This window comes from Curtobacterium sp. MCPF17_051, from assembly GCF_003234595.1.
GTDB classification, from domain to species: Bacteria; Actinomycetota; Actinomycetes; order Actinomycetales; family Microbacteriaceae; genus Curtobacterium; species Curtobacterium flaccumfaciens.
Genome location: NZ_QKSE01000009.1, coordinates 54,698 through 112,368, shown reverse-complemented (window position 1 = coordinate 112,368; position 57,671 = coordinate 54,698). Strand labels below are relative to the sequence as shown.

The window sequence follows — 57,671 nt, the reverse complement described above, 5'->3', positions numbered from 1 at the left end:
CCGACGGACCGCCGACGTCCTGCAGTCGGATCGACACCTTGAAGGGGAACTCGTAGCGCTCGGTGACGCCGACCCCGAGCAGCGCCGTGCCCTGCTCGCTGCGCGGTGTCACACGGATGTCCTTGGTCGCGCCGTCCCGTTCGACGGTGACGGTCGCGGGGCGCGAGGTGCCGTGCTTCGCGACGAGCTCCCGGAGGCTCGAGGCATCGGCGTTGGTCGTGAGCGACTCGCCGTCGAACGCCGTGATGACGTCGCCCTCCTCGATCACGCCGTCGGCCGCCGAGCCTTCCTGCACCGTGCCGACCTCGAGCTCCGTGGGCAGGTCGTTGCCCTGCTGGATGAGCGCCGCCGCGACGGCCGACTGCTGCGACGCCTGCATGTCGGCGGAGTCCCGCTCGTTCACCTGCTCGGTCGTGGTGCCGCTCGGGTAGATCGCCTCGACCGGGATGACCGCCTGTGACCTGGTGAAGATCGCGCGGATCACGCTGGTCCAGGACGGACGGTTCGTGGCGTCGCCCTGGATGCCGACCGTGAGCATGTCGAGGGCACCGGCCGTCGGGTACGTCTCGTGGCCGGACACCTGGATGAGCTTGACGTCCTTCGCGTCCTTGCCCGTCCCCTGCTTCTGCGTGCCGATGGTGTTGTAGACCGGCCCGGGGACCTCGATGAGGTACGGGCTGGGCAGCAGGCTCGCCAACAGGCCCAGTACGACCGCGCCGATCAGGAACGCCCACCCGATGGTCCGGGCACGCGAGCGACGACGGGGCGCGGGGGCGAAGAGGGTCACGCGGGGTCCTTCCGAGGTGGGCACCCGCGCCTGGCGGCAGGGTGGTCGCCCACGTCTCGCGACGGGGCTGTTCGCCCTGGGCGCAGCGCTTCGGGCGTTCCCACGGGGGCATCCCAGGTGCGGCCCCGTGAGCAGCGATTAGCGTAGTCGGCATGCCTGATGAACCACAGCCGGGGCCGGACGACGACTTCCAGGAGATGCTGCGCAAGCTGCTCTCGGGCGAGGGGCAGATCGACCCGTCGCAGCTCGCCGGTGCCGCCGGTCTGCCGAACGACCCGGCCTCCGTGGCGAACCTGATGAGCCAGCTCCAGCGCGCCGCCCAGTCCGGCGGTGACGGCATCGACTTCTCGGCCACCGCCGAACGCGCCACCGCGATCGCTCGCGACGGCGGCCACCCCGTCGACCCGGCCACCTCGCAGGCGGCCGACCAGGCGTTCCAGGTCGCCGCACTGTGGCTCGACGAGGTCACGACGGTCGCCGAACTGACCGCGACCCCGAGTCTCTACACACGTGAGCAGTGGGCCCGGGCGACCGTCCCGGTGTGGACGCAGATCGCCGAGCCGGTGGCCTTCAGCATCGCCGATGCCCTGACCGAGGCGATCGACCAGCGTGCTCCCGAGCAGCTCAAGGCGATGCTCGGCGACGTCTCGAAGGCGATGCGCGGCATCGGCGGTGCGCTGTTCGCGATCCAGCTCGGCCAGGTCGTCGGGCAGCTGTCGAAGGAGGTCGTGTCCGGCGGTGACGTCGGCGTGCCGCTCCTCGACGAGCAGGTCGCAGCGCTCCTGCCCCAGAACGTCGCCGAGTTCGCCGAGGGCCTCGACGTCTCCGAGGACGAGGTCCGCATCTACCTCGCGGTCCGCGAACTCGCCCACGCCCGGCTCTTCCGGTCGGCACGGTGGCTCCGGCTGCACATCATCTCGTCGATCACGGACTACGCACGGGGCATCCACATCCCCTTCGACCGCGTCGAGGAACTCGCGGCCGACATCGACCCGACCAACCAGGAGCAGCTGCGCGACGCACTCGCGTCGGGTGCCCTCATCCCGCCGCGCACCGCCGAGCAGGACGCCGCACTCGCCCGGCTCGAGACGATGCTCGCGCTGGTCGAGGGCTGGGTGGACACGGTCACCGCTGCTGCCACCGTCCGTCTCCCCAAGGCCGGGGCGATCGCCGAGATGGTGCGCCGTCGCCGTGCCGCCGGTGGCCCCGCCGAGTCGGCCTTCGCCACACTCGTCGGCCTCGAGCTGCGGCCGCGTCGTCTGCGTGAGGCCGCGGCGATGTGGCAGCGGGTGACCGACGAGCTCGGTGCCGAGCAGCGCGACGCCCTCTGGTCGCACTTCGACCTCGTGCCGACCTCGGACGACGTCGACGCACCCGATGCCCTCGTCGCACGGCTGCGGAACCCGTCCCAGACCGACGAGGACGACGCGTTCGACAAGGCGCTCGAGGACCTGCTGAACGACTCGACCGGTGCGCGCCCGCACGAGGACGAGTCCGGCCGCGTGGCCGACGACCCCGAGGGTGGAGCGGGCGACGAGCCCGGGAACGACACGGGCGACCAGCCCCGCTGAGTTCTCCACAGATCTCCCTGGTGACCCCACGCGTGCCGCGCACTCCGGCACCGTGGGGTCATGGGCATCCGCATCGATCCGACGCTCGAGTTCGTCTGGCGTGACCCCGCCACCGTCCAGCTCGGGGTCGATCCCCCGCGCGCGGTCGTCGCGGTACCCACCACGGGGGAAGAACGGTTCCTCAACGGGCTCCGACGAGAGACCGGACACGACGTGCTGTCCGGCCTCGCGGCCGCGTCGGGGTGTTCCCCGGAACGTGCTGCCGGGGTGCTCGGTGCCGCGTCGCCCGCGGTGGTCGAGGTCCTGCCCGAGCCGCTCGAACGCATCGAGGTGCACGGCGCCGGTGCCGTCGCCGACACCGTCGCGACGTTCCTGTCCGGCGAGGGCGTGACGGTCAGCCGCACCAACGCGCCCGCCGGAGGGCCGATCGTGCTGCCCGAGCCCGAACCGCGCCTCGCCGTGGTGGTGGCCGACCACGTCGTCGACCCGGCGCTCCGCGCCGCGTGGACCCGCCGGGGCGTGCCGCACCTGGCGGTCGTCGTCGGGGACGGACGTGTCCGTCTCGGTCCGTTCGTCGTGCCGGGAGCCGGGCCGTGCCTCCAGTGCGCTGAGTACGCACGCGTCGACGACGACCCTGCGTGGCCGGCCATCGCTGCCCAGGTGTGGGGGCGGCATCCGTCACCGCTGTCGCCGTGGCGGGCGGCGGCGGTGGCCGCCGCCACGACGCGGATGCTGCTGGAACGGCTCCCGCTCCGGACGCAACGGGCCGAGCCCGACCAGCTCGTCTTCGAGCGCGACGACCTGTCGGTCAGCCGTTCGCCGGTCCGACCCCATCCGCGGTGCGCGTGCCGAGCGCTGCCAGGAACCGACTCGGAGCCCGGGCTCCCCCACGCGTGGAGCCCTGTTGCGACCACGTGATCGTGACGGATCGGCGGGCTCGGGTCAGCCCGACGTAGAACAGGCGTCGTTCCTCGTCCACCTCGGTGTCGGTCGACGCGTGCGAGATCGGCAGGAGACCCTCGGCGGCGCCGGCGATGACCACGTGCGGCCACTCCAGACCCTTCGACGAGTGCAGCGTCGCGAGCGTGACGGCGTCGACCTCGGGCTCGTGGTGCGTCGCCGCACGGTCAACCAGGTCCTGGGTGAATTGCTGCATCGTCGTGCCGGCGGGGGCGTCCTCGGCCAGGCCCATGATCGCCTGCAGCGCTTCCCACTGCTCGCGCACTGCACCGGTGCCCTCCGGCGGCGTCTCCGTCCAGCCGCTGACCTGCAGCACCAGCCGGACCCGTCGGGTCAGCTCGTCGTCGGTCTGCCGGATCGCCTCGCCGCGCATGTGGTGGACGGCGAGCTTGACCTCCGGACGGTTGAAGAACCGGGTGCCTCCCTGCACGCGGTACGGGATTCCGTTCCGGCCGAGTGCGGACTCGAGCGCGGCGGACTGCGCCCCGACGCGGAAGAGCACGGCGCAATCCCCGTGAGATGCTCCGGCCCCGACGAGCTCGGCGATCCGACGGGCGATGGTCTGCGCCTCGTCGCCGTCGTGGACGCAGGCCAGCACGACCGGTTCTGGGCCCGGTTCCTGGCTCTGGGCCACCAGGTCGAGTGCCCCGGGCTGGCCGCGCATCAGCGTGTTGGCCGCGGACACGACCTCGCGGGTGGAGCGGTAGTTCCGCTCGAGGCGCAGGACCGACCCGCGCGGGAACTCCGACCCGAACCCGAGCAGGTAGTCGCTCGAGGCGCCGGCGAACGAGTAGATGGTCTGACTGGCGTCGCCGACGACGCACAGGTCGTCACGGCCACCCAGCCAGGCCCGCAGCAGGTCGTGCTGCACCGGCGAGACGTCCTGGTACTCGTCGACCACGAAGAACCGGTACTGCTGCCGCACGTACGACGCCACGCGGGGCTCGGACTCGACCATGCCGAGGGTCGCCAGCAGGACGTCCTCGAAGTCGAGTTGCCGCCGGTCGTCCTTCAGCCGCTCGTACGCCTTCATCAGGTCGATGACCCGGCGCGGTGTGGTGTCGCGCGGCATCACCCGGTCCGCGGCGGCGGCCTCGTACTCGTCGAGCGAGAGCATCTGCACCTTGCGCCACTCGACCTCGGCGGCCAGGTCGCGGAGCACCGGGGTGTCGACGTGCATGCCGACCGTGTCCGCAGCGTGGGCGATCATCCGCCCCTTGGACTCGACGATCTTGGGGGCGTGCCCGCCGACGGTGTCCGGCCAGAAGTAGCTGAGCTGCGCCATCGCGGCGGCGTGGAAGGTGCGCGCCTGGACCGTCCCGGCACCGAGCGCGCGCAGGCGCGACCGCAGTTCGCCGGCGGCACGGGTCGTGAAGGTCAGCGCGAGGACGTGGTTCGGGGCGTAGGTCCCGGTGGCGACCCCGTAGGCGATCCGGTGCGTGATCGCACGGGTCTTGCCCGTCCCGGCACCGGCCAGCACCGCGACCGGACCGAGCAGGGTACGGGCGACCGTCCGCTGCTCCGCGTCGAGCGCGGCGAGCAGTTCGTCGGGCGACGGTGGCCGGGGCTCGACTGCCCCTGTGCCCGTTGCGCCGCGGGGACCGGTGACGCTCACGGCAGGCCCAGCGGCCCGCCGTACCACTCCTCGATGATGGCGCGGGCGATCGAGGTGCGTCCCGGCAGCAGCAGGGTGTCGCCGGCGCGCTCACGGATCTCGTCGCGCGAGAACCACCGGACGTCCAGGATCTCCACGCCGTCGGGGCGGGCGGTCGTCGGGTCACCGCCGGCTGCACGGGCACGGAAGCCCACCATCAGCGACGCGGGGAACGGCCACGGCTGCGAGCCCAGGTACTCGGGCTCCTCGACGCGGACGCCGGACTCCTCCCAGACCTCGCGGCGGACGGCGTCCTCCAGCGACTCCCCCGGCTCGACGAACCCGGCCAGCAGCGAGTACCGGTCGGCGTCCCACGCGGCGTTGGAACCGAGCAGGATCCGGTCGTCGGCGTCGACGACCCCGACGATGATCGCCGCGTCGGTGCGCGGGAAGAGGTCGTGTCCCTCGGGGTCGCGGCGGACCCATCCGCCGCTCACGACGGCCGTGGGTGAGCCGGTCCGCGGCGAGAAGCCGTGCACGGCGTGCCAGTTGGCCATCGCGACGGCTTCGACCGCCAGGCCCTGGTCGCGTGGCGAGAGCTCGGTGCCGAACATCCGGAGGCTCTGCCAGGCGTCGTCGTCGGGTTCGATGGCGGTGGCCGTCACGCTGTCGATCAGGGCGGCGACGAAGCGGGTACCCGCCGGGGCGTCCGCGGCGTCCGACACCGCACGGCCGAGGTACAGGGTCACGGTCTCGACCGGGATCTCCGTCGCGGCCACGAAGCGCAGGGTGCCGTCGGCGTTCCGGAGCATCTCAGCACCCCGCACCGGCAGGTACCGGGTGTGCTCGTCCTCGCGCAGGACGCGCTCGACGTCGTCGGTCGTGCGGAACTCGGCGTCGCGGTCGAGTTCGTTGCGGGAGAGCGGGAGCCGGGCGGCGAACTCGACGGTCACGGCGGGAGAGCTCCTCGGATCGGGTGCGGACGTGCAGGAGACGTGCGGTGGGCGTGCGGGCCGCCCGACAGCGTGGCGTGCAGCCGTGCACGCTTCACGCGCCTACCCTGAGGGGCATGGCGGGATCCCAGTTCACTCTAGCCGCGTTGGCGACGACGGCCGTTCCAGGTCTCCTCGTCACGGGCACGCGCACGCTCGGCTCGGCCGCGGCCGGCGACTACGAGTCGGCGCTCCTCCGCGACGCCGACGGCACCGAGATCGTCATCCGCCGCCCCCGGAACCAGCGCGCCGAGGCCCGGCAGTCAGCCGACCTCGTCGCCATCCGTGCGCTGAGCGCCGGCATCCGCACGCGGCTGCCGTTCGGCGTCGCCGAGTACCGCGGCCAGGCGCCGATCGGGTCGACGCGCGCCATCGTCACGACCCGACTGGCCGGGACCCACCCGACCCTCGCGTCGCTCGTCGAGCGCCCCGACCTCGCCACGAGTGTCGGCCGTGCCGTCGCCTCGATCCACCAGCTGCCGACGAGCTTCGTCTCCGACGCCGGTCTGCCCTCGCTCACGCCGTTCGAGGTGCTCCGGTCCGCAGTCTCGGTGATGGACCGCGCCGTGGCGACCAAGCTCGTCCCCGCCGCGCTCGTCGAACGCTGGGAGGGTGCCGCTCGCGACCAGCAGTTGTGGCAGTTCACACCGACCGTCGTGCACGGCTCGCTCGGCACCGGCGCCCTGCTCGTCGACGGCGATGCGGTGACCGGGGTCCTCGACTGGGGCGAACTGCGGCTCGGCGACCCGGCGAAGGACCTCGCCTGGGTGCTCGCCGGCCGCCGAGACGCCTTCGACACCGTCCTCAGCGCCTACGAGGCGAACGGCGGCGGACGCGACCGCCAGCTCGCACAGCGTGCACGCGTGCACCACGAACTCGAGACGGCGCACTGGCTGCTGCACGGCGTGCAGGCGAAGAGCACCGAGGTCGTCGACGACGCCGTCTCGATGATGCACCGCCTGGTCGACGCGGTGCACGCCCCGAGCGCGGAACCGCTGCAGTCCGTGTCACCCGAGACGATGGAGATCGGCGAGGTGGAGCAGCTGCTGTCCTCCACCGAACGCCGCCACGGCTGACGCCGCCGCGTTCCGCAGCGCCGCACGGCGGTCACGACTTCCCGCTCAGTTCCGCCGAGCGGTCACGACCCGTCGGTCGCAGCGCGGCCGCCCGACGGTCTGTGACCACTCGTGGTGCATCCTGCGGGGTGTGGTGACCGGTCCCGGCCGCCGACCAGGCAGCTGACGCGACCGTCTGGAGGCCCGATGCCGGCCCGACGGACCGGCACCGCGCCTCCAGGGCGGAGCACGACACGGGCCCAGCGCGACACGGGCGTGGTGCGCGACCGGCGTGGTGCGCGACCGGCGCAGCGCGCGACCGGCGCAGTGCGCGACGGGCGCGGCGCGCCTTCCGCACGACCGCGGGACGTCAGCTGCCGATGGCCTCGGACCACGCACGCTCGAGTCCAGCGCGGTCGAGCAGCTCGGTCGGACGGACCTCGAGGTCGTCGGCGACGAAGTAGAACACCGCGTCGACCTGGTCGAGCGGTCGCCCGGTGAACTCGGCGTAGGCGACGCGGTACAGAGCGAGCTGCAGCGTGCGGCGGGCCAGGTCGTCCGCACCGGACGGCGCCTTGCCCGTCTTCCAGTCGACCACCTCGGCACGCCCGTCGATCTCGTACACGGCGTCGAGCTTGCAGACCACACTGTGCCCGAGGAACGGGATGTGGATCTCCCGCTCGACCTCGATCGGTGTCAGCCCGGCCCACCGGGAGCGGGCGAACGTCGCTTGGAAGTCCGCCAGTCGACGGGCGTCGTCGTCGGTGACCACGGCGTCCGGCGACGCGTCGGCGAGGTCGTCGGCATCGAGGTCGAGCTCCCCGTCCCACACGTCGAGCGTCTCGAGCGCGCCACCGCTCCGCGCACGCTGTTCCACCCACTGGTGGAAGAGCGTGCCGAGCCGGGTGGCGCGGTACGGTCGCTCCGGCATCGGCCGGCGGAGCCGCTCGGCGACGGAGTCGGGTTCGGTCAGGTAGTCCTTGAAACCCGAGGCCGGCACCCGGTGCGGGACGGCGACCGCGTGCTTCGCGTTCCGGGTGGCGTGCCGTTCGGCGAGCAGCAGGTCGATGTCGGCGGCGAAGCGCCCCGCCGCTCCGGGATTCGCGTTCCGCACCCGCTCCGCGGCGGCCAGGACGCGCGGCGCACGCTGCCCGAACGGCACGTGCGGCCAGGTCTGGGTCGCGCCGCTCTCCCCCATCGGGTTCTCGTCGTGCACCGTCGTCTCCGGGATCGCCGCACCGTCGATGACGCCGGCGTCCGCCAGGTCGCGCAGGTAGCGGCTCGGCTCCGTGGGTCGGACCCCGCCGGCCCAGAACGAGCCGGACACCAGCAGGTCGTGCTTGGCACGGGTCAGGGCGACGTAGGTGAGCCGGCGTTCCTCGTCCTCGTTGCGGGCCTTCACCTGTTCCTTGAAGGCGTCGATCGCCGTGGTGACGTCCTTCTGGGTCTCCTGCCCGCGCCATGCGAGTCGTGGCAGCTCGGCGGCGTCCCCGCGGAACTCGTACGGCAGCCGGCCGAACCCGAGCCAGCCGGACGAGCCCTCCTGCGGGCGTGCCGGCAGGCCGCCCTCGACCATCCGGGGCACCGCGACGGCGTCCCACTCCAGCCCCTTGGACCCGTGGATCGTCAGGATCTGCACGGTGCCGGCCTCGGGCTCCTCGGAACGCGGTCCCATGTCGTCACGCCGGGCTGCGGCGTCGATCCACCCGAGGAACGAACCGAGGTCGGCGCGGTCGTCCGTCGAGACGAAGCCGGCGAGTTCGTCGATGAAGGCGTCGAGGTAGGCGCCGCTCCCCTGTTCGTGCGCGGCGACCTCGATGTCGAGCCGCATCTCCTGCACGACGAGCGTCACGAAGTCGACCAGGTCGCTCCCCGCGCGTGACCGGAGCATCGCGAGCTGCCCACCGAGCGCACGCATCCGGCTGCGACCCGCGGCGGTGATGCCCTCGAGCGCGCCGTGCTCGTCGGGCGCGGTCGCGGTCGCGACGAAGTCGAGCGCGTCGACGATCGACCCGTGCTCCCCGGCGGCCACGGAGGCCCGGAACGCCGCGGTCAGGTCGTCGTCGAGCCGCTGCTGGGTGTGGTCGCGCTGGAACAGCCACCGGGCGAGCTGGTGCAGGGCGACGATGTCCGCCGCCCCGACCCGCCACCGGGCACCCGCGAGCAGCCGGATCAGGTCGTTGCCGGCCGCCGGGTCGTGCAGCACCCGCAGGCACGCCACCAGGTCGACGATCTCCGGGCGCTGGAGCAGTCCGCCGGTGCCGAGCACGTGGTACGGCACCCCGCGGGCACCGAGCGCCGCCGTGAACGCCGCGAGGTCCTTCCGCGCGCGCAGCAGCAGCGCCATCGAGCGCGTCGGGTCCTGGCGGCGGTGGTCCTGGAACCACGCCGCGACCTCGTCGGCCTCTTCCGGCAGGGTCTCGGGGAACACCACCCGCACGGTGCCGGCGTCGGCGCCCGGCCGCGGCGAGAGCCGTTCGACGTCGACCTCGGACGCCGCGGACAGCGGCGACACGATCGCGTTCGCCCCCGCGAGCACGTCCACCGGGTTCCGCCAGCTGGTCGACAGCGCGAAGGTGACGGGTTCGGCCACGCCGGGTTCGTCGCCGCCGAAGTCGTGCGGGAACCGGGCGAGGTTCGCGGCACTCGCACCGCGGAACCCGTAGATCGACTGGTGCGGGTCGCCGACCGCCATCACCGAGTGCCCGCGGAACAGCCGGGCGAGGAACCGGGTCTGCACCACCGAGGTGTCCTGGTACTCGTCGAGGAGCACCACCCCGTACCGGCTCCGCAGGTCCGCGACGACGCGTGGGGCCGACTCGGCCGCGGCGAGCGCGAGGGCGATCTGGTCGGAGAACTCCACGAACCCGCGGTCCACCTTCTGACGCCGGAACTCGGCGACCAGGTCGGCCAGGGGTTCGAGGGCGCCGATCGCGGCGACCGCGTCGGTGATCGCCTTGTACGGCTTGCCGCGGTTGCCCGGGAGTTCGAGCAGCTCGGAGAACTCGATCGCGAACCGGCGGAGGTCCTCCGGCTCGACGAGGTGTTCGGAGGTGGCTCCGGCGAGCGCGACCACGGCGGCGGTCAGGGTGTCGACGTCGCGGTCGAGTCCGGCGAGCCGGTCGTCGCGGGCGGCCACCACGACCCGACGGGCGAGCTGCCAGGCCGAGGGTTCGGTCAGCACCTGGGACTCGCCGTCACGGCCGACGAGCAGGGCGTTCTCGCGGAAGACCGCGTTGGCGAAGGCGTTGTACGTCGAGACGGTGGGCGCTTCGAAGGCGTCCCCGGGGGCGATCAGCCCGACGTCCTCGAGCGCGCGGATGCGGTCGTTGATGCGGACGGAGAGTTCACCGGCGGCCTTGCGGGTGAAGGTCAGTCCGAGGACCTCGTCGGGTCGGACGAGTCCGTTGGCCAGCAGCCAGACGACGCGTGACGCCATCGTCTCGGTCTTCCCGCTGCCTGCACCGGCGACGACCAGCGCCGGCACGAGCGGCGACTCGATGACGGCGCGCTGCTGGGCGGTGGGACGGGGGCGGCCGAGGGCGTCGGCGATGGCGTCGGCGCCGTGCCGGATGACGGGCGGAGCAGCGGCAGCCGTGCCGGCCGCGTCAGCCGCAGCAGCCGTGCCGGCCGCGTCAGCCGTGCCGATCGTGTCCGCCGTGTCGGTCGTGTCCGCCGTGTCGCTCACCAGGTCACCTCCGCCACCACGTGGATCCGGCACTCGACCCCGGTCCGGGCCTTCTCGCAGTGGTCGTCCACGTTCGCCACGAACGTCCGGCCGGCCATGCCCCGCGCCACCCCGTGCAACCGCTCGCGGTAGGCCTCGCGCGCCTCGGCGTCGAACGCGTGCTGCGTCCGCTCGGAGAACGCCTGTCCACCGCGGGGGTTCTGGACGAACACCAGCCGGGCGTCGGTCATCGGGGACCCCGCCGGCACACCCTCGACCGCGCCGTCCTCGACCGCGAGTTGGTAGGCGCCGAGCTGCGGGTGTTCCGGCATGTCGTTCTTCTCGCTGGGCATCGAACGGCCGGTCTTCAGGTCGACGACGCTGACCCGGCCCTCGGGGTCGACCTCGATGCGGTCGATGCTCCCCCGGATCCGGGCTGGCCCGGTCACGAGCGCGAACGAGGTCTCGGCGCCGAGCAGTCGGCGCCCGGCGCCGGCGAAGGTGCGGAGGTAGTCGCTCAGCCCCTCGATCATGCGCCGGGTCCGGGCGCGTTCGCGGTCGGCGACCCAGGGCGACTCGAACGTCAGCTCGTCCCACCGCGCCTCGATCCGCTCCCACAACGACTCGACGTCGATCTCGGTGGCGTGCTCCATCGCTTCGTGCACGATCGTGCCGATGCCCATCGCCGGGCTCGGTGCCCCGCCGCCGAAGGTCTGCGCGAACCAGTGCACCGGGCACTCCTCGAAGGTGCCGATGCGCGATGGCGACACCGACACGGCCGGAGCGACGGGCTCGCCGCCCTCGACCTCGGGCGCGGGCTCGGCGTCGAGGTCGACCAGGGGGTCGTCCGTGGTCGGTTCGGCGAGCCCGTACCACTCGTCCGGAGCCGCCCCGGGTACCTCGGCCTCGGCCAGGCGGGCCAGCGCGGACGCGGCCTCGTGGTCGCCCGAGCCCACCACCCGGCGGCGCAGCGACCCGGCGAGCCCACGCAGGGACAGCGGGTGGACGGTCGGCTGCCGGTCCGGCAGCACCGGGACGAGTCGGACGAAGGGTGAGGGCGACTCGTCGTCGTTCGCGACCGTGCCGATGACGACCTGGGTGGTGGCCCGCGACACGGCCCGGGCGAACAGCCGGAGTTCGTCGGCGACCACGGCGGCACGGTCGTCGATGGGCGAACGCTCGACCCCCGCAGCAGCGCGGACCAGGCCGTCCGGGTCGAGCAGACTGCCGCGCACCCGGGTGTTCGGCCAGACGCCGTCCTGCAGACCGAGCACCACGACCACGTCGCACTCGAGTCCGATCGTCGCCGAGGGCGTCAGCACCCGCACCCGGCCGGCGGTCCGGTCGGGGCCGATCGAGTCCTCAGGCAGGTCTGCGCCGAGCAGGTCGTCGACGAAGACCCGCGCGGGGGCGTCCGGCGTGCGCTCGACGAAGCGCTTGGCCGCGGTGAACAGGCCGACGACGGCGTCCAGGTGCCGGTCGGCTTCCCCGGCGCCGACCCCACCGGCGGCGGACTGGGCGCCCCACGACTTCGCGAGACCGCTGCGTTCCCAGAGGCCCCAGAGGATCTCCTCGATGCTCGATCCCGCCTGGGCGTCAGCACGCGCCTGCACCAGGCTCCGGGCCAGCCGGGTCGCCCGTCGTGCGAACCCGGCGTCCACCGTCGCCAGGCGCTCCGGTGCGCCCAGGGCATCGACCAGCAGTTCGTCGGCGGTGCGGCTACCGTCACCCGCGAGTTCCTCGCGCCGCAGTGCGAGCCGGAGCCGGCGCATCGCCAGGGTGTCGAGGCCGCCGAGGGGCCCGGTGGCGAACGCGGTGGCCAGGGCGGCGTCGAGCGGCAGGACGTCGAGCGCCACCGCGGCCGCGTCGAGCAGCGCCCGCGCCGCGGAGTCGTCGCGCGGACGGACGGGCGCGGCACCGGCGGTCGCCGGGACCTCGGCCACGGAGAGCGCCCGGACGAGTTCGGGGATGGCAGCACCGCTGCGGGTGACCACGGCCATCCGGTGCCACGGCACACCGTCGAGCAGGCGGTGTTCGCGCAGTCGACGGGCGATCGCCACGACGAGTGCGGACCGGCTGGCGGCCTCGAGGTGCACGACGGCGTCGGACCGCGCATCCTGGTCGCCCGCCGACGCGCTGCGCTGCCGACCGGCCGCCGCGGTGCCGATGCGACCCGTGACGCCGGTGACCAGGGCGCGGATAGGGGCGGGGTGCCGGTGCACCGCGCCGAGGAACAGCTCGTCGACGCGGTCCACCCCGAGTCGCACGGCCAGTCGACCGAGCACGTCCGGTTCGGCGCCGCGGAACGCCGAGGCGGCGATGTCCGGGTCGCCGAAGGCCACGACCTGCACGCCGGAGCGCGCGAGCGCCCCGAGCAGGGCGATCTCGCCCTCCACCAGCTCCTGCGTGTCGTCGACCACGACCAGGCGAAGGGAGGCGATGCCGGCGGGGAGCTCGTGCCGCAGCACAGCGGCGGTGGCGTACGCCACGAGTTCACCGGAGTCGAGCCCGGTCGGCCGGAACGCGGTGACCGATGCCCGGTAGTCGTCCACGAAGTCGCCGACGGCCCGCCACTCGGGCCGTCCGAGCTCGTCGCCGAGTTCCCGCATGTCGTCGGGCTCGACGCCGGCGGCCACCGCACGCATCATGACGTCGCGCAGGGCGGTGCGGAACCCCGCTCGCTCACGGACGACGGCGGTGATCGGGTCGGGCCAGGCCGGTCCGGCTCCGTCGAGTTCGTGCCCGGCGAGCAGGTCGGCGATGATCCGGTCCTGCTCCCCGCCGGTCAGCAGCGTCGGGGGTTCCTGCCCCTGCACCGACGCCGCGTGGGTGACGATCTGGAACGCCAGTGAGTTCACGGTGCGTGCGAGAGCACCCGGCACGACCCGGTCGACCGCCCGTGCGAGCCGGTCACGCAGGGCGGTCGCGGCCGTCCGCGCCGAGGTCAGGGCGAGGACCGTCGCGTGGCCGTCGGGGGTGATCGCGTCGGGTCGGGCCAGCCGGTCGGCGACGAGCCGTGCGAGCGTGGTCGTCTTGCCGCTGCCCGGTGCACCGATCACCGCAGCGTGACGGCCGTCCGGCAGCGCGAGTACCGCGGCCTGCGAGGGGTCGTCGACCAGAGCGCGCGCGAACCCGGTGTCCTCGGGAGCGGGCATCAGCGTGGTCTGCGGCACGCTCGTACGGTACCCAGGACCGCCGACAGCACCGCTGCGGACGCGCGGTGCACCGGTCGTCACGCCGTCGAGTGCGCCCGCGGCGAACGCCCGTTACCGCACGGGACCGCTCGGATACGCTGTGCTCGTGGACATCAAGATCGGCATCATCAACAGCCCCCGCGAGATCGCCTTCGAGACCGCCCAGACCGCGGACGAGGTCGAGAAGGCCGTGTCCGAGGCGCTCACCGCGCAGTCGACGCACCTGTCGCTGCAGGACGACAAGGGCCGTCGCTTCATCGTGCCCGTCTCGGCCCTGGCGTACGTCGAGGTCGGCGCGGAAGAGGCACGGCGCATCGGCTTCGTCGCCTGACGACGTGGAACTGCTCTTCGCCGTCCTCGGCGGCGTCATCATCGGCGCGGTCGCGCACGTGATCGTGCCGTGGCGGTCGAACCGTGGCGTGCTCGTCGGCCCCGCGGTCGGCGGCATCGCTGCAGCCGTCCTCTGGGAAGCGCTGACCTGGACCGGGTGGCGGTACGACGGCACCTGGATCTGGGTCGTGGCCCTCGTGGGGTCCGGCGTGGTCGCCATCACCGTCGAGTGGCTCCTCGGCACGCAGCGCGAAAAGCACGACGCCGAGTACTACGAGCAGCTCAAGACGCGCGGCGCCTGACCCTCGAGCAATCCTGACGCTCGAGCAGCCTGACCGCTCAGGCCGTCAGACCGAGCGCGTCCATCCGTCGGGTGTGCGCGGCGATGAGTTCGGTCCAGACCGGCTCGAGCCGCTCCTGGTCCTCGCGGGCGTGCGACGCCAGCGCCGACCGGGCGACCAGCAGGGTGTCGCCCACCAGGCGCCGTCCCCACATCGCCAGGCGTGAACCGATCCGCGGGTCGTTCTCGATGTGGGCCGTCAGTTCTTCGACGACCGCTGCTTCCTCGCGCGCGTCGAACACCGAACGCAGCCGCTGCCGCACGTCCGTCGGCAGGGAGCGGAGCAGGTTGCCGAACAGGTCGTTCAGGATGCCGGCCGTCACGTAGCCGGTCAGCATCGACTCGTACCAGTCGGCACCGCTCGTCCGTTCGAGGAACAGGTCGATCGCCTCGCGGTGCGGGGCCATCAGCGCCGCCGGGTCTCCGCCGCTGCGTTCGATCTCGGCCACGATCGTGCGGTGCCGCTCGAGCGCCGTGGTCGCGAGGACCCCGGTGACCAGACGGCCGGAGAGCGTCGGTGCCGAAGCACCGGCTCGTCCCATCGTCTCGTAGACGGAGAGCTGCAGGTACGCGGCCTGCCCCAGGTAGACGTCGAGCTCCGGGGTGACGTCGTCGAGCGCGAGCCGCTTGACCTGCGCGGCTCCGCGCGGGTTCCGCGACGCGAGCCATGCTGCAGCGAGCTGCGCCGCGCGCTTCCGGTTCCACCACGAGACCACCCGACCAGCATAGAGGGCGACTCCCGTGGCACCCGCCGGTCGCCCGCCGGGACGCCCCGACGCACCCCGGAGCGCCCCGGACCACGCGCCCGTCGGTAGACTGGCCGGGACTTCCACCAGAACTAAGGTGATTCTTTGACTTTCTCAGACCTCAACATCGACCAGGACATCGTCGATGCACTGGCCGGCAAGGGCATCATCGAGCCCTTCCCGATCCAGGAACAGACCATCCCGCTCGGCCTGACCGGCCAGGACATCATCGGCCAGGCCAAGACGGGTACCGGCAAGACGCTCGGCTTCGGCCTGCCGCTGATCCAGCGACTCGGTGCCGACCCGGCGCACGGCGTGAAGGCGCTCGTCGTCGTCCCGACCCGTGAACTCGCGGTCCAGGTCACCGAGGACCTCGAGCTCGCGGCCTCGAACCGCCCGACCACGGTCGTCTCGATCTACGGCGGCAAGGCCTACGAGGGCCAGGTGGAGCAGCTCAAGGCCGGTGCCCAGATCGTCGTCGGCACGCCCGGGCGGCTCATCGACCTGCAGCGGCAGCGTCTGCTCGACCTCTCCCACGTGCAAGAGGTCGTGCTCGACGAAGCTGACCGCATGCTCGACCTCGGGTTCCTGTCGGACATCGAGCGCATCTTCCAGGCCGTCCCCGAGGTGCGGCACACGATGCTGTTCTCGGCGACGATGCCCGCGCCGATCGTCGCCCTCGCCCGCCGGTTCATGAGCCGTCCGGTGCACATCCGGGCGACCGACCCGGACGAGGGCCTCATGCAGGCCAACATCAAGCACCTCATCTACCGCGCGCACTCCCTGGACAAGGACGAGGTCATCGCCCGCATCCTCCAGGCCGAGGGTCGCGGCAAGACCGTGATTTTCACCCGCACCAAGCGTGCCGCGGCGAAGCTCGTCGAGGAGCTGAAGGACCGCGGGTTCAACGCCGCAGCGGTGCACGGCGACCTCAACCAGGAGCAGCGCGAGCGCGCGATGGCGGCGTTCAAGGCCGGTAAGCGTGACGTGCTCATCGCCACCGACGTCGCTGCCCGCGGCATCGACGTGGACGACGTCACGCACGTGATCAACCACACGATCCCGGACGACCCGGACACGTACCTGCACCGTGCCGGCCGCACGGGCCGCGCCGGCAAGACCGGCATCGCGGTCACGTTCGTCGACTGGGACGACCTGCACAAGTGGACGCTGATCGACAAGGCCCTCGAGTTCGGCATCCCCGAGCCCGTCGAGACCTACTCGTCGTCGCCCCACCTGTTCGAGGAACTCGACATCCCCAAGGGCACCAAGGGCCGCCTGCCCGGCTCGTCGTCGCACGCCGCCTCGGCGGGCGCTCCCGTCGAGAAGCGCAGCAGCGACCGCCCGGCGTCGGGTTCGCGTGACGCGTCGCGTTCGCGGTCGCGCAGCCGCACCCGGTCAGGAGGCTCGGAGCAGTCCGCCCCGCAGGCTCCGGCCACCGAGTCGGTCGCCCCCACCGCCGCGGCGGGCACCGAGGACGGCTCGGCCGTCGAAGGTGGTTCCACCACCGACGGCGCCGCGAAGCGTCGCCGTCGTCGCCGCCGTCGCGGAGCCGGCACCGGCGATGCCTCGGCGACCGCCTCGGCACCGCAGGGTACGTCGGACGGCGAGTAGCGCCTCCAGACCGAAGGGCCCGTCGCTGACGCGACGGGCCCTTCGTCGTCTCCACCCGCGGACTGGCATCGCGCGCAGCGACAGTTCACGTGGACGCCGACGCGTGGACTGTCGGCCAGGCCGAAGACGCAGTGGCCAGTCGTTCGGTCGGCCGTCAGGCCAGACGCGAACCGGGGCCGACGACCGGGGCGCTGCCGGTGGCCTCGGACACGATCGCGTCGAACGAGACGCGTGCGGTGCGGTGCTCCCCCAGCCGGTTCGGCTTGCCGGTGCCGTGGTAGTCGCTCGAACCGGTGACGAACAGGCCGTAGCGCGTCGCCCAGTCGAGCAGGGTGCGCTTGCCGTGTGCCAGGTTCTCGCGGTGGTCGACCTCGAGCCCGCCGAGCCCGGCGTCGACCAGGTCGCGGAGCATCGGCTCGTCGATGACGATCCCGCGCGAGGACGCCGCGGGGTGCGCGATGACGGGCACGCCGCCCGCCTGCCGGATGAGTTCGACGCCGCGCAGGGGCGATGGTGCCTCGTGGGGTTCGTAGTAGCCGGATGCCGGGTGCAGGATGCCGCGGAACGCCGCGGACCGGTCGGACTCGAGCCCGCGGGCGACCAGGGCGTCGGCGATGTGCGGACGGCCGATCGTGGCACCGGGGCTGGACTGGGCCAGGACGTCCGCCCAGGTGATCGGGTGGTCCTCGGCGATGCGGTCGACCATGCGGTGCGCGCGGGAGAGCCGGCCGTCACGGATCCGGGTCGTCTCCTCGACCAGTCCGGGGTGCTCGGGGTCCACCAGGTAGCCGAGCACGTGCACGCTGCGGTAGCCGATCCGGGTGCTCAGCTCGAGGCCCGGCAGCAGGGTCAGGGGCAGCTCGTGTGCCGCGGCCGCGGCATCCGCCCATCCCGCGGTCGTGTCGTGGTCGGTCAGCGCGACGGCGTCGAGTCCGGCGGCCGCGGCCGCTCGGACGAGCTCCGCGGGACGCTCGGTGCCGTCGGAGACACTGGAGTGCGCGTGCAGGTCGATGAACGGGTCTGGCACGTGGACAATGCTATCCACAGGTGAGCAGCCGCACAGGCCGGGTGTCCCCGGGCGGTGCGATGATGGACGCATGGCCGACACGACTCCCCGCGCGACGAGCAACCGATCCACGACCCCCGGGTCCTCGACCTTCAAGGACTTCATCGGGTCGCAGTGGGCCGACCGTGGTGAGGAGCAGCCCGAACCCCGCGAGCAGGCCGCGTTCGCCGCCGAGCGTCGCGCGCGCATCTCCGAGCTGCACCCGGGCCGCACGATCGTGGTGCCGGCCGGGCAGGCCAAGGTCCGCTCGAACGACTGCGACTACCCGTTCCGCCCGCACTCCACCTTCGCGCACCTGACCGGCTGGGGCACCGACACCGTCGTCGGCTCCGTGCTCGTGATGACGCCGAACGGCTCCGGGCACGACGCCACGCTGTACTTCCGCGCCACCGCCGGCCGCGACTCGGAAGAGTTCTACGCCAACCCCGAGATCGGGGAGTTCTGGGTCGGTCCGCGCCCCTCGCTCGACGCCGTCGCCGCCGACCTCGGGCTGGCCACGGCCGACCTCGGCGCGTTCACGGCCGTCGCCGATGCAATCGACGCGTCGGCGCTGCTCGTGCGCGAAGCCGATGACGACCTGACCCGTTCCCTCGACGCCCGCATCGGCGCGGCGATCGGTGGCACGGACGAGACCGAGGGGTCGCCGGCCACCGACGACCTGCTCTCCCGCGACCTGTCCGAGCTGCGACTGGTCAAGGACGCGTACGAGGTCCGCGAGCTCCGCAAGGCCGTCGACGCCACGAAGCACGGGTTCGACGACGTCATCGCCGACTTCGACGCCGTGCTCGCGCACCCGCGCGGTGAGCGCATCGTCGAGGGCACGTTCAACCGCCGAGCGCGCGCCGACGGGAACACCGTGGGCTACGACACCATCGCCGCCTCGGGCCACCACGCCTGCATCCTGCACTGGACCCGCAACGACGGCGCCGTGCAGCCGGGCGACCTCATCCTCATCGACGCCGGGGTCGAGGTCGACTCGTTCTACACCGCCGACATCACCCGCACGCTCCCGGTGAGCGGCACGTTCTCGCCCGTGCAGCGCATGGTCTACGAAGCAGTGCTCGAAGCCGCCGATGCCGCGTTCGCGATCGTCAAGCCAGGCATCACGTTCCGCCAGGTGCACGCCACCGCGATGGAGGTCATCGCGCGAAAGACCGCCGAGTGGGGCTTCCTGCCGGTCTCGGCCGCCGAGTCGCTCGAGCCGGACAACCAGTTCCACCGCCGTTACATGGTGCACGGCACGAGCCACCACCTCGGGCTCGACGTGCACGACTGCGCCAAGGCCCGCCGCGAGATGTACCTCGACGGCACCGTGCAGGCCGGCATGGTCTTCACGATCGAGCCCGGGCTGTACTTCCAGCAGGACGACCTGACCGTGCCGGAGGAGTTCCGTGGCATCGGTGTCCGCATCGAAGACGACATCCTGGTGACCGAGGACGGAGCCGAGAACCTGTCCGTCGGCATCCCCCGGACCCCCTCGGAAGTGGAGGGGTGGATCGCCCGCTCGGGCCGCTAGCCTGATCGGGTGACCATGCCCGAGGCCTCCCCGAACACCTTCTCGATCGAGGTCGAGCACTTCGACTCGCCCGACGCCCAGCGACTCCGCGCTGCTCAGCGCCTGGAGATCGACCGGGCGCACGGCGGCGACACCGAACCGGGTGAGAAGCCGACCGCCGAGTCGATCGCGGTGTTCTTCGTCGCGCGGGACGAATCCGGTACTCCCCTGGGGTGCGGCGGCCTGCGCATCGTCGACGACGGCATCGCCGAGATCAAGCGGATGTACGTCCGACCGGAATCCCGCGGGACCGGCGTCGCGGCCGCGTTGCTGCGACGGCTGGAAGAGGCCGCACTCGACCTCGGGTCTCCGGCGCTCGTCCTCGAGACGGGCACGGAGCAGCAGCGCGCCGTCGGCTTCTACCAGCGCGAGGGGTTCCGGCGGATCGCGAACTTCGGACCCTACGTCGGGGCGCCCCTGTCGGTCTGCTACTCGAAGGTCCTCTAGTCGTACCGAACCTGCCCGGCGAGTCCGTGCCGTGTGGCGCCGTGCGCTGCCGTGCGGTGAAGTGCCGTGCGATTCCGTGCCGTGCCGTGCCGTGCGATTCCGTGCCGTGCCGTGCGGTGTGACGCGGTGCTCGCGGTGCCGCGCCCGGGACCCGCACCGCGCCCGGCCATGACGTGCCGTCTGCCCGAGGCCGAGCGGTCACGAGCCGTCGTCTGGGCCGACGCCGAACGACGATCTCCGACCGGTCGACGCCGTGCGCGCGGGGTGTTGCGACCGCCCGGACCACCCCGACCGCCCGGATCTCCCGGACCGCGCCGCTGAGGTCGCACGACGTGCCGCCCGCGGTGGTCGGCGGCGACAGTCCGCGTGACCTCGGCAGACGTGAACGGCGTGTCGAACGACCTGGCGCCCGACCGGGTCCCCGACCACGGAGCACTCCCGTCGAAGCCCGATCGCGCCAGCCGAAGCGCCGCTAGCGGCGGTCGCTGACCCCGTCCCCGTCACCGTCGCGCTGTGGGTCCGGCGAGGACGAGGGCTCCGGCGGCGTGGCACCGGCGACCCGCTCACCGTAGCGCGGCGGCTCCTCGGGCCGGCGCTCCGGCACCGGCGAGGCCGCGGGGGCGGCAGCCGTCTCCGGGGTCTCCCCGTACCGGGGTCCGTCGTTCGTGCCGTAGCGCGGCGGGCCCGAAGGCGCACCGGTCTGCGCGCCGGGGGCCGACGTGCCGGGGTTCTGCGGGCCTCCCGGCTGCTGGTGCGGCGTGGCGTGTCCGCCGTACGGCGACTGCTGCTGCGGCGGGACCCCACCGGGGCCCGGACGCCACGGCTGCTGCTGCTGCTGCTGCTGCTGCTGCTGCTGCTGCTGCTGCTGAGGAGCGTCGTTCCAGTGCGTGGACGGGGTCGCCCCGTGCTCGCCGAGGATCCGCTGCGCCTGCCCGGTCAGCTGCGGGTTGACGACGATCTGGTAGTTCGTGGCGAGCACCTGGTGCACGCTCGTGAAGTCGCGCTGCCGCTTCGTGATCGCGAACGAGACGATGCCGTAGAGCATGCCGAACGCGGCACCGATGATCGCGGCGGCCAGGATCAGGCCGCCGGCGCTCGGCGAGAACAGCGTGAGCACGATGCCGAAGAAGATGCCGAGCCACAGCCCGGACAGCGCGCCGGCGATGGCGGCACGGCCGTAGGTCATCTTGCCGGTGACCCGTTCGACCGTCTTCAGGTCGTTGCCGACGATCGAGAGCTGGTTGACGGGGAAGTCGGCCTCGGCCAACTTCGCCACCACGCGCTGCGCGTCGGGGTAGCTGTCGTACGTTCCCAGGACGTCGCCCTTGGGCAGCGTCGGGAACGCCTGGGCGGTCCTGCCGGCGAAGGGGCTCTGATTGCTCACACAGCCATCATTCACCGCACACCTTGCAATCGCACGTGCACTCTCAGGGAAGCCGCCGACCGGTCGGCGCCGACGGCGCCGTTGACCGCGCGAGCGAAACGCCCACACCCGAGCGACTACGCTGGGTCGGGTGAGCGCCACGAAGGTCTTCGTCGCCCGCCTCGCCGGGTGCTCCGTCTTCGACCCCGCGGGCGACCGCGTCGGCAGGGTCCGGGACGTCCTGGTCGTCTACCGCCGGGCCGATCCCCCGCACGTCGTCGGGCTCATCGTCGAGGTGCCCGGCAAGCGCCGCATCTTCGTGAGCATCGGCCGCATCACCTCCATCGGTGCCGGGCAGGTCATCACGACCGGTCTGGTCAACATGCGCCGCTTCGAGCAGCGCGGCGGCGAGGTCCGCGTCATCGCCGAGATGCTCGGCCGCAAGGTGCTCATCAAGAACCAGCGGATCCGCGCCACGATCGAGGACGTCGCGATCGAGGACCGCGGGCAGGGCGACTGGGAGGTTGCGCAGCTCTTCCTCCGCAAGCCGAAGACCACGCCGTCGCCGTTCGGCAAGGGCCCCACGACGTTCGCGACGTGGAACGAGGTCACCGAGGACGAGCTCCCCGGCGAGGCCCAGTCCGCCGAGCACGTGATCGCCGCCTACTCCGACCTGCTGCCGGCCGACCTGGCGTCGACGCTGCTCGACCTGCCCGCCGAGCGCCGGTTCGAGGTCGCCGAGGAACTTCCCGACGACCGCCTCGCCGACGTGCTCGAGGAGATGCCCGACCAGGAGCGCATCGAGATCCTCACCCGGCTGGTGGACGCCCGTGCCGCCGACGTCCTCGACCAGATGCAGCCGGACGACGCGGCCGACGTCCTCGCCCAGTTCTCCGACGAGCGGAGCGAAGCCCTCCTGCAGCTCATGGAGCCGGAGGAGGCACAGGACGTCCGCATGCTCCTGGAGTACGAGCCGGACACCGCCGGTGGTCTGATGACCACCGAACCGGTGATCGTCTCGGCCGACGCCACCGTGGCCGAGGGCCTCGCGCTGGTCCGCCGCCACGAGCTCGCGCCGGTGCTCGGCGCCGCCGTCTGCGTCACCCTGCCGCCGTACGAGCCGCCGACCGGTCGGTTCCTCGGGCTCGTGCACTTCCAGCGGATGCTCCGCTACCCGCCGAACGAGCGGCTCGGCACGCTCATCGACCAGCAGACCGAACCGGTCCGGGTCGACGCAAGCGCCGCCGAGGTCACCCGCATCATGGCGACCTACAACCTGCTGTCCGTCCCCGTGGTCGACGACGCCCACCGTCTCGTCGGGGTGGTGACGATCGACGATGTCCTCGACCACGTCCTGCCGGACGACTGGCGAAGTCAGGGCGAGGGGGAACCCTCACCGCTTCCACGCCAACGCCCGCGCAGGACACCCGTGACGACGGGAAGGAGGACCACCCGTGGCCCGAACGGATGACAACCGTCGCGACCGTGACCGGCAAGAGGTCCGGCTCGACTCCCCGAAGGGCATGCGCACGCGTGTGCTCCCCAGCCGCCGCCGTGGTCGCGGGGACACCTTCGGTCGCGCGACCGAGGGCATCGCCCGCGGCATGGGCACGCCCTGGTTCCTCATCGGGCTCACGCTGTTCTGCGTGGTCTGGATGGGCTACAACACCCTGGCGCCGAAGCCGTGGCAGTTCGACTCGGCGGCCATCGGCTTCACGGCTCTGACGCTCGTGCTCTCGCTGCAGGCCTCGTACGCCGCCCCGCTGATCCTGCTCGCGCAGAACCGGCAAGACGACCGCGACCGCGTGCAGTTCGAGCAGGACCGCCAGCGCGCAGAACGCAACCTGGCCGACACCGAGTACCTGGCCCGCGAGGTCGTGGCCCTGCGCCTGGCGATGCGGGACATGGCGTCGAAGGACTTCATCCGCGCCGAGCTCCGCTCCCTGCTCGAGGAACTCGACCGCCGCGACGCCGACGAGGCCGGCTACGCGGACGAACACGACAGCTCCACCCGTGGCTGACGCCGCCCCCACCGACGAACAGCTCGGCACGGCGGTCCTCGCCGCGCTCGGCCGCGTCATCGACCCCGAGATCCGCCGCCCCGTCACGGAGCTCGACATGATCCGCGGTGTCGACGTGCAGCCAGGAGGCACGGTGCGCGTCGACCTGCAGCTCACGATCGTGGGGTGCCCCGCCGCCGACACCATCGAGCGCGACGTCCGCGTCGCCGCCGGGTCCGTCCCGGGGGTCGCGGCAGTCGATGTCGACGTGTCCGTGATGGCCCCGGCCACACGCGCCGCGCTGACCGAGCGGCTGCGAGCCGGTCGGCCGAAGGGCGTCCAGTTCACCGCGGACTCGCTCACCCGCGTCATCGCCGTCACGAGCGGCAAGGGCGGCGTCGGCAAGTCCACCGTCACCGTGAACCTCGCCGTCGCGCTCGCCCACCGGGGCTTGCGGGTCGGGGTCGTCGACGTCGACGTGCACGGCTTCAGCGTCCCCGGCCTGATGGGCCTGACCGACGAGCACGGGGTCGCACCCCGCCCGACGCGGGTGGACAGCATGATCCTGCCGCCGGTGGCGCACGACGTGAAGGTCGTCTCGATCGGCATGTTCGTCGACGACGTCTCGACCGCGGTGTCGTGGCGCGGACCGATGCTGCACCGCACCGTGAACCAGTTCCTGACCGATGTGTGGTTCGGTGACCTCGACGTCCTGCTGCTCGACCTGCCTCCGGGCACCGGCGACGTCGCGATCTCGGTGGGGCAGCTGCTGCCGCACGCCGAGGTCCTGGTCGTGACGACCCCGCAGGCCGCCGCCGCCGACGTCGCCGAGCGCAGCGGGATCGTCGCTCGGCAGACCGGGCAGCGGGTCATCGGCGTGATCGAGAACATGGCCGGGCTCGTGCAGCCCGACGGCTCGGTCCTGCACCTGTTCGGCGAGGGCGGTGGCGCCGAGACCGCCGCACGACTCTCCCGCGGGCAGGACACCCCCGTTCCGGTGCTCGGCAGCGTGCCGCTGTCCGTGCCGCTGCGCGAGGGCGGCGACGCAGGCGTCCCGGTGGTGCTCGGCGCCCCGGAGGACCCGTCCGCCGTTGCCCTGACGGCGATCGCCGACCGGATCACCACGATGGGACGCGGGCTCGCCGGCCGGAAGCTCGGGTTGTCGCTGTCCTAGGCTCGAGGTCATGAGCACCGATCACGTCGATGTCGACTGGGACCAGGCACGCGCCACCAACCGCGCGAACTGGGACGACCGGGTGCCGATCCACGAGGGCGCCTACGCGATCGATGCCCTGTCCGACCCCGGCCACCGCTCCGACGTCGTCCGCGAAGACCTGCCGGCCCTGACGCCCTGGTTACCGAACGGCTCGCTCGCGGGCCTCGACGTCTGCCACCTGCAGTGCCACATCGGCACCGACACGGTGTCGCTCGCCCGCGAGGGCGCCCGACTGACCGGCGTCGACTTCTCCCCCGCCGCTCTCGCCTCGGCCGCCGGACTCGCATCACGGCTCGGCCTCGACGTCACCTGGGTCGAGACCGACGTCCTCGATGCCCGGGCCGCCGTCACCGGTGACTTCGACGTCGTGTACACGAGCATCGGCACCATCTGCTGGCTCCCCGACCTCGACCGCTGGGCTGCGCAGGTCGCTGGCCTGCTGCGCCCCGGCGGCGTGTTCTTCATCCGCGACGGCCACCCGGCGATGTACGCCCTCGACGAGGAGGCCGACGAGCTCGTCACCCGGTACCGGTACTTCCCCGACGGCACGGCCCAGCAGTGGGACGACGCCGGTACCTACGCAGGCGACGGCACGGTGGCGAACACCCGCACCTTCGAGTGGCCGCATCCGCTGTCCGAGATCGTGAACGCCCTGCTCGGCGCCGGACTGCGGCTCCGACGGCTCGACGAGGGCCGGACCCTGCCGTGGCGGTTCAGCCCCCGCATGGTCGAGACCGGCACCGGCTCGTGGGCCTGGCCGGAGCACGACCGTGACCGCATCCCGACCACGTACTCGATCATCGCGACGCGAGACTGATCTCGACCCAGGGTCCGTTCGACGCATACTGTGCGTTCGTTCATGGACAGGTCGTTCTACCGCGGCGCATTATGCAAGGGCATTACACAATGCCCTTGCGGAATGTCTCGTGAGGGCTCCACCCGCCGGACGACGACGTCCGACCGAGGACAGGAGAACCGTGTGAACCAGAACACCCGCGTGCGATCGGGCCTCGTGGCCGCCATCGCCGCCGTCATCGTCGCAGGGGGCTCGCTCGCTGCGGCACCCGCCCTCGCCGCGACGACCTGCGCGACCGCCTGGAGCGCCGGCACCGCCTACAACGGCGGAGCAACCGTGAGCGAGAACGGCTCGAACTACACCGCGAACTGGTGGACACAGGGCGACGAGCCGGCGACCCACTCCGGGGCGACCGGCAGCGGTCAGCCGTGGACGTCGGCCGGCGCCTGCACCGGCGGCAGCACCGGCGGCGGGACCACGACCCCGGGCGGTGGCGGGACCACCACGCCCGGCAACGGCAGCACCGGCACCGCGAGCGGCCTGGTGTTCAGCCCGTACAAGGACATCACCGTGAACCTCGACTGGAACACGAACGTCATGAACACCGCGGTCACCGGCACGCGGATCCCGGTCGTCGGGTCGAGCAACAGCCTGGTGTCGACGCGGGAACCGGGCCTCGAGGCCATCACGCTCGCCTTCGCGACCGGCACCTGCGGCAGCGAGAACTGGGGCGGAGTCGCTGCCGACGCGTTCGCCAGCGCCAACATCGCGAAGCTCGACGCGGCCGGGGTGAACTACATCGTCAGCACCGGTGGCGCCGCAGGCTCGTTCAAGTGCTCCGGCGCCGCGCTGCAGTCCTTCATCGCCCGCTACGCCTCCCCGCACATGATCGGCGTCGACTTCGACATCGAGAGCGGGCAGTCCGCGGCGGACGTGCAGAACCTGGTGAGCGCTGCGGCCCTGGCGCAGTCGAAGTACCCGGGCCTGCGCTTCTCCTTCACGCTCGCAACCCTGGCCGCGTCCGACGGTTCGTTCGGCGGGCTGAACAGCACCGGCGACGCCACCGTCAAGGCGATCAAGGCGTCGACCCTGTCGAACTACACGATCAACCTCATGACGATGGACTTCGGACGCGCGACCACGGCCAACTGCGTCATCGTCGGGTCGACGTGTCAGATGGGGCAGTCCACGATCCAGGCGGTCACGAACCTGCAGCACACCTACGGGATCGCCTCGTCGAAGATCGAGGTCACCCCGATGATCGGCGTCAACGACACCACCGACGAGGTCTTCACCCTCGCGGACGCCGACACCGTCGCCGCGTACGCCAAGTCACACGGGCTCGCCGGGGTGCACACCTGGTCGCTCGACCGGGACACCCCCTGCCCGACGGCGCAGAGCACCGCATCGCCGACCTGCAACTCCGTGGCCGGGTCTGCGCCGCTCGCCTGGACGGACCGCTTCCTGGCGGCCCTGAAGTAAGGCAGAGCCCGGCGTACCTGGTCGGATCGGGCATACCTCGTCGTTCCTTCCGACCAGGTACGCCCGATTCCACTCGCCATCGGGATCGCCACGCGACCCCGCGACGGACTGGAGGCCCGGTGCCGGCTGGCACCGGGCCTCCAGTCCGTCGCGTGGGGACGTGACGGGCGTCAGGTCGCTTCGGCGTCGAAGGGTGCCGGTTCACCGGCGGCCAGGGGCACGACGGGAGCCGTTGCGCGCACCTTCGAGGCCGTCACCTGCGCGGTCTGGACGGCTGCGGCACTGGTGCCGGAGTCGAGCAGGGCGTCTCGGATGATGCGGCGCGGGTCGTACTGGCGCGGGTCGAGCTTCTGCCACTCGATGTCGTCGAACTCGGGACCCATCTCGTCGCGCATCCGCTCCTTCGCGGTGTCGGCGAACCGACGGACGGCCTTGACGAACTCGGCCAGCTTCTGGGCGTACATCGGCAGGCGCTGCGGCCCGAGCAAGAGGACGCCGATGACCCCGATGATCAGGATCTTGTCGAGCGGGATGTCCACGCGAGCGAGCCTAACGCGTGCTGCTGCGTTGCACCTCTAGAGTTGTCTCCCGAACGGAGTGTGCGTGTCAGAGAAAGAGTCGAACTGGAAGTTCGCCGAGGACATCGTCTCGGAGACCGAGGCGATCGCCCGTGCTCGTGAGCACTCCCTGGAACTCGGGGTCGAAGCGATCTCGCCCGCGATCGGTGCGCAGATCGGGGTCATCGCCGCAGCCTCGCGAGCCACGAGCATCATCGAGATCGGCACCGGTCTCGGGGTCTCCGGCCTGTACCTGCTCGCCGGCGCCCCGAACGCGACCCTGACGACGATCGACGTCGAGGTCGACCACCAGCAGTTCGCCCGCGACGCGTACATCAGCGCCGGCACCGCTCCCGCTCGGATCCGGCTCATCCCCGGTCGGGCGAACCAGGTGCTCCCCCGCATGAACGAGGCCTCGTACGACGTCGTGCTCGTCGACGCCGACCCCGAGCACGTGATCGAGTACGTCGAGCACGGGCTGCGGCTCGCCCGTCTGGGTGGCACCGTCCTGGTGCCGCACGCCCTCTGGCGCGGACGCGTGGCCGACCCGGTGAAGCGCGACCGCGCCACCACGGACTTCCGGCTGCTCCTGACCGAGGTGTCGACCTCGGGTGCGGTGCGCAGCGCGCTGTCGCCCGCCGGTGACGGACTGCTGCAGTTGACGAAGGTCACCAACTAGCGCTCGACCCGCCGGCGTACGCGCAGGTCAGTCCAGGTGCCGCAGGTACCGCTCGGGCGACTCGAGGAACGCACGCTCGTTCCGCACCAGGTCGAGGTCGCGCCATTCCGTGCGCCGCAGGCCCCACTCGCCGACCTCGTGGATCTCGGCCCCGGGGAACGCGGCGAGCACGGGTGAGTGGGTCGAGAGCACGACCTGGCCGACACCCGTCTCGACGATGGACTGCAGGAGCCCGATCAGCGCCAGGCACCCCGAGAACGACAGGGCGGACTCCGGCTCGTCGAGGATCCAGAGCCCGGGCCACTGCGACCGGTGGATCACGAAGTCGAGGAACGACTCACCGTGGCTCCGCTCATGGAACAGCGGCTCGGCTCCCCCGGGGTGCTGTTCGAGGTAGGTGAAGACCCCGTGCATGGTCTCCGCGCGCAGGAAGAAACCGGACCGCACCGCGCCGGGCTCCCGGTGCAGGGCGATGTGCTCCCAGAGCTGCGATTCGCTCGGGCGGGTGCTGTGCCCGGACTTCGTCGAGCCACCCTCTGGCCCCATGCCGAAGGCGAGCGCCATGGCCTCGACCAGGGTGGACTTGCCGGCACCGTTCTCACCGACCAGCACCGTCACCGGAGCGAGGTCGAGCCCGTCGTCGAGCAACTGCCGCACGGGCGCGAGCGTGGCCGGCCAGACGTCGCGCCGCATCGGGTCGGGCGCGTACTCCTCGACACGGCGGATCGGCAGTCTCGTCCTCGGCACGGCCCCATCCTGCCGGAGCCCACCGACAGGGCCGCGGATGCCCCCGTCGCGGGATCGGCAGCGGACAGACGGAAGGCCCGGAGCGTACACGCTCCGGGCCTTCCGTTCTGGTGCTTCGACGTACTAGGCCGAGACGACCTCAGCGAGTGCGTCGTGGAGTTCCTTGGCCTCGGCATCGTTGACCGAGACGACCAGGCGGCCTCCACCTTCGAGCGGAACCCGCACGATGATGAGTCGACCCTCCTTAACAGCCTCCATCGGCCCGTCACCGGTCCTCGGCTTCATGGCTGCCATCAGATGTCCCCTTTCGTGCAGTAAATGCAGCCCCATTATCCCGTACGGAGGGGGCAACTGCGAAACCGCCCAGGTTGGGGGTGTCGGATGTGCCGTCCGGATGCTCCGCAGAACGCGGATCCACCGGCCTCCGGCGCCCCGCATCGATCACGGCGGGGTCCAGTCGTAGCCGTCGATCCACCACGTGGAGTACAGCCAGACCCACTGCAGCCCGACGAACGCGACGACGACGGCCACGCGGTACACCCGCGACCGTGGCAGCGCGACGATACCGAGCAACGGCGCGATCGGCACGAGGATGCGCCACGTGCTCGACTGCGGGAAGAACACCGCGAGCAGGTACACGAGGTACGCCACGCCCCAGAGTCGGAGCTCGATGCCGATCGAGCGTGCGGCGGGCATGCACACGAACGCGGCGAACCCGGCGAGCACGACGACGAGCAGCACCGTTCCGGCCGGCTGCCCGAACCACCACCCGAACCCCTGCACCCACGGCGCGAACGGCACGAGTTCCTTCCACCCGATGTACGACGACCGCCAGGCGAGCTCGGTGTCGGTGTAGGCCTTCGGCACTCCGGTGACCGCCCACGCGATCGCCGGCCAGGCCAGACCGACCAGACCCGACACCGTGGCGACCACCGCGGGCGGTACGAGCCGGCGGAGGCTCAGCGGTTCCGACGAGCGCACCCACGCCGGGCGGATCGCCCACGCGGCCACGAAGAGCACCACCAGGAACGCGAAGGCGAGCCCCGTCGGCCGCGTCATGCCGAGCAGCAGCACGACGGGCAGCATCGCCCACCACCGCCGGTCCACCATGAGCAGCAGCGCGACGAGCAGCAGGAACAGCCCCATCGCCTCCGCGTAGGCCACCTGGAACATCGCCGACACCGGTGCGACGCAGAACAGCACCGTGGCGAACGTCGCCCGTGCGGGGTCGAGGAACCGGCCCATGAGCCGGCGGAACACCAGCGCGGCCCCGAGTCCGGCGAGCAACGACACCGAGACCGCCACGAACTCGAACGACGCTCCGGTGAGCGTCATGAGCGCCCGCACCAGGAACGGGTACGCGGGCATGAACGCCCACGCGTTCTCGGTCACGTGCCCGGCGGCATCGACCGGCAACGTCGACGGGTACCCGCCCGTCGCGATCACTCGGTACCAGGCGCCGTCCCAGATCGCCGCGAACGACAGGTAGCCCGGGCTCTGCACGGTGAACGAGTTCGCCGCTTGCACACCCGCGAACGCGAGCATCATGGCACCGGTGACGAGCCGCGCCAGCACGTAGACGACCGTGATGCGCACCCACCACGGGACGACCCGGTACCGGGCCCGCCAGCGGCTCCGAGCAGGGGTCCTCCGGGTGGCCCCCGCCGTCGTCAGGCCGTCAGCCACCGACGCAGCCCGGCCTCGACCGCGGTGATCTGCGCGACCGGCACCTGCTCGTCGTCGTGGTGGGCGAAGACCGGCTCGCCGGGGCCGTAGTTGACCGCGGGGACCCCGAGCGCCGAGAAGCGTGCGACGTCGGTCCAGCCGTACTTCGGACGGGGCTCCGGTCCGCCGACGGCGGCGACGAAGTCCTGCGCGAGCGGGGCGTCGAGACCGGGGCGGGCACCGGCGGCGAGGTCGACGATCGTGACCTCGTACCCGTCGAACAGCTCGCGGATGTGGGCGACGGCCTCGTCGGCCGAGCGCGAGGGGGCGAACCGGTAGTTCACGTGCACCATCGCCTCGTCCGGGATGATGTTGCCCGCGATGCCGCCGCTGATGCCGACCGCGTTCAGGCCCTCGCGGTACTCGAGCCCGTCGACCGTGACGGTACGCGGCTCGTACTCGGCCAGGGTGGCCAGGATCGGGGCGGTCTTGTGGATGGCGTTGTCGCCGATCCAGCTCCGGGCGCTGTGCGAGCGCTTGCCGAACGTGCGGATCTCGGCGCGGAGGTTGCCGTTGCACCCGCCCTCGATCTGCGCCCCGGACGGCTCGCCCAGGATGGCGAAGTCGGCGGCGAGGAGTTCGGGTCGCGTCCGGGCCAGGCGGCCGAGACCGTTCAGGGCGTCGCTCACCTCTTCGTGGTCGTACCAGACCCACGTGACGTCGACCGAGGGGTCGACCAGGTCGTACGCGAGCTTGAGCTGCACCGCGCAGCCCGCCTTCATGTCGACGGTGCCGCGGCCCCAGAGGATCTCGGTGCCGTCCTCGGCGGTCCGGAACTCGGTCGGCAGGTTGTCGTTGAGCGGGACGGTGTCGATGTGACCGGCGATGACGACCCGGCGGTCGCGGCCCAGGTTCGTCCGCGCCACGATCGCGTCGCCGTCACGGATCACCTCGAGGTGCGGAAGCGGTGCGAGCACGGCCTCGATCGCGTCGGCGAGGGCCTGCTCGTTGCCGGACACCGACTCGATGTCGCAGATGGCACGGGTGATGTCGATGGACGAGGCGGTGAGGTCGAGGTGCTCCGGCATGCGGGCAGCCTACCGGCCACCCCTCGCACCGCCCCGGCAGTCCGGACGGTCGGCAACCCAACCGCCCCGGCAGTCCGGACGGTCGGCAACCCGACCGCCCCGGCAGTCCGGACGGACGGTGCCTGCCGACCGGCGCTCGGTACCCTGGAGCCGTGACCGACACGACTGCCACCGACCGCCCGACCCACGCCTGGGGCCACGGCCTCGCGACGATCGCCGCCGACGGCACGACGCTCGACACCTGGTATCCCGAGACGCACCTCGGCGCGCTTCCCTCCGACGCCGTGTTCCCTGCCGAGCTGCAGGCGCACGTCGGTGACGACCCCCGCCGCGAGGTCCGGATCGAGGCCGTCACCACCGAGATCACGATCGACGCCGGCCCGACGAGCACCCCGGACGCGTACCTCCGCCTGCACCTGCTGAGCCACCTGCACGTCCGCCCGAACGAGGTCTCCCTCGACGGTGTCTTCGGCCACCTGCCGATCGTCGCGTGGACGAACGCCGGCCCGGTGCACCCCGAGTCCCTGACGCGCCTGCGCCCGTCGCTGCAACGCGCCGGCATCGCCGTGCACGCGATCGACAAGTTCCCGCGCCTGGTCGACTACGTCGTGCCGGACCGCGTGCGGATCGGCGACGCGAACCGCGTCCGCCTCGGCGCACACCTGGCGCCGGGCACGACCGTCATGCACGAGGGCTTCGTGAACTTCAACGCCGGCACCCTCGGCGACGCCATGATCGAGGGCCGCGTCTCGCAGGGCGTCGTCGTCGGCAACGGCACCGACATCGGCGGCGGCGCCTCGATCATGGGCACCCTGTCCGGCGGTGGCACGCACCGTGTCTCGCTCGGCGAACGCGCGCTGCTCGGCGCGAACGCGGGCCTCGGCATCTCGCTCGGCGACGACTCCGTCATCGAGGCCGGTCTCTACGTCACGGCAGGCACGAAGGTGGTGCTGGTCGGCGCGGCCCCGAACGCCGACGGCACCCCGAAGACCGTCAAGGCCGCCGAGCTCTCCGGAACCCCGAACATCCTGTTCCGCCGCAACAGCGTCAGTGGCGCCGTCGAGGCGCTGCAGCGCAAGGGCGAGGGCATCCAGCTGAACACCGCGCTGCACGCGTAGCGTCCCGCGGCCGACGCACCCGCCTGGAGGCCGGCGCCGGTCCACGAGACCGCCACCGGGCCTCTAGGCTGTTGCGTCCAGTGCCCCACCCCGCCCCGCGAGCGGTCACGACACGCCGCCCGCGGGCGCCGAGAGCGCACGAACCGTCGGTTCGACACCCGCCGGACGACAGTTCGCGACCACCCGGCGAAGGCGAGCGGCGCGCCCCGCCTCCCCGCGCCCGACGCACCCGCCTGGAGGCCCGGCGCCGGTCCACGAGACCGCCACCGGGCCTCCAGGCCGTTGCGTCCAGAGCCACGCCCCGCGAGCGGTCACGACACGCCGCCCGCGGGCTCCGAGAGCGCACGAACCGTCGGTTCGACACCCGCCGGACGACAGTTCGCGACCACCCGGCGGACGCGAGCGGAGCGCCCCGCCTCCCCGCGCCCGACCCGCCCGCCTGGAGGCCCGGTGCCGGTCCACGAGACCGCCACCGGGCCTCCAGGGGGTTGCGTCCAGTGCCCACCCCGCGAGCGGTCACGACACGCCGCCCGCGGGCGCCGAGAGCGCACGAACCGTCGTTTCGACACCCGCTGGACGACAGTTCGCGACCACTCGGCGGAGGCGAGCGGCGCGTCCCGCCTCCCTGCAAGCGGGCGGAATACCAACCGGCGCACACGCACGAGCGCCCCGCGCCACGGAACCGTGGGGCGGGGCGCTCGGAGTCGGTCAGCGCGTGGGGACGTCGCGCTCGGGCGCGCCCACGTAGAGCTGCTGGGGGCGACCGATCTTGTTGAGCGGATCGTTGTTCAGCTCGCGCCACTGGGCGATCCAGCCCGGCAGACGACCGATGGCGAACAGGACGGTGAACATCCGCGGCGGGAACCCCATCGCCTTGTAGATGATGCCGGTGTAGAAGTCGACGTTCGGGTAGAGCTTGCGGCTGACGAAGTACTCGTCCTCGAGCGCGATCTGCTCGAGTTCCATCGCGATGTCGAGCAGGTCGTCCTGCACACCGAGGGACTCGAGGACCTCGTGCGCGGACTCCTTGACGAGCTTGGCACGCGGGTCGTAGTTCTTGTAGACGCGGTGTCCGAAGCCCATGAGCTTGACGCCCTGCTCCTTGTTCTTCACCCGCTCGACGAAGCGCGTCACGGGCTCGCCCGAGTCCTTGATCTGCTGGAGCATCTCGAGCACGGCCTCGTTCGCACCGCCGTGCAGCGGGCCGTACAGGGCGTTGATGCCGGCCGAGATCGAGGCGAACATGTTCGCCTTCGTCGAGCCGACCATGCGCACCGTCGAGGTCGAGGCGTTCTGCTCGTGGTCCTCGTGCAGGATGAGGAGCCGCTCGAGCGCCTTCGAGAGCACCGGGTTGGGCTTGTAGGTCTCGGCCATGGTGCCGAAGTTCAGCCGCAGGAAGTTGTCGACGAAGGACAGCGAGTTGTCCGGGTACAGGAACGCCTGCCCGATGGCCTTCTTGTGGGCGTAGGCCGCGATGACCGGGAGCTTGGCGAGGAGCCGGACGGTCTGCAGCTCGACCTTCTCGGGGTCGTCGACGTCCATGTCGTCCTCGTAGTACGTGGACAGGGCGCTCACGGCGCTCGAGAGCACCGACATCGGGTGCGCCGAGTGTGGCAGGGCGTCGAACAGGCGGCGGAGGTCTTCGTGCAGCAGGGTGTGCCGACGGATGCGGGCGTCGAACTGCTCGAGCTCGGTGGGGGTCGGCAGCTCGCCGTAGATCAGGAGCCACGCGACCTCGAGGAAGGTGCAGTTGCCGGCGATCTGGTCGATCGGGTACCCGCGGTAGCGCAGGATGCCCTGGTCGCCGTCGATGTAGGTGATCGCGCTCTTCGTCGCACCGGTGTTCACGAACCCGTAGTCGAGCGTGTTCATCCCGGTCTGCTTCTTGAAGGTCGAGATGTCGATCGCGGACGCGCCGTCGACGCTCTGCAGGATCGGGAACTCCGCCGTGCCACCCGGGAACGTCAGCGTCGCGGTCGCGCCCTGCTGTTCGGCGGCGGGACTCACGGGGACGGGCGTGGTGGGCGGTGTGGCCGTCTTCTGAGCGTCATTGGCAGTGTCAGTCACGAGGACAGCCTAATCGCGGCACCTGTCGGTCGTGCACACATCCCAGGTGACGATTTGGTGGTTCCCACGGATTGCGGGTCCCACCCGGAGTACTCGTGTCCGTGCTACGCGGTGCCGAGGCGACGGCTGCTCGCCAGTCGCTGCGACGCTGCGGCGATGCGTTCGTCGGTCGCGGTCAGGGCCACGCGGACGTGTTCGCCCCCTGCTGCGCCGTAGAACGTGCCCGGTGCGACGAGTACCCCGCGGTCGGCGAGCCAGGCCACGGTGTCGAGTGCGGGTTCGCCGCGGGTGGCCCAGAGGTAGAGCCCGGCCTCGCTGTGGTCGATCCGGAACCCGGCGTCCTCGAGTGCTCCCCGGAGCATGTTCCGGCGCGCCCGGTAGCGGGCCTTCTGCTGCTGCACGTGGCTCTCGTCCTGCAGCGCGACGACCATGGCCTGCTGCACGGGCAGCGGCGGCATGAGCCCGGCGTGCTTCCGGACGGCCAGGACGTCGGCCAGGATCGCGGCGTCACCGGCGACGAAGGCCGCACGGTAGCCGGCGAGGTTCGACTGCTTCGACAGCGAGTACACGCTCAGCACGCCGTCGAGCGAATCACCGACCACCCGGGGGTCCAGGATCGTGGGCGTCGGGGTGGTGGCGTACTCCGGGTCCCACCCGAGCTCGGCGTAGCACTCGTCGCCGACGATGACGGCCCCGAGCTCGCGGGCGCGCACCACGGCGGCACGGAGTTCGTCGAGGGTCAGCACGCGGCCGTCCGGGTTGCCCGGGGAGTTCAGCCACACGAGCTTCGTGGTGGACGGCCACGCCGCGGGGTCGTCCGAGGCGAGGGCATCGGCCCGGACCAGTGCGGCGCCCAGCTCGTACGTCGGGTACGCGGCGGCCGGGAACACCACGGCGTCACCGGGGCCGATGCCGAGCCAGAGCGCCAGGCCCGCGATGAACTCCTTCGAGCCGATCGTCGGCAGCGCGTTCGCCTCGGTCAGGGCGACACCGTGCCGGCGGCCGTACCAGTCGGCGATGGCCTGCCGCAGCGCCGGGGTGCCGGCGACCTGCGGGTAGGCGTGCGCGTCGGTCGCGGTGGCCAGGGCGGTGCGGACGACCTCGGGCGTGGGGTCGACGGGCGATCCGACGCTGAGGTCGACGATGCCGCCCTCGTACGCCGCGGCGCGCTGCTTGAACGGGACGAGCTGGTCCCAGGGGAAGTCGGGGAGGTCGAGCGCCACGAGGGGTCCGGTCAGCCGCGGACGGGCTCGGCCGCGACGACGGGGTGGTCCTTGTGGATCACGCCGACCTTCGCGGCGCCACCGGGCGACCCGACCTCGTCGAAGAACTCGACGTTGGCCTTGTAGTAGTCGGCCCACTGGTCGGGCAGGTCGTCTTCGTAGTAGATGGCCTCGACGGGGCAGACCGGCTCACACGCACCGCAGTCGACGCACTCGTCGGGGTGGATGTAGAGCGAGCGGTCACCCTCGTAGATGCAGTCGACCGGGCATTCGTCGATGCAGGCTCGGTCCTTTACGTCGACACAGGGCTGGGCGATCACGTAGGTCACGGTTCGGGTGCTCCCTTCGACGAGCGGGTTCGAGTCTACTCGCGGCCCGGGGCCGTCCGGGACCGCAGCCCCGACAGGTCCGGCCACGCGAGGACCAGGGCGGCGATGACCGCGGGGGCGAAGGTCCACACGTACCCGGCCGCGTTGGCGAGGACGAGCGGCGAGCTCTCCCCGCCGACCGACACGAGCACCTGCGTCGCGACGAGGATCCCGATGCCGATCGCGGCCACCATCGCCCGCGAGCGGTAGACGAGCCGCACGCCCACGGTCAGACCGAGCACGATGAGGGTGGTGACGACGAGTCCGACCGGGAACACGCCGATCGTCTGCTGGTGCGTGACCGTCCCGAGGCCGCCGGCGAGCAGCCCGAGCAGCAGCGAGACGACGACCGCCGCGGCCTTGCCCTGACCGGACATCTCAGCGTAGGTCTGCGGCGCCGCCGGCTGCGGGGCCGCGTCGTGCCGGAACGCCTCGACCGCCGGGGCGTGCTGCCGGACGCCGTGCGGCATCACCCACGACAGGGCCGCGGGGTCGGCGGGGTCCACGGGGTCGACGGCGACCTGGGAGCGGTACTGCTCGACCGCCGCACGCACCTTGGCCCGGACCGGCAGGACGTCGACCGTGACGTCGGCCTGACCGCCGGCGGGGTCGACGATCATCGAGAACGGGACTTCCTCGGCTCGGGCCGCGTACCGCGCCGCGTGGTGCACGCGCACGTGGTCGGGGTGCCCGTAGCCGCCGTCGTCGGCGTAGCTGATCACGGCGTCGGCGCCGGTGGAGCGGATCGCGGCGCGGACGTCGTCCACGACCTCGCCCAGGTCGGCCGCGGTCAGCGAGTCGGCCGGGGCGTCGTCCGCGGCGGTGGCCCGCCCGTCCGGTCCCCACTGCATGCCGGAGTCGACGTAGCGACGCTCCGGCAGGTCGGTCGGCCGGGCACCGCGCCCGCCGAGCCACAGGTGCTGCGGACCGCCGAGGGCGGCGAGGGCCGCGGCGATCTCGGTCTCCCGGTGCCGTGCCACCCGCGCGGGGTCGCCCGCCAGCGGGGCCAACTGCTCCGTGAGCATCTCGCCGCGCTCGCCCCGGGTCGCGGTGAGCACGGTCACCTCGGCGCCGCGCTCGAGCAGGGTCGCGATGGTCCCGCCCGACGAGAGCGTCTCGTCGTCGGGGTGGGCGTGCACGATCAGGACGCGCTCGGGGCGCGTGGCGGGGGCCTTCGACATCGTCCCCCAGGGTACGGGACTAGCGGGGCGTGACGATGTAGGTCGCCGTGACGCCGCCGCTGTCCTTGCCCTCCGAGAAGGTCAGGACGACGCGGTGGGCGTCGCTCCGGAACATGCCGAACGCGCTCGACGAGTCCACACGCTTCGCCGACTCGGTGTACCCGGCGTCGGTGAGCTGCTGCACGGCGGCCTGGAAGTCGTCGACCGAGGCCGCCCGGACCTGCGCGACCCACCCCGAGCCGTTCGGTCCGGCTCCCCCGCCGAGCACGGTGCCGTCGACGAGCGGGACGTCGGCCGACGGGAACCCGTCCGGCACCTTGCCGTCGGAGGTCACGTCCGCGCCCTTGAGCGCCGTGTCGAGCGCGCCGTCGATGCCACCGGCGACCGAGGACATGCCGTCCTGGATCGCCTTGCCGTCGATGCCCGCGACCCCGCCGGCCACGTTCGACGCGACGGAGGACCCGAGGTCGGTGGCCTGCTGCACGGCCTGGGTCGAGCAGCCGGTGAGTCCGGCCAGGGCGATGCCGGCAGCGACCGCGGCGATCAGCGGGGTACGGAGGGAGCGCATGGCGCGACCGTAACGGACGAGCCGGGAGGCCCGGCGCGAGTTGGCTGTGAACGTGCCGTCCCCGGGGCGGTCAGGTGCGCGGCGGGGCCGCCCCGGGCCTCCTTCCCGACGAACGGGTCAGGCGACGTACGCGCGCGTCGCCGCGACCAGGGCGTCGACGCCGACCGGGATCGCGGTCTCGGCCTGCGGCGCGTAGAACGGCGAGTGGTTGCTCGGGATCTCCTCGCCGCGGCGGAAGCGCTCCGGGTCGGTGATGCCCGTGAACCAGTACACGAGCGGCGCTCCGGCGGCGGTGGCGAGCTGGCCGACGTCCTCCGACGCCATGGCGAGCCCGATCTCCAGGTCGCGGGCTCCCGGCACCTCGGCGCGGATGGCCTCGAGCACGGTGGCAGCGGCCGCGGCGTCGTTCACGGTGACCTCGGCGCCCGGTGCACGCACGATCGTCGGCTCGGACAGGCCGCCGGCCGTGCTCTCGGCACGGACGATGCGCTCGATCGAGGCGATGATGCGCTGGCGGGTCTCCTCGTTGCGGGCCCGGGTCGAGATCTCGATGACGGCCTCGTCGGGGATGATGTTCGCCCGCGTGCCGGCGTGGAAGCTGCCGACGGTGACGACTCCCGCGTCGCTCGGCGAGACCTCGCGGGCGATGACGGTCTGCAGCCGCACGACGGCCGAGGCCGCGGTGACGACCGGGTCGAGCGAGGCCTGCGGGGCCGAACCGTGCGCCCCACGACCGTTGAAGGTCACCGTCAGCCGGTCGCTCGACGCCATCACGGGGCCGGTGCCGACGGCGACGATGCCGACCGGTGCGGGCGCGGAGTGCTGCCCGAGCACGACGTCCGGCTTCGGGAACCGCTCGACCAGGCCGTCCTCGACCATCGCGCGGGCGCCGGAGATGACCTCTTCCGCGGGCTGGAAGACGGCGACGACCGTGCCGCGCCAGTCCCCCGTGGTCGCGACCAGGCGCTCCAGCGTGCCGAGCAGCCACGTGACGTGGATGTCGTGGCCGCAGGCGTGCATGGTCGGGACCTCGCGGCCCTCGTCGTCGGTGCCGACGTGCTCGCTGGCGTAGGCCAGGCCGGTCCGCTCCTGCACGGGCAGGCCGTCCATGTCGGCGCGGAGCCAGACCACGGGGCCCTCGCCGTTCGACACGACACCGACGACACCGGTGCCGCCGACGCCCGTCGTCACCTCGATCCCACCGATCTCGGCGAGCTTCGCAGTGATGACACCGGCGGTGCGGTGCTCCTGGAAGCCGAGCTCCGGGTGGGCGTGCAGGTCCTGGTAGATCGAGAGCAGGTCGAGAGTCACGGTGCCCACGGTACAACCGCGAACGGCCCGGCCACCTGCTGCAGGTGACCGGGCCGTCGGACGGAGGACGGGCCTCCGCGGGTGTTGCGCGTGCTGGTGCCTACGCGTCCTGACGCTTCAGGCGGGCGTAGGAGCGCTGGCGGGCCTGCGCGTCGAGCTCGACCTTGCGGATGCGGACGGCGTCGGGGGTGACCTCGACGCACTCGTCCTCGCGCGCGAACTCCAGGCACTCCTCGAGGGAGAGCTGGCGCGACGGCGTCATCGACTCGAAGGAGTCGGCGTTCGCCGAACGCATGTTCGTGAGCTTCTTCTCCTTCGTGATGTTGACGTCCATGTCGTCGGCGCGCGAGTTCTCGCCGATGACCATGCCCTCGTAGACCTCTTCGGTCGGGTTGACGAAGAACGTCATCCGCTCCTGGAGGTTCGTGATGGCGAACGGCGTGACGACACCCGAACGGTCGGACACGATCGAGCCGTTGATGCGGGTCTGGATCGAGCCGGCCCACTCGTCGTAGCCGTGCGAGATCGCGTTGGCGATGCCGGTACCGCGGGTCTCGGTCAGGAACGACGTGCGGAAGCCGATCAGGCCACGCGACGGGACGATGAACTCCATGCGCACCCAGCCGGTGCCGTGGTTCGTCATGTTCTCCATGCGGCCCTTGCGAGCGGCCATGAGCTGCGTGATCGCGCCGAGGTACTCCTCCGGCGTGTCGATCGTCATGTGCTCGTACGGCTCCAGCAGCTTGCCGTTGTCGTCACGCTTCGTGACCACCTGGGGCTTGCCGACGGTGAGCTCGAAGCCCTCACGACGCATCTGCTCGACGAGGATGGCCAGTGCGAGCTCGCCGCGACCCTGGACCTCCCACGCGTCCGGACGACCGATGTCGAGGACCTTGAGCGAGACGTTGCCGATGAGCTCGCGGTCGAGGCGCTCCTTGACCATGCGGGCGGTCAGCTTGTGGCCCTTGACCTTGCCGACGAGCGGGCTGGTGTTCGTGCCGATCGTCATCGAGATCGCCGGGTCGTCGACCGTGATGGTCGGCAGCGGACGGACGTCCTCGGGGTCGGACAGGGTCTCACCGATGGTGATCGTGTCGAAACCGGCGACCGCGACGATGTCACCGGGGCCGGCCGACTCGGCCGGGTAGCGCTCGAGCGCCTTGGTGATGAGGAGCTCGGTGATGCGGGCGTTGACGACGGTGCCGTCGTGCTTGACCCACGCGACCGTCTGACCCTTCTTCATCGTGCCGTGGAAGATGCGCAGCAGCGCGAGGCGACCGAGGAACGGCGACGCGTCGAGGTTGGTGACGTGGGCCTGCAGCGGGTGCTGGTCGTCGTACTTCGGCGCCGGCACGTGCTGCAGGATGGCCTCGAACAGGGGCTCGAGGTCGTCGTTGTCGGGCAGCTCGCCGTCGTTCGGCTTGTTGCGCGACGCGGCACCGTTGCGGCCCGAGGCGTAGACCACGGGGACGTCGAGGATCGCGTCGAGGTCGAGGTCGTCGACCTCGTCCGACAGGTCCGAGGCCAGGCCGAGGAGCAGGTCCTGCGACTCGGAGACGACCTCGTCGATGCGGGAGTCGGGGCGGTCCGTCTTGTTGACGAGCAGGATCACCGGGAGCTTCGCTGCGAGGGCCTTGCGGAGCACGAAGCGGGTCTGGGGCAGCGGGCCCTCGGACGCGTCGACGAGCAGGACGACACCGTCGACCATGGACAGGCCGCGCTCGACCTCGCCACCGAAGTCGGCGTGGCCGGGGGTGTCGATCACGTTGATGGTGATGGGACCGCCCGCGCCGAACTCACTGGCGTGCTTGCCGTTGTAGAGCACCGACGTGTTCTTCGCGAGGATCGTGATGCCCTTCTCGCGCTCGAGGTCGTTCGAGTCCATCATCCGGTCTTCGCCCTCGAAGTGGGCGTCGAACGAGTTGGTCTGCGTGAGCATCGCGTCGACGAGGGTGGTCTTGCCGTGGTCGACGTGTGCCACGATGGCGACGTTGCGCAGGTCGGACCGGGTGGCGAGCGCCATACAGGACATCCTTCAATTTCTGGGAGAGTGTCGGGCCAGTGTTTTCACAGCACCGCACCCGTGGGCAGAACGCCCGACACGCCAGTCTACCGGTAGTTCGCAAGCGACAGGAGTACAGCGCATGAGCCGTCGGCGAACGTGGGTCGAGATCACCATCGTCCTGCTGCTCTCGCTCGGTGCCAGCGCCCTCTACTCGATCCTGCAGATCATCGACGACCTGTCGCAGACGACCCCGCTCGGCGAGCAGTCGACGGCCCTGAACACCTCGTCGACGACGGTGCAGTACGTCGACCTCGCCCGGCAGCTCCTCGGCATCGCGGTGGACCTGGCCCCGGTCGCGCTCGTCTGCTACCTGCTGTGGAGCACGTCGCGGCCGCACCTCGGCCGGCTCGGGATCGACCGGTTCCGGGCGAAGCCGGACCTGGGTGGCCCGGCGCTCATCGCCCTGTGCATCGGGATCCCGGGGCTGGCGCTGTACTTCACGGGGCGGGCGCTCGGCATCACGGTCGCGGTCGACCCCGCCGCGCTCAACTCGTACTGGTGGACGGTCCCGGTCCTGCTGCTGTCCGCGATCCGCTCGGGCCTGCAGGAAGAGGTGATCGTGATCGGGTACCTCTACGCCCGACTCGGCGACCTGGGCTGGGGCCGCTGGCAGATGATCCTGTCGACCGCCCTGCTGCGCGGCAGCTACCACCTGTACCAGGGGTTCGGGGCGTTCATCGGCAACGCGGTGATGGGCATCGTGTTCGGCTGGATCTACACGAGGTGGGGCCGGCTCCTGCCACTCGTCATCACGCACGCCCTGCTCGACGCGGTGGTCTTCGTCGGGTACCCCTGGGTAGCGCGCGCGTTCCCGCAGATGTTCTCGTAGACCACGGCAGCGGCGCGTCGACGCGCCGCTGGCCGTTCAGCGCGTCACGGAGCGCATCCACAGCCCCCGCACAGCGCGCCGAGGGGCAACCCCCGCCGGGCCGCCCTACCGTTGGACCCATGAGCATCCCCGCGATCGGCGAGTCCGCCCCGTCGTTCACCCTGCCGGGGATGGTCGTGCGCGGCGGCGTCCGCACCGACGACGAGTACGACCTGTCCGCCGAGATCGGCCGGACCGTGGTGCTGGCCTTCTACCCGGGCGACGCGACGGCGGTCTGCACGGCCCAGCTCTGCAGCTACCAGGCCGAACTCGACGAGTTCACCGACCTCGGCGCGACCGTGTGGGGCATCAGCCCGCAGGCACTCGACTCGCACGAGGGGTTCGCCCGCGGGTCCTCGCTCGCGTTCCCGCTGCTCAGCGACACCGAGGGTTCGGCGATCCGCGCCTACGGGGTGCAGGCACCGGGCATCGGCCTGCGCCGATCGGTCTTCGTGATCGGCCCCGACGGCGTGGTCCGGTGGCGGCACATCGGCCTGGTCGGCCTGCGGTTCCCGAAGGCCGAGACCATCCGCGAACAGATCGAACTGCTCGTTTCGTGACCCTCGGCGTGGGAGTCCGCTGAGTGCGCCGAGATGGGGTATTGACACCCAAACTGGGGGCGACGACCATGGACGGCACGAGGGTCCGTCCAGGATCTGCCTCCCCGGGGAATCGGGTCGTCCGGAGATACGCGCCGGTGTGTCACACCCGCTCCCCGGGCGTCTCCGGGGAGGCATCTCGTACCCTCGTCCGGTGCCCACCACCATCGTCGCCCCCGGCCTGCGCGCCCTCGCCGTCGTCCTCTGGGTCGTGGCCGTCGTGCTCGTCCCACTGGCCCTGCTCGGCGGCGGCGTCCCCTGGCTCGTGCCGATCCCGAGCATCGCCGTCGCGTTCGTCGCGTGGGCGGCGCTGTGGCGTCCCCGGATCGAGCTGACGCCCGAGCACCTGCGCATCGTGGACGTCCGGCGGACCAGCACCTACACCTGGTCACGCATCGGCGAGGTGCGCACGAAGTACGGCATCGAGGTGGTCACCAGCGAGGGCGTCCGTCGCGTCTGGATCGCGACCCGCCCGACGGCGCGTCTCGCCGCGCACACCGGTGACCAGCCGGGAGGCCCGGATCGCCTGGACGTCGACGCTGCGGCCGCGCGGATGCTGGCCCACGTGCCCGCCCCGGCCGAGCAGGACGGCCCGCCCCCGTCGACCGTGACGGCTGCGCCGATCACGCACCGCACCCACGGCTGGACGATCCTGGCGATGGTCGTGCTCGGGGTCGCGGCGTCGCTGGCAGCGGCACGGTTCTAGCGGTCGCGCAGCTCTGGTCGCCGTGCCGGTCGGACGGTAGGCCGACGCAGGACGACACCCCCGACGTCGTGCGACGTCGGGGGTGTCGTTCGTGCGCGCTGTCGTTGGTGCGCGCGGTGCCGACTACTTCGTGTAACCGACGTCCTGCCACTTGACCGAGGACTGCTGGAACTGCGCCGGACCGTAGTTCACCAGGTCCTTGCGCACGCCCCAGGCGTACGGCTCGGCGAACAGCGGGATGGTGCCGGCGACCGCGACGATCTTCTTGTCGATGGCCTGCGCGTCCTTGATGCGGGCATCCGGGTCGAGCTCGCCGTTCGCCTTGTCCCAGGCGGCACCGAGCGAGTCGTCCGTCACGCCGGTGTAGTTCTGGCCGGCGTCGGCGGGGTAGTAGATCGACTTCAACGACGAGATCGGGAACGGCGTGCCCTGCCACGCGAAGTACGTGGCGTCGAAGTCACGGGTCGTCGTGGTGATGTACTTCGTGAAGAAGTCGTCGGTGGGCACGGTGTCGATGGTCACCTTGAAGCCGGCGAGCTTGGTCTGCTGCTGCACGAGCTGCGCGACGTTCGCCGAGTTCGGGTTGTCCGACGGGATCACGAAGCGGACGTCGAGCTCCTTGCCGCCCTTGGTCGCGTAGCCGTCCGAGCCGATCTTCCAACCGGCGTCCTCGAGCTTCGACTTCGCCTTGTCGGTGCTGTAGCCGTAGACGCTCGACACGTCGTCCTGGTAGCCCTGCTGACCGGGCAGGTACGTCAGGTTGTTGAGCACGTCACCCGGGCTCTTCACCGGGGACAGGATCGCCTGGGCGAGCACCTTGCGGTTGATCGCCTGCGCGAACGCCTGGCGCACGTCCTGGTCCTTGAAGACGTCCGACGTGCCGTTCAGCGTGATCTGCCGCTGCGTGGTGCCGAGCGACCGCTCGATCTTCGAGTCGGAGCGCGAGTTCGCCGTCTTGAGGTTGTCAGCGCTGCCGTTCAGGTTGAAGGCATCGAGCTCCTTGTTGCCGTACGCCTGGGCGACACCGTCACGGGAGACCGTCTTGAAGACGATCGTGTCGAGCTTGCCCTCGTCGCCCCACCACTTCGGGTTCTTCTCGAAGGTCACGACGCCACCGTTGGCGTCGAAGGACTTCAGGATGTACGGGCCACCGGAGACGTAGGTCGTGCCGTCGGCGGCGTACGGTCCCTTGGCCCAGGCCTTGTTGAAGTGGTCCGGGGTGTCGACGGCCCAGTACGGGTAGATCGCTGTGAAGACCGACGCCCAGTCGGCGTTGGTCTTCGAGAACGTCATGATGACGTCACGCTCGTCGGAGCCCTGCTTGACCGAGTCCACGTCCTCCCACACGTTGGTGGCGAGGGGCGCGAAGGCCTCGTTCGTGCCGTTCAGCGCCTTCCAGTTCGCGATGACGTCCTTCGCGCTGATCGGGGTGCCGTCCGACCACACGGCCTTCGGGTTGATCTTGATCTCGACGGTCTGGGGCGAGTCCTTGGTCAGCTCGATGGAGTCGACGAAGTCCTTGTTCGCCTCCCACTCGCCGTTCTCCTTGAACTGGATGAAGCTCGGCAGGTAGGTCTGCGAGATGGTGGTGTCGTCGACCGTCCCCGAGTCCAGGTTGAGCAGCTGCCAGTTCGCCGGAGCGGTGTCGATCGGCAGGGTGATCGACCCGCCGTCCTTGACGTCAGCGCGGTCCGCGACGGTCCAGCCGGTCGACTTCAGCGACGACTCGGCGACCGCGGAGCTGCTGTTGCCAGCCTGTCCGCCGCCGGAGCAGCCCGCCAGCACGACGGCGGCAGCCGCAGCGGTGGCGAGGACGGCGATGCCCTTGATCCTCTTTCGCATGGCGAGGATTCCCTTTCCTTGTGGTTCGCGCAGATCGCGCTGGACCGCGTACGGCCCCCGCCGTCGCGTCTGTTGGTTGAGAACCCTAGCCACATCCGAAGGCGGCACAAGGGTCTGTGCGACGAATCGAAACACGCTCGTAACGAATGTTGCATAGCGTCACTTCCGTTGTCCCACCCGGTCGCCCGAACGGCTAGCCTGTCGCCACCGACAACGCCGTCCGGTCGGACGGCCGCACCCAGAGGTCATGAACCACATGCTCGCCTTCATCGCAAAGCGGATCGTCAACTACATCGTCCTGACGATCGTGGCGACCACGCTCGGGTACATCCTCGCCAGCACGACGCTCAACCCGGCCGCCCGGTTCCTGGGGCGCAACCCGGCCGTGCCGCAGGGCACCATCGAGGCGTCGCTCCGCAAGCTCGGTGCCGATCCGGGTACCCCGCTCCTCGTCCGCACCTGGGACTGGTGGGTCGGCCTGGTGACGCACGGCTCGCTCGGAATGAGCACCCGCGGCACCGAGGTGACGGCCGACATCATCGCCCGCTCCGGCACGAGCCTGCGGCTGCTCGTGATCGGCACACTGCTCGGCGCGATCCTCGGGGTACTGCTCGGCGTCTGGAACGCGGTCCGGCAGTACCGCACCTCCGACCAGGTGTCGACGTACCTGTCGTTCGCGGTGCTCGCCACCCCGACCTTCGTCATCGCGGTCGTGCTGATGATCCTCGCGACCTCGCTCAACCAGGGCGTCGGGACGCAGGTGATCCGGTTCACCGGCGAGTACACGCCGGGGGTGACCGGGTTCTTCCCGGTGCTCGGCGACCGGCTCGTGCACCTGTTGTTACCGACGATCTCGCTGACCATCGGCGCCGTCGCCACGTACTCGCGCTACCAGCGCTCAGCGATGCTCGACGTGCTGTCGAACGACTTCATCCGCACCGCACGGTCGAAGGGCCGCACCCGCGGGTCGGCGATCATGCGCCACGGTGTGCGGGTCGCCCTCATCCCGATGTCGACCTTCTTCGCGTACTCGTTCGGACTCATCCTGACCGGCGCGAGCATCACCGAGCTGGTCTTCAGTTGGCACGGCATGGGCGAGTACTTCGTCCAGAGCATCAGCAACAACGACATCAACGCGGCATCGGGCACGATCCTCTTCACGGCGATCCTCGTGCTCATCGCAGGGACCCTCGCGGACCTGCTGTACGCCGCGCTCGACCCGCGAGTGAGGGTGTGACCCGTGTCTGTTCTCGACCCCACGACCACGACCACCGCCGGTGACCCCGGCGACGGCGACGCCGGTACGCCGGCGCACGTCATCGAGGTGAAGGGCGGCCGCACCCCGCTCTGGCGCAAGGTGTTCGGCACCTGGCGCGCGCGCATCGGCGGCAGCGCACTGCTCCTCATCATCCTCTGGGCGTTCCTCGGCCCGTACCTGTACCACTGGAACGCCGTCGACTCCGACGGGCTGGCGTTCGGCATGCCGCCGAGCGCCGCGCACTGGTTCGGCACGAACGACATCGGCCAGGACATCTACGCGCAGACCCTGGTCGGCCTGCAGAAGTCGCTGCTCATCGGCCTGATCGCCGGTCCGGCAGCGACCCTGATCGCCGGCGTCGTCGGCGCGATCGCAGGGTACTTCGGCGGCGTCACCGACCGGCTGCTCGTGTGGGTCATCGACCTGCTGCTCGTGATCCCGTCGTTCTACGCGCTCGTGCTGCTCAGTCCGGTGTTCAAGAACCTGACGTGGGTGGCCCTCATCGTCGGCCTCGCGGTGTTCAGCTGGATGGTGATGGCCCGGGTGATCCGCGGTCAGACGATGTCGCTGCGCGAACGCGACTACGTCAAGGCCGCCCGGTTCATGGGCGTCCCGGCGTTCACGATCATCCGGCGGCACATCCTGCCGAACGTGGCGTCGCTGCTCATCATCGACGCCACGCTCGGCGTCGGCGCCGCGATCCTGGCGGAGAGCTCGCTGAGCTTCTTCGGCTTCGGCATCCAGATCCCCGACGTCTCGCTCGGCACCCTGCTCGCCGCCGGCAGCCAGTCCGCCGTCACCCGCCCGTGGCTCTTCGTCCTGCCCGCCGCGACGCTGGTCGCGACCGTGCTCTCGACCAGCCTGCTCGGCGACGCCCTGCGTGACGCCATCGACCCCACCTCCGGAGCCAATCGTGACTGAGCCGCTGCTCACCGTGTCCGACCTGTCGGTCACGTTCAACCCGAAGACCAAGCCCGTCTACGCGGTCCGGGGTGTCGACTACTCGGTGGCTCCCGGCGAGTTCCTCGGCATCGTCGGCGAATCGGGTTCCGGCAAGTCGGTGTCCTCGATGGCCGTGATGGGCCTGCTGCCGTCGTCCGCCCAGGTGCAGGGCAGCATCCGGTTCGACGGACAGGAGCTCGTCGGCAGGAACGACCGCGAGATGTCGGCGCTGCGCGGTCGTGACATCGCGATGGTGTTCCAGGACCCGCTGTCCGCCCTGACGCCGGTGTACACGATCGGCCAGCAGATCGTCGAGGGCCTGCGCCTGCACGACCGCTCCCTCACCCAGCACGCCGCACGCACTCGCGCCGAGGAACTCCTGCGCATCGTCGGCATCCCGAACCCGGCTCGACGACTCGACGCGTTCCCGCACGAGTTCTCCGGCGGCATGCGACAGCGGGCGATGATCGCCATCGCCATCGCGAACGACCCGAAGCTGATCATCGCGGACGAACCCACCACCGCGCTCGACGTGACGATCCAGGCGCAGATCCTGGACGTGCTGCAGACCGCCAAGGACATGACCGGTGCGGCCGTCGTGCTCATCACGCACGACCTCGGCGTCGTCGCCGGCAACGCCGACCGCGTGGCCGTGATGTACGCCGGCCGGATCGTCGAGACGGCGCCGGTGCTCCCCTTGTTCCGCGAGCCGGTGATGCCGTACACGATCGGGCTGCTCCGCTCGATGCCGAACATGACGTCCGCCCGCACCGAGCGGCTCGTCCCGCTCGACGGCCGCCCGCCCCTGCTCACCCAGAAGCCGACGGGCTGCCCGTTCGCCGACCGCTGCCCCGCCGTCATCGACGGCTGCCGCGACGGCGAGCCCGCCCTCGTCGCTCCGTCGGTGCCGCAGAGCGCCGACAACCCGGTGCTGACCGGCGCCGTCACGACGATCGGCAACGGCACGCTGCTCGACGACCACATCGCCGCGTGCATCCGTCGCGACGAGATCGCCGCGGGCACCCTCGAGCGCTCGGAGATCTTCCCCCGCCCCGAGGACGTCCCCGAGGCGGCCGTCGACCACGGCGACGACGTCGTGCTCGAGCTGCAGGACGTGGTCAAGACGTTCCCGCTCACCAAGGGCGCGCTGTTCCGCCGGCAGATCGGCGAGGTGCACGCGGTCGACGGCATCTCCCTGACGCTCAAGCGCGGGCAGGTGCTCGGCCTGGTCGGCGAGTCCGGCTGCGGCAAGACGACCACCATCATGGAGATCCTCGAGCTCGCCGGTGCCCAGCACGGCACCATCCGGGTGAACGGCGTCGACACCGCCTCGCTGTCCAAGAAGGACCGTCTGGCACTGCGCCGCGACATCCAGGTCGTGTTCCAGGACCCGATGGCGTCGATCGACCCCCGGCTCGACATCGGCTCGGTGATCGGTGAACCCCTCACCGTGCACGCCGTGGGGAAGGACGAGATCCGCCGGCGGGTGCGCGAGGTGCTCGAGCTGGTCGGGCTCGAGCCAAGCTACATCGACCGGTACCCGCACGAGTTCTCGGGTGGCCAGCGGCAGCGCATCGGCATCGCCCGTGCGCTCATCGTCGAGCCGAAGATCCTGGTGCTCGACGAGCCGGTCTCCGCGCTCGACGTCTCCGTGCAGGCCGGTGTGATCAACCTGCTCGAGGACCTCAAGCACCGCCTCGGGCTGTCGTACCTGTTCGTGGCGCACGACCTGTCCGTGGTCCGGCACATCGCCGACGACGTCGCGGTCATGTACCTCGGCCGCATCGTCGAGTACGGCGACGGCGACGCGGTGTTCTCGGACCCGCAGCACCCGTACACCCGGGCCCTGCTGTCCGCGGTGCCGGTGCCGGACCCCATGGCCGAGGCCGCCCGCGGGCGCATCCTGCTCGACGGCGACCTGCCCTCCCCCACGGAGCGCATCGCCGGTTGCCGGTTCCGCACGCGCTGCCCGCTCTACCAGCTCCTCGACGAGGGCCGGCAGGAGCAGTGCCGCACGATCGACCCGGGTCTCGAGCCCGTGCACGGCCGCGGTGTCGCCTGCATCCAGACCGACCAGGAGCACCTGCTCACCGAGCGGGTCGGCGCGGTCGTCTGACGACGCTGGTCACGCCGTGGACGTGACCAGCAGACGGACGGGAGGCCCGGAGCACGTCGTGCGCCGGGCCTCCCGTCCGTCCTGTGGTCGCGATCGCGAGCCGCATCAGGCTCCCAGCCACAGGCTGAGCAGCGAGGCGGCGAGCAGCGCCAGCGCGGCTGCACCGACCGCCAGGGCCGGCACGTCCCAGCCACGCACGGCGTCGCCGGCACCGGCGCGCTCGCGGTGCTCGGACCAGCGGTCGAGCAGCACCGTCATCTCGTCGGGCTGTCGCAGGACGGCCCGCTCGCCGCGCCGGGCCGGTTTCGGCCGCGGCAGCGACGGCCCGCCCCAGCACTGCACCTTCCGGCCGGCGACCGTCTCGATCACGATCTGCCAGCGGAGCCGCACGTCGGCGACGGCGTGCCACGGCACCACGGTGCGGCGCAGCGGGTTGACCACGGTGACCGCGCGCTCGTCGATGACGATGCACGGGCGGTAGGTCAGGACCCAGAGCGCCCAGACGAGCACGGCGATCGGGCCGGCGGCGCGGAGGAACACGTCCCAGCTCCCCCGGAACGCCGCATCGCCGAGCAGGAACAGACCCAGGACGGCGACGAGGCCGGACGCCACCGCGCCCCCGCGACCAGCGCGGAGGACGACGGGGCGTCCGGCCTCGTTCGTGTCCAGGTGGATCAGCGTCCGAACTCGAACCCGGCGCCGGGGATGGCGGCCAGGAGGTCCTTCGTGTACTGCTCCTTCGGGGCGGCGAAGACCTCGTCGGTCGTCGCCTTCTCGACGATCTGCCCACGGCGCATGACGCAGACGTTGTCCGCGACGAGGCGGACGACCGCGAGGTCGTGCGTGATGAACAGGTACGTCAATCCGAGCTCGGTCTGCAGCTCGGTGAGCAGATCGAGGATCTGACCCTGCACGAGCACGTCGAGCGCGGAGACGGCCTCGTCGAGGACGATGACCTCCGGCTTGAGCGCCAGCGCGCGAGCGACGGCGATGCGCTGTCGCTGACCACCGGACAGTTCGTTCGGGTAGCGGTTCACCATCGACTTCGGCAGCGCGACCTGGTCGAGCAGCTCGAGCACCCGGGCGCGACGCGAGGCCTTGTCGCCCACCTTGTGCGTGGCGAGCGGCTCGGCGATCGTGTTCCCGACGTTGTACATCGGGTCCAGGGAGCCGTACGGGTCCTGGAACACCGGCTGCACGCGGCGGCGGAAGTCGAAGAGGTCCTTGCCCTTCAGCGCGCCGATGTCGATGCCGTCGAACTGCACGGTGCCGCTCGTGATGCTCTCGAGCTGCAGGACGAGCTTCGCGACGGTCGACTTGCCCGAACCGGACTCGCCGACGAGCGCCGTGGTGGTGCCCTTCTGGATCGAGAACGACACGTCGTCGACGGCCTTGAGCTCGCGCGTGGCGCGGTTCTTGCCGCGCAGCTTGTAGACCTTCTCGAGGTTCTTCACCACGATGAGGTCCTCGGTCGGACGGTGCTCGCGCTCCTGGGCCCGGTGGATCAGCTCGGCGTCGTCGTTGCCGGCGTCGGCGATGTCGACCCGCTGGTGCTGCACCTTCGACTGGATGCGGCGGCTGGCCAGCGACGGGGCCGCCGCGACGAGACGCTGCGTGTACGGGTGCTGCGGGTTGGCCAGGATCTCCTTCGAGGGACCGGCCTCGACGACCTGGCCCTTGTACATCACGACGAGCTTCTCGGCACGCTCGGCGGCGAGTCCGAGGTCGTGCGTGATGAACAGCACCGAGGTGCCGAAGTCGCGCGTCAGGGTCTCGAGGTGATCGAGGATGACGCGCTGGACGGTGACGTCGAGCGCACTCGTCGGCTCGTCGGCGATGAGCAGCTGCGGGCGGCTCGACAGGCCGATGCCGATGAGCACGCGCTGCCGCATGCCGCCGGAGAACTCGTGCGGGTACTGCTTCAAACGGGTCGACGCGTCGCCGAGGCCGGCTTCCTGCAGGACCTCGACGGCACGGTCACGGACGGCCTTCTTGCCGGTCGCCATGCCGTTCGCACGGATCGCCTCTTCCACCTGGAAGCCGATCGACCACAGCGGGTTGAGGTTCGACATCGGGTCCTGGGGGACGTAGCCGATCTCCTTCCCGCGGATCTCCGACATCTCCTTGTCGCTCAGACCGACGAGCTCACGCCCGTTGAACTTGATCGAGCCACCGGTGACCTGACCGGTACCGGGGAGCAGCTTGATGATCGCCTGGGCGCTCGTCGACTTGCCGGAACCGGACTCGCCGACGATGGCCAGGCGCTCGCCCTGCTCGAGGGTGAGGTCGACGCCGCGGACGGCCTGCACGAGGCCACTCTGGGTCTTGAAACCGACCTGCAGGTCGCGGATCTCGAGCAGCGGGGCACCGGAACCGCCGGTGCGGCTGCTGTTCGGCTGGGTCAGTGTCTCGCTCATCGGCGGGCCCTCGCCTTCGGGTCGAGCGCATCGCGCACCACGTCACCGAGGAGCAGGAACGCGAGCACGGTGATGGACAGGGCGGCGGACGGCCAGAAGATCGTCGCCGGGTTGGTCCGGATCGAGGTCTGGGCCGTACCGATGTCGAGGCCCCAGCTGAGCGCCGACGGCGGCAGACCGATACCGAGGAACGACAGCGTGGCCTCGGCGACGATGAACGTGCCGAGGGACACCGTCGCGACGACGATGACCGGAGCCAGCGAGTTCGGGATGACGTGGCGGACCAGTGTCTTGAAGCGGCTGACGCCGAGGGCAGCGGAAGCCATGACGTAGTCCGACTGCTTGGCGCTGAGCACGGCACCACGCATGATGCGGGCGATCTGTGGCCAGGCGAAGGCAGCGAGGACGAGCGCGACGGTGATGGCGTTCCGGGCGGGGATCACCGACATGATCACGATCGCGCCGAGGATGGTCGGGATCGAGAAGAAGATGTCCGCGATCCGGGACACGATCGTGTCGAGCCAGCCGCCGTAGAAGCCGGCCAGCGAACCGATGATGATGCCGACGAGCGACACCAGGACCGTCGCGACGATGCCGACGATGACCGAGTTCTGTGCGCCCCAGATCACGCGGGCGTACACGTCGTAGCCCTGGCGGGTGTAGCCGAGCGGGTGCCCGGGGCGCGCGCCCTCGTCACTGAAGTCGAGGTTCGACGCCCGCGGGTCGACGTGCGTGAAGAGCCCGGGGAAGATCGCGACGACGACGATGAGCAGGATCAGGACCGAGGAGATCCAGAACGTCGGTCGGGTCCGCATGGACTCCCACGCGTCCGTCCACAGCGATCGGGTCTTCTCGTCCTCGTTGACCTGGTCGACCGCCTGCAGGGGGGTCTCCTCGATCGGGGCGACGTAGTGCGTCGCCGAACGGGGTGCGGCGTTACTTGGCATAGCGGATCCTCGGGTCCAGGACGGCGTAGAGCAGGTCGACCAGGAGGTTGGCGAGCATGAAGATGATGACCATCACGGCGACGAAGGACACGACCGTGGGGCCCTCGCCGAGCTTGACGGCGCGGAACACCGTGCCGCCGACGCCGTTGATGTTGAAGATGCCCTCGGTGACGACCGCGCCGACCATCAGGTTGCCGATGTCGACACCCAGGTAGGTCACCACGGGGATGAGCGAGTTGCGGAAGATGTGCACGCCGACGACACGACGACGCGGCAGGCCCTTCGCGGTGGCGGTCCGCACGAAGTCGGCGCTGGTGTTCTCGGCGACGCTCGCTCGGGTCAGACGAACGATGTAGGCGAACGAGACCGAGGCGAGCACGATCGCCGGCAGCACGAGCTCCGACCACGGTGCGTCACCGGACACCGTGACCCGGAACAGGCCGAGCTTGATGCCGAACACGTACTGCAGGACGAACCCGACGACGAAGGTCGGCACCGAGATGAGCAGCAGCGACACGACGAGCGCGGTGGCGTCGAACAGCTTGCCCTTGCGCAGACCGGCGATGACACCGACGACGATGCCGGCGACGGCCTCGAAGACGAGCGCCAGGATGGCCAGTCGAGCCGTGATCGGGAAGGCCTGGGCGAGCTGCGAGCTGACCGGCTGGCCCGAGTACGTCAGGCCGAGGTCACCGCGGAACACGCCACCGATCCAGAGCAGGTACTGGATGATGAACGGCTTGTCGAGGTTGTACTGCTGTCGCAGCGTCTCGATGACCTGCGGCGACGGCTGGCGGTCGCCGAACAGCGCGGCGATCGGGTCGCCGGGCAGCGAGAAGACCATGAAGTAGATGAGGAACGTGGCCCCGAAGAACACGGGGATGAGTTGCAGGAGGCGCTTGCCGAGGTACCAGAGCATCAGATCACTGCCCGGTCCGGAGCGATGTCGATCAGGTTCATTGTGGTGAGGGGTGGACGGTCCGAGGGTCGGCACGGATGTCCGGTGCGGGAGGGCGCCCGCGGTGTGGGGAAGGTCTTACCGCCGCGGTACGGGGGTTCGGGGACCGTGTGGTCCCCGAACCCCCGTCCGGTGGTCGCGAGGCAGGATACCTGCTCGCGTGGTGGTCTCTACGAGACCAGTGTTACTTCTTGACCTCGATGTCGTAGTACAGCGGCACCGAGTTCCAGCCGAACTTCACGTTCGACACGTTGTCCGCGTTCCAGACACCGGTCACGTTGGAGTACCAGAGCGGGATCTCGGGCAGGTCCTCGAACAGGAGTTCCTGTGCCTGGTCGAAGATCTTGTTGCCCTCTTCGACGGTCGCAGCCGAACGGCCCTCGGCGAGGAGGTCGTTGTACTCCTTGGAGTCGTACCGCGAGTAGTTGTTCGACGAGCCCTCACCCATGGTCGGGCCGAGGAAGTTGTACAGCGACGGGTAGTCGGCCTGCCAACCGGTGCGGCTGCCGCCCGTGAGCTTGTCGTTCGTCTGGAGGTCCAGGGCTTCCTGGAACGTCGGGATCGCGTTGCCCTCGGCCTTGATGCCGAGCGTGTTCGAGATCGAGTTCGTGACCGCGGTCACCCAGGCCTCGTGGCCACCATCGGCGTTGTACGTGATGGTGAGGGTGTCGTCGTACTTCGAGATCTTGTCGGCCTCGGCCCAGAGCTTCTTGGCCTCGGACTTGTTGAACTCGAGGACGTCAGCGCCCTTGAGGTCGTCGCTCCAGCCGTCGATCACCGGGGAGGTGAAGTCCTTGGCCGGGGTGCGGGTGCCGTCGAAGATCTTGTCGGTGATCTGCTTGCGGTTGATCGCCATCGACACGGCCTCGCGGCGGAGCTTGCCCTCTTCACCCTTCCAGTGGTCGAGGTAGTAGGGCAGGTAGATCGCCTGGAAGATCGCAGCGGCCTGGTTGACGTTCGAGTCCGGGAAGTCGGACTTGTAGGTCGCGAAGGCTGCGTCCGGCACGGCGTCGAGGACGTCGAGGTTGCCGCCCTGGGCGTCGGAGTACGCGGTGTCCTGCGAGGTGTAGAACGTGATCGTCAGACCACCGTTCTTCGGCTTGCGCTTGCCCTCGTAGTCCTTGTTGGTGACGAGCTTGATGGACTGGTTGTGGGTCCAGGCGCTCTTGCCGTCGAGCTTGTACGGACCGTTGCCGATCGGGTTCTCGCCGAACGCCTTGGTGTCGTCGTAGAACGCCGAGGGCAGCGGCACGAACGCCGAGTAACCGAGCGACAGCGGGAAGTCCGACTGCGCCGACTTCAGCGTGACGGTGAACTCGTCGTCGTCGACGACCTTGAGACCGGTCAGCTTCGAGTCCTTCTCGGCGTCGTAGCCCTCGATGTTCTCGAAGAAGTAGCTCGCGCCCTGGGCGTTCGACTTCTGCGCAGCCCAGTCCCAAGCCTTGGTGAACGACTCGGCCGTGACCTTCTCGCCGTTGGTGAAGGTGTAGTTCGTGTTGAGCGTGATGTCGAAGGTCTTCGAGTCATCGGTCTTGATGCTCTTCGCGACCTCGTTGACCGGCTTGCCGTCGGCGTCGTACGAGACGAGGCCTTCGAAGAGCGAGTCGATGATCTTGCCGCCACCGGTCTCGGTGGTGTTCGACGGGATCAGCGGGTTCTGCGGCTCGCTGCCGTTCGTGGTGACGATCCCGGACGCGTTCGCCGAACCCGAGTCACCGCCGTTCGACGAGCTGTTGCTGGAGCAGGCGGTCAGGGCGAGTGCTGTGGCCCCGAGCACGGCGAGGGCTGAGAGCCCGGCGCGCTTCTTGATCAAGGTTCCTCCTGGTGCATGGGACGCGCAAGGGCACAGCGGTGTCACCCGGGCGCGTTTGACCTTTGCACTGTAGGCAAGGTGAACAGCGGCGTCCAAACCCTGGGGCGAACGGTTACACGCCGGTAACCAACTTGCACGATCGTTGCGAGAAGATGCAAGATTTGCGCGCCTGTCGATGGAGGGTGCGTTTTTGTTGCATCTGCATGAAATCCGTTGCACTCCGCCACACTTCTGTGCAAGTCGGGGACGGGCGAGCATCGCTCAGGGGTACGGCTGAGGGAGTGCGTCGAGCGGTCGGGACCTGCCGTGGTGGCGCGCCGAGTGGTCACGATCTGTCGGTGGGAGCGGGCTCGGACGACGGTTCACGACCGCCCGGCGGAACTGAGCGGGGTGTCGTGACCGTCCGACGCTGCGCCGGACGCTCGGACGCGACCGTGCCCCGCCCGGAGGACCGGACGGGGCACGAAGCGTTCGGCGATCGAGCGCCGGGCGACGACGGGGTGTCGGCGCCGGTCGGATCAGGCGAACGCCTCGATCGGCGGGCAGGCGCACACCAGGTTGCGGTCCCCGTACGCCTGGTCGATGCGACGCACCGGCGGCCAGTACTTCCGGCCGCTGATGCCCGGCAGCGGGTAGACAGCCTGCTCCCGGGTGTAGGCGTGCGCCCACTCCCCCGAGATCACCGACGAGGCGGTGTGCGGCGCGTGCACGAGCGGGTTGTCGTCCGCCGGCCACTCCCCGCGCTCCACCGCTGCGGCCTCGGCCCGGATCGCGAGCATGGCGTCGACGAAGCGGTCGAGCTCGGCGAGGTCCTCGCTCTCGGTCGGCTCGACCATGAGCGTGCCCGCCACCGGGAACGACATCGTCGGCGCGTGGAACCCGTAGTCGACCAGGCGCTTCGCGACGTCGTCGACCGTGATGCCGGTGGTGTCACGCAGCGGACGGAGGTCGAGGATGCACTCGTGCGCGACCAGTCCGTCGTCGCCCGTGTACAGCACCGGGAACGCGTCGCGCAGACGAGCCGCGATGTAGTTCGCCCCGAGGACCGCGGCCTCGGTCGCACGCGTGAGGCCCTCGAGCCCCATCATCCGGACGTACGTCCACGTGATGGGCAGGATGCTCGGGCTGCCGTACGGAGCAGCACTGACCGGGCCACCGGCGTGCGCCAGTCGGTCTTCCGCCTCGGCGGCGGTCGCACCGGAGCGCCGGTCGGCCTGCTGCGCGAACGGGTGGCCGGGCAGGAACGGTGCCAGGTGCGCCTTCGCGGCGACGGGTCCCACGCCGGGGCCGCCACCCCCGTGCGGGATGCAGAAGGTCTTGTGCAGGTTGAGGTGCGACACGTCGCCGCCGAAGTCACCGAAGCGGGCGTGACCGAGCAGCGCGTTGAGGTTCGCGCCGTCGACGTAGACCTGGCCGCCGGCGTCGTGCACGGCGTCGCAGATCTCGCGGATGTCGTGCTCGTAGACGCCGTGGGTGGACGGGTACGTGATCATCAGGGCCGCGAGGGTGTCGGCGTGGGCGGCGACGCGGGCCCGGAGGTCCTCGAGGTCGACGTTGCCGTTCTCGTCGCAGGCCACGACGACGACCTTCATGCCGGCGAGCACCGCGGACGCCGCGTTCGTGCCGTGGGCGCTCGACGGGATCAGGCAGACCGTGCGCTCGCTGTCGCCGTTGGCCTGGTGGTACCCGCGGATGGCCAGCAGGCCGGCGAGTTCGCCCTGGCTGCCGGCGTTCGGCTGCAGGGACACGGTGTCGTAACCGGTGACCTCGGCGAGCCACGACTCGAGGTCGCC

48 protein-coding genes (2 of these 48 running past the window's edge) are annotated in these 57,671 nt (G+C 71.0%); 21 read left to right on the top strand and 27 right to left on the bottom strand.

The genetic code is table 11. The features are described from left to right. Positions 1-787, bottom strand: the 5' portion of a protein-coding gene (locus DEJ35_RS08845) for a PDZ domain-containing protein (protein ID WP_111123355.1). The gene continues 323 nt to the left of window position 1, outside the view; 787 of the gene's 1,110 nt are visible here — the first part of the coding sequence; it begins with the start codon at positions 785-787; its stop codon lies off the left edge, out of view. 152 nt (positions 788-939) lie between these two features. Here DEJ35_RS08845 and DEJ35_RS08840 point away from each other — a divergent pair, with 152 nt between their 5' ends. Further along, positions 940-2,358 carry a zinc-dependent metalloprotease gene (locus DEJ35_RS08840; protein WP_111123356.1) on the top strand — a complete coding sequence of 473 codons (1,419 nt, stop codon included), beginning with the start codon at positions 940-942 and terminating at the stop codon, positions 2,356-2,358. Between the two features lie 60 nt (positions 2,359-2,418). After that, a complete protein-coding gene (locus tag DEJ35_RS08835; protein ID WP_111123357.1) occupies positions 2,419-3,276 on the top strand; it encodes a TOMM precursor leader peptide-binding protein in 858 nt (285 codons plus the stop codon). On the opposite strand, the gene DEJ35_RS08830 is transcribed toward DEJ35_RS08835, so the two are convergent. Then, a complete protein-coding gene (locus DEJ35_RS08830) occupies positions 3,167-4,933 on the bottom strand; it encodes an ATP-dependent helicase (RefSeq protein WP_181435550.1) in 1,767 nt (588 codons plus the stop codon). The genes DEJ35_RS08835 and DEJ35_RS08830 overlap by 110 nt on opposite strands. Further along, positions 4,930-5,865 (bottom strand): NAD(+) diphosphatase, encoded by a 936-nt coding sequence (gene nudC, locus DEJ35_RS08825; RefSeq protein WP_111123358.1) that lies wholly within the window; start codon positions 5,863-5,865, stop codon positions 4,930-4,932. Before nudC ends, DEJ35_RS08830 begins: the two co-directional genes overlap by 4 nt. Positions 5,866-5,981: 116 nt before the next feature. Between nudC and DEJ35_RS08820 the strand changes: the two genes are divergently transcribed. Next, complete coding sequence (locus DEJ35_RS08820; protein WP_111090644.1) at positions 5,982-6,980, top strand: phosphotransferase; 999 nt, start codon at positions 5,982-5,984, stop codon at positions 6,978-6,980. A 349-nt stretch (positions 6,981-7,329) separates the two neighbouring features. Here the strand turns inward: DEJ35_RS08820 and DEJ35_RS08815 are convergent, their stop codons facing one another. Both DEJ35_RS08815 and DEJ35_RS08810 read right to left on the bottom strand, forming a co-directional pair. After that, the gene (locus DEJ35_RS08815) at positions 7,330-10,647 is read right to left on the bottom strand and encodes an ATP-dependent DNA helicase (RefSeq protein WP_258378454.1); all 3,318 of its coding nucleotides are present in this window, start codon (positions 10,645-10,647) and stop codon (positions 7,330-7,332) included. Then, positions 10,644-13,799 carry a UrvD/REP family ATP-dependent DNA helicase gene (locus DEJ35_RS08810; RefSeq protein ID WP_146244769.1) on the bottom strand — a complete coding sequence of 1,052 codons (3,156 nt, stop codon included), beginning with the start codon at positions 13,797-13,799 and terminating at the stop codon, positions 10,644-10,646. Before DEJ35_RS08810 ends, DEJ35_RS08815 begins: the two co-directional genes overlap by 4 nt. A gap of 127 nt (positions 13,800-13,926) precedes the next feature. On the opposite strand from DEJ35_RS08810, the gene DEJ35_RS08805 reads away from it, so the two are divergent. Then, a complete protein-coding gene (locus DEJ35_RS08805; protein ID WP_110860791.1) occupies positions 13,927-14,151 on the top strand; it encodes a DUF3107 domain-containing protein in 225 nt (74 codons plus the stop codon). 4 nt (positions 14,152-14,155) lie between these two features. After that, positions 14,156-14,452 carry a hypothetical protein gene (locus tag DEJ35_RS08800; protein ID WP_111123360.1) on the top strand — a complete coding sequence of 99 codons (297 nt, stop codon included), beginning with the start codon at positions 14,156-14,158 and terminating at the stop codon, positions 14,450-14,452. Between the two features lie 37 nt (positions 14,453-14,489). Here DEJ35_RS08800 and DEJ35_RS08795 read toward each other — a convergent pair whose 3' ends face one another. Further along, positions 14,490-15,206, bottom strand: coding sequence for a ferritin-like fold-containing protein (locus tag DEJ35_RS08795; protein ID WP_027464579.1), 717 nt, complete (start codon positions 15,204-15,206; stop codon positions 14,490-14,492). 135 nt (positions 15,207-15,341) lie between these two features. Here DEJ35_RS08795 and DEJ35_RS08790 point away from each other — a divergent pair, with 135 nt between their 5' ends. Then, a complete protein-coding gene (locus DEJ35_RS08790) occupies positions 15,342-16,850 on the top strand; it encodes a DEAD/DEAH box helicase (RefSeq protein ID WP_071246524.1) in 1,509 nt (502 codons plus the stop codon). Positions 16,851-17,004: 154 nt separating this feature from the next. Here the strand turns inward: DEJ35_RS08790 and DEJ35_RS08785 are convergent, their stop codons facing one another. Continuing rightward, positions 17,005-17,877 (bottom strand): PHP domain-containing protein, encoded by an 873-nt coding sequence (locus DEJ35_RS08785; RefSeq protein WP_111123361.1) that lies wholly within the window; start codon positions 17,875-17,877, stop codon positions 17,005-17,007. Positions 17,878-17,947: 70 nt separating this feature from the next. On the opposite strand from DEJ35_RS08785, the gene DEJ35_RS08780 reads away from it, so the two are divergent. Both DEJ35_RS08780 and DEJ35_RS08775 read left to right on the top strand, forming a co-directional pair. Beyond that, positions 17,948-19,432: an aminopeptidase P family protein gene (locus DEJ35_RS08780; RefSeq protein WP_111123362.1), complete on the top strand. Its 1,485-nt coding sequence runs from the start codon at positions 17,948-17,950 to the stop codon at positions 19,430-19,432. 15 nt (positions 19,433-19,447) lie between these two features. Continuing rightward, positions 19,448-19,918 carry a GNAT family N-acetyltransferase gene (locus tag DEJ35_RS08775; protein WP_181420080.1) on the top strand — a complete coding sequence of 157 codons (471 nt, stop codon included), beginning with the start codon at positions 19,448-19,450 and terminating at the stop codon, positions 19,916-19,918. 472 nt (positions 19,919-20,390) lie between these two features. On the opposite strand, the gene DEJ35_RS08765 is transcribed toward DEJ35_RS08775, so the two are convergent. Next, on the bottom strand, positions 20,391-21,302 hold the full coding sequence (locus tag DEJ35_RS08765) for a general stress protein (RefSeq protein WP_111123363.1): 912 nt from the start codon (positions 21,300-21,302) through the stop codon (positions 20,391-20,393). A 130-nt stretch (positions 21,303-21,432) separates the two neighbouring features. Here DEJ35_RS08765 and DEJ35_RS08760 point away from each other — a divergent pair, with 130 nt between their 5' ends. The 5 genes from DEJ35_RS08760 (at position 21,433) to DEJ35_RS17665 (ending at position 26,775) form a co-directional block, all read left to right on the top strand. After that, positions 21,433-22,752 carry a magnesium transporter MgtE N-terminal domain-containing protein gene (locus DEJ35_RS08760; protein WP_027464574.1) on the top strand — a complete coding sequence of 440 codons (1,320 nt, stop codon included), beginning with the start codon at positions 21,433-21,435 and terminating at the stop codon, positions 22,750-22,752. 52 nt (positions 22,753-22,804) lie between these two features. Beyond that, a complete protein-coding gene (locus DEJ35_RS08755; RefSeq protein WP_042539423.1) occupies positions 22,805-23,302 on the top strand; it encodes a DUF1003 domain-containing protein in 498 nt (165 codons plus the stop codon). Further along, positions 23,295-24,455, top strand: a complete 1,161-nt coding sequence (locus DEJ35_RS08750) for a P-loop NTPase (protein WP_111123364.1) — start codon at positions 23,295-23,297, stop codon at positions 24,453-24,455. The genes DEJ35_RS08755 and DEJ35_RS08750 overlap by 8 nt, the downstream gene beginning before the upstream one ends. A 10-nt stretch (positions 24,456-24,465) precedes the next feature. Then, positions 24,466-25,314, top strand: coding sequence for a bifunctional 2-polyprenyl-6-hydroxyphenol methylase/3-demethylubiquinol 3-O-methyltransferase UbiG (locus DEJ35_RS08745; protein WP_111192585.1), 849 nt, complete (start codon positions 24,466-24,468; stop codon positions 25,312-25,314). Between the two features lie 162 nt (positions 25,315-25,476). Continuing rightward, entirely contained in the window at positions 25,477-26,775 is a 1,299-nt protein-coding gene (locus tag DEJ35_RS17665) for a carbohydrate-binding protein (RefSeq protein WP_220036883.1), read from the top strand. A 170-nt stretch (positions 26,776-26,945) separates the two neighbouring features. On the opposite strand, the gene DEJ35_RS08735 is transcribed toward DEJ35_RS17665, so the two are convergent. Beyond that, positions 26,946-27,314 (bottom strand): twin-arginine translocase TatA/TatE family subunit, encoded by a 369-nt coding sequence (locus tag DEJ35_RS08735; RefSeq protein ID WP_027464570.1) that lies wholly within the window; start codon positions 27,312-27,314, stop codon positions 26,946-26,948. A gap of 64 nt (positions 27,315-27,378) precedes the next feature. Here DEJ35_RS08735 and DEJ35_RS08730 point away from each other — a divergent pair, with 64 nt between their 5' ends. Beyond that, positions 27,379-28,011 (top strand): O-methyltransferase, encoded by a 633-nt coding sequence (locus DEJ35_RS08730; RefSeq protein WP_017887052.1) that lies wholly within the window; start codon positions 27,379-27,381, stop codon positions 28,009-28,011. Between the two features lie 27 nt (positions 28,012-28,038). Here the strand turns inward: DEJ35_RS08730 and DEJ35_RS08725 are convergent, their stop codons facing one another. The 4 genes from DEJ35_RS08725 to dapE all read right to left on the bottom strand — a co-directional run bounded on the left by DEJ35_RS08725 (position 28,039) and on the right by dapE (position 31,511). Further along, positions 28,039-28,758: an AAA family ATPase gene (locus DEJ35_RS08725; protein ID WP_258369883.1), complete on the bottom strand. Its 720-nt coding sequence runs from the start codon at positions 28,756-28,758 to the stop codon at positions 28,039-28,041. Between the two features lie 123 nt (positions 28,759-28,881). After that, positions 28,882-29,052, bottom strand: a complete 171-nt coding sequence (locus tag DEJ35_RS08720; protein WP_017887054.1) for a DUF3117 domain-containing protein — start codon at positions 29,050-29,052, stop codon at positions 28,882-28,884. Positions 29,053-29,199: 147 nt separating this feature from the next. Next, positions 29,200-30,444: a hypothetical protein gene (locus DEJ35_RS08715; protein WP_110860541.1), complete on the bottom strand. Its 1,245-nt coding sequence runs from the start codon at positions 30,442-30,444 to the stop codon at positions 29,200-29,202. Next, positions 30,429-31,511, bottom strand: coding sequence for a succinyl-diaminopimelate desuccinylase (gene dapE, locus DEJ35_RS08710; RefSeq protein ID WP_111192584.1), 1,083 nt, complete (start codon positions 31,509-31,511; stop codon positions 30,429-30,431). Before dapE ends, DEJ35_RS08715 begins: the two co-directional genes overlap by 16 nt. A 152-nt stretch (positions 31,512-31,663) precedes the next feature. Between dapE and dapD the strand changes: the two genes are divergently transcribed. Then, entirely contained in the window at positions 31,664-32,629 is a 966-nt protein-coding gene (gene dapD / locus DEJ35_RS08705) for a 2,3,4,5-tetrahydropyridine-2,6-dicarboxylate N-succinyltransferase (RefSeq protein ID WP_111192583.1), read from the top strand. A gap of 708 nt (positions 32,630-33,337) precedes the next feature. On the opposite strand, the gene DEJ35_RS08700 is transcribed toward dapD, so the two are convergent. From DEJ35_RS08700 to typA, 7 genes are all read right to left on the bottom strand, one after another. Further along, entirely contained in the window at positions 33,338-34,636 is a 1,299-nt protein-coding gene (locus DEJ35_RS08700) for a citrate synthase (protein ID WP_110860547.1), read from the bottom strand. A 164-nt stretch (positions 34,637-34,800) separates the two neighbouring features. Continuing rightward, positions 34,801-35,919 carry a succinyldiaminopimelate transaminase gene (gene dapC, locus DEJ35_RS08695; protein ID WP_181435549.1) on the bottom strand — a complete coding sequence of 373 codons (1,119 nt, stop codon included), beginning with the start codon at positions 35,917-35,919 and terminating at the stop codon, positions 34,801-34,803. An 11-nt stretch (positions 35,920-35,930) separates the two neighbouring features. After that, positions 35,931-36,248, bottom strand: a complete 318-nt coding sequence (gene fdxA, locus DEJ35_RS08690; RefSeq protein WP_017887060.1) for a ferredoxin — start codon at positions 36,246-36,248, stop codon at positions 35,931-35,933. A 35-nt stretch (positions 36,249-36,283) separates the two neighbouring features. Continuing rightward, entirely contained in the window at positions 36,284-37,468 is a 1,185-nt protein-coding gene (locus DEJ35_RS08685; RefSeq protein WP_111192582.1) for a PIG-L family deacetylase, read from the bottom strand. A gap of 19 nt (positions 37,469-37,487) precedes the next feature. After that, complete coding sequence (locus DEJ35_RS08680) at positions 37,488-38,036, bottom strand: hypothetical protein (protein WP_111192581.1); 549 nt, start codon at positions 38,034-38,036, stop codon at positions 37,488-37,490. Positions 38,037-38,153: 117 nt separating this feature from the next. After that, positions 38,154-39,347 carry an amidohydrolase gene (locus DEJ35_RS08675; RefSeq protein WP_220036882.1) on the bottom strand — a complete coding sequence of 398 codons (1,194 nt, stop codon included), beginning with the start codon at positions 39,345-39,347 and terminating at the stop codon, positions 38,154-38,156. 100 nt (positions 39,348-39,447) lie between these two features. Continuing rightward, positions 39,448-41,370 (bottom strand): translational GTPase TypA, encoded by a 1,923-nt coding sequence (gene typA / locus DEJ35_RS08670; protein ID WP_110860555.1) that lies wholly within the window; start codon positions 41,368-41,370, stop codon positions 39,448-39,450. Positions 41,371-41,491: 121 nt separating this feature from the next. Between typA and DEJ35_RS08665 the strand changes: the two genes are divergently transcribed. The 3 genes from DEJ35_RS08665 (at position 41,492) to DEJ35_RS08655 (ending at position 43,585) form a co-directional block, all read left to right on the top strand. Then, a complete protein-coding gene (locus DEJ35_RS08665; RefSeq protein WP_111192579.1) occupies positions 41,492-42,241 on the top strand; it encodes a CPBP family intramembrane glutamic endopeptidase in 750 nt (249 codons plus the stop codon). A 119-nt stretch (positions 42,242-42,360) separates the two neighbouring features. Next, positions 42,361-42,840: a peroxiredoxin gene (locus DEJ35_RS08660; protein ID WP_111192578.1), complete on the top strand. Its 480-nt coding sequence runs from the start codon at positions 42,361-42,363 to the stop codon at positions 42,838-42,840. Between the two features lie 193 nt (positions 42,841-43,033). Beyond that, entirely contained in the window at positions 43,034-43,585 is a 552-nt protein-coding gene (locus DEJ35_RS08655; RefSeq protein ID WP_181435548.1) for a PH domain-containing protein, read from the top strand. A 123-nt stretch (positions 43,586-43,708) separates the two neighbouring features. Here DEJ35_RS08655 and DEJ35_RS08650 read toward each other — a convergent pair whose 3' ends face one another. Continuing rightward, positions 43,709-45,427, bottom strand: a complete 1,719-nt coding sequence (locus tag DEJ35_RS08650; RefSeq protein ID WP_111123371.1) for an ABC transporter family substrate-binding protein — start codon at positions 45,425-45,427, stop codon at positions 43,709-43,711. 247 nt (positions 45,428-45,674) lie between these two features. Between DEJ35_RS08650 and DEJ35_RS08645 the strand changes: the two genes are divergently transcribed. From DEJ35_RS08645 to DEJ35_RS08635, 3 genes are read left to right on the top strand one after another with little or no spacing between them, the layout of a single operon-like run. Further along, the gene (locus tag DEJ35_RS08645) at positions 45,675-46,664 is read left to right on the top strand and encodes an ABC transporter permease (protein WP_309147149.1); all 990 of its coding nucleotides are present in this window, start codon (positions 45,675-45,677) and stop codon (positions 46,662-46,664) included. A gap of 3 nt (positions 46,665-46,667) precedes the next feature. Continuing rightward, positions 46,668-47,606 carry an ABC transporter permease gene (locus DEJ35_RS08640; RefSeq protein WP_110860568.1) on the top strand — a complete coding sequence of 313 codons (939 nt, stop codon included), beginning with the start codon at positions 46,668-46,670 and terminating at the stop codon, positions 47,604-47,606. After that, positions 47,599-49,743: a dipeptide ABC transporter ATP-binding protein gene (locus tag DEJ35_RS08635; protein ID WP_111192576.1), complete on the top strand. Its 2,145-nt coding sequence runs from the start codon at positions 47,599-47,601 to the stop codon at positions 49,741-49,743. Before DEJ35_RS08640 ends, DEJ35_RS08635 begins: the two co-directional genes overlap by 8 nt. Positions 49,744-49,848: 105 nt before the next feature. Here DEJ35_RS08635 and DEJ35_RS08630 read toward each other — a convergent pair whose 3' ends face one another. The 6 genes from DEJ35_RS08630 to gcvP all read right to left on the bottom strand — a co-directional run. Further along, positions 49,849-50,355 (bottom strand): PH domain-containing protein, encoded by a 507-nt coding sequence (locus tag DEJ35_RS08630; RefSeq protein ID WP_110860573.1) that lies wholly within the window; start codon positions 50,353-50,355, stop codon positions 49,849-49,851. Positions 50,356-50,417: 62 nt separating this feature from the next. Further along, positions 50,418-52,160 carry an ABC transporter ATP-binding protein gene (locus tag DEJ35_RS08625; protein ID WP_110860575.1) on the bottom strand — a complete coding sequence of 581 codons (1,743 nt, stop codon included), beginning with the start codon at positions 52,158-52,160 and terminating at the stop codon, positions 50,418-50,420. Beyond that, entirely contained in the window at positions 52,157-53,107 is a 951-nt protein-coding gene (locus DEJ35_RS08620) for an ABC transporter permease (RefSeq protein ID WP_110860577.1), read from the bottom strand. The genes DEJ35_RS08625 and DEJ35_RS08620 overlap by 4 nt, the downstream gene beginning before the upstream one ends. Continuing rightward, a complete protein-coding gene (locus DEJ35_RS08615; protein ID WP_110860579.1) occupies positions 53,097-54,026 on the bottom strand; it encodes an ABC transporter permease in 930 nt (309 codons plus the stop codon). The genes DEJ35_RS08620 and DEJ35_RS08615 overlap by 11 nt, the downstream gene beginning before the upstream one ends. Before the next feature lie 223 nt (positions 54,027-54,249). Beyond that, positions 54,250-55,878, bottom strand: coding sequence for an ABC transporter substrate-binding protein (locus tag DEJ35_RS08610; protein ID WP_110860581.1), 1,629 nt, complete (start codon positions 55,876-55,878; stop codon positions 54,250-54,252). 518 nt (positions 55,879-56,396) lie between these two features. Next, a protein-coding gene (gcvP, locus tag DEJ35_RS08605) for an aminomethyl-transferring glycine dehydrogenase (protein ID WP_111192575.1) crosses the window boundary here: on the bottom strand, positions 56,397-57,671 show its final stretch. 1,647 nt of this gene lie beyond the right edge of the window; the window shows 1,275 of its 2,922 coding nt (coding positions 1,648-2,922); its start codon lies beyond the right edge, outside the window; it ends in the stop codon at positions 56,397-56,399.

Bases quoted from the DNA above. Each gene is read 5' to 3' on its own strand.
- DEJ35_RS08755 (WP_042539423.1), top strand. From the start codon at position 22,805: ATGCGCACGCGTGTGCTCCCCAGCCGCCGCCGTGGTCGCGGGGACACC.
- DEJ35_RS08775 (WP_181420080.1), top strand. From the start codon at position 19,448: ATGCCCGAGGCCTCCCCGAACACCTTCTCGATCGAGGTCGAGCACTTC.
- DEJ35_RS08745 (WP_111192585.1), top strand. From the start codon at position 24,466: ATGAGCACCGATCACGTCGATGTCGACTGGGACCAGGCACGCGCCACC.
- DEJ35_RS08645 (WP_309147149.1), top strand. From the start codon at position 45,675: ATGAACCACATGCTCGCCTTCATCGCAAAGCGGATCGTCAACTACATC.
- DEJ35_RS08650 (WP_111123371.1), bottom strand. From the start codon at position 45,427: ATGCGAAAGAGGATCAAGGGCATCGCCGTCCTCGCCACCGCTGCGGCT.
- DEJ35_RS08685 (WP_111192582.1), bottom strand. From the start codon at position 37,468: ATGTCGAAGGCCCCCGCCACGCGCCCCGAGCGCGTCCTGATCGTGCAC.
- DEJ35_RS08780 (WP_111123362.1), top strand. From the start codon at position 17,948: ATGGCCGACACGACTCCCCGCGCGACGAGCAACCGATCCACGACCCCC.
- DEJ35_RS08840 (WP_111123356.1), top strand. From the start codon at position 940: ATGCCTGATGAACCACAGCCGGGGCCGGACGACGACTTCCAGGAGATG.
- DEJ35_RS08820 (WP_111090644.1), top strand. From the start codon at position 5,982: ATGGCGGGATCCCAGTTCACTCTAGCCGCGTTGGCGACGACGGCCGTT.
- DEJ35_RS08615 (WP_110860579.1), bottom strand. From the start codon at position 54,026: ATGCTCTGGTACCTCGGCAAGCGCCTCCTGCAACTCATCCCCGTGTTC.
- DEJ35_RS08665 (WP_111192579.1), top strand. From the start codon at position 41,492: ATGAGCCGTCGGCGAACGTGGGTCGAGATCACCATCGTCCTGCTGCTC.
- dapE (WP_111192584.1), bottom strand. From the start codon at position 31,511: ATGCCGGAGCACCTCGACCTCACCGCCTCGTCCATCGACATCACCCGT.
- DEJ35_RS08835 (WP_111123357.1), top strand. From the start codon at position 2,419: ATGGGCATCCGCATCGATCCGACGCTCGAGTTCGTCTGGCGTGACCCC.
- DEJ35_RS08680 (WP_111192581.1), bottom strand. From the start codon at position 38,036: ATGCGCTCCCTCCGTACCCCGCTGATCGCCGCGGTCGCTGCCGGCATC.
- typA (WP_110860555.1), bottom strand. From the start codon at position 41,370: ATGGCGCTCGCCACCCGGTCCGACCTGCGCAACGTCGCCATCGTGGCA.
- DEJ35_RS08660 (WP_111192578.1), top strand. From the start codon at position 42,361: ATGAGCATCCCCGCGATCGGCGAGTCCGCCCCGTCGTTCACCCTGCCG.
- DEJ35_RS08625 (WP_110860575.1), bottom strand. From the start codon at position 52,160: ATGAGCGAGACACTGACCCAGCCGAACAGCAGCCGCACCGGCGGTTCC.
- DEJ35_RS08620 (WP_110860577.1), bottom strand. From the start codon at position 53,107: ATGCCAAGTAACGCCGCACCCCGTTCGGCGACGCACTACGTCGCCCCG.
- DEJ35_RS08720 (WP_017887054.1), bottom strand. From the start codon at position 29,052: ATGGCAGCCATGAAGCCGAGGACCGGTGACGGGCCGATGGAGGCTGTT.